Source organism: Bacillus cereus group sp. BcHK124 (genome assembly GCF_027712065.1).
Lineage (GTDB): Bacteria > Bacillota > Bacilli > Bacillales > Bacillaceae_G > Bacillus_A > Bacillus_A pacificus.
The window spans coordinates 287,505-345,175 of the sequence record NZ_JAQFPJ010000001.1 but is presented as its reverse complement, the minus strand read 5'-3'; the positions used below and the strand labels follow the sequence as shown (position 1 = coordinate 345,175).

Genomic DNA, 57,671 nt, shown 5'->3' with positions numbered 1-57,671 from the left:
TGATACAAGCTATACGAAACAGATACTTAATTTTATTTAAAAAAAGGAGGATGTCTAAATGACAAAGAAAACAGAAATTCCATCGCATTTAAAACCATTCGTATCCACACAGCATTATGATCAATATACACCGGTGAATCACGCTGTGTGGCGTTACATTATGAGACAAAATCATAGTTTCTTAAAAGACGTTGCTCATCCAGCCTATGTGAACGGATTACAATCATCTGGTATTAATATAGATGCAATTCCAAAGGTAGAAGAAATGAATGAGTGTTTAGCACCAAGCGGCTGGGGTGCTGTAACGATTGACGGGCTTATTCCTGGCGTAGCCTTCTTTGATTTTCAAGGACACGGATTATTACCAATCGCAACAGATATTCGCAAGGTAGAGAATATCGAGTATACACCAGCTCCAGATATTGTACACGAAGCAGCAGGACACGCACCTATTTTACTTGATCCTACATATGCAAAATATGTGAAACGATTTGGACAAATTGGTGCAAAAGCTTTCTCAACAAAAGAAGAACATGATGCATTCGAAGCTGTTCGTACATTAACAATTGTAAAAGAAAGCCCTACTTCTACTCCTGATGAGGTTACAGCTGCTGAGAATAATGTACTTGAAAAACAAAAGTTAGTTTCTGGCTTATCAGAAGCGGAACAAATTTCACGTCTTTTCTGGTGGACAGTAGAATATGGATTAATCGGAAATATAGATGCCCCAAAAATATATGGTGCTGGTCTCCTTTCTTCTGTTGGCGAAAGCAAACATTGCTTAACAGACGCTGTAGAAAAGGTTCCATTCTCTATAGAGGCATGTACAAGTACAACTTATGACGTAACAAAAATGCAACCACAACTATTTGTTTGTGAATCATTTGAAGAATTAACAGAAGCACTTGAGAAATTCTCTGAAACGATGGCCTTTAAAACAGGTGGTAAAGAAGGATTAGAAAAAGCAATTCGCTCTGAAAATCATGCAACTGCTGAATTAAATAGCGGCTTACAAATTACGGGTACATTTACCGAGACAATTGAAAACGATGCAGGTGAATTGATCTACATGCGAACGAGTTCGCCAACAGCATTAGCAATTCACAATAAACAGCTAGCGAATCATTCTACGTCTGTACACAGTGACGGGTTTGGAACACCAATTGGATTACTCACTGAAAATATTGCACTAGAAAATTGTACAGATGAACAATTACAATCATTAGGAATTACAATTGGAAATGTTGCTGAGTTTACTTTTGCAAGTGGTATTCATGTAAAAGGAACAGTGACTGATATTGTAAAAAACGATAAAAAAATTGCGCTTATTTCCTTTATCAGTTGCACAGTTACTTATAACGACCGCGTTTTATTTGATGCTTCATGGGGCGCATTTGATATGGCTGTTGGTTCAACAATTACTTCGGTATTCCCAGGTGCCGCAGATGCTGCAGCATTTTTCCCAACGGATGAAGAAGTTCAAAAAATACCTGCTCCACTTGTACTGAATGAACTTGAACGTATGTATCAAACCGTTCGTGACATTCGAAATGAAGGTATTTTACACGACGCGCATATCGAGCAATTAGTAGCAATTCAAGAGGTATTAAATAAATTGTATCCGAAAGAATGGTTACTTCGCCTTGAAATATTAGAATTGCTTTTAGAGCATAACAAAGGGCATGAAACATCAGCAGCATTATTACAACAACTTTCTACTTTCACAACTGATGAAGCTGTGACACGTCTTATTAACAATGGTCTTACGCTACTTCCAGTAAAGGATGTGAAAAATGATGCTACGATTAACTGAAGAAGAAGTTCAAGAGGAATTATTGAAGTTAGATAAATGGGTAGTAAAAGATGAAAAATGGATTGAAAGAAAATATATGTTTTCCGACTACTTAAAAGGAGTCGAATTTGTCTCTGAAGCCGCCAAACTATCAGAAGAACATAATCACCACCCATTTATCCTTATCCAGTATAAAGCAGTCATTATTACTTTGTCATCTTGGAATGCAAAAGGTTTAACGAAACTCGATTTTGAGCTTGCGAAGCAATTTGATGAACTATTTGTCCAAAATGAAAAAGCCATTATAAGAAAGTAAAAAGAAGAAGCCTTTATTAGGCTTCTCCTTTTATTTTGAAATGGATACAAAGTCCAAATGGATCCTCTACTTGTAATATTCCATCTTTGTACGTAGCAATCTTGCCAATATTTTTTAAGCTTTCACATACTTGCTCTTTTTGTTTTTCATTTGCTAATACAATTGTGAAATATTTCAAGCCAACGGAATTTGGCATTTGCGGTAGTATTCCTTCACCTTGCCACGTATTTAAACCGATATGGTGATGGTAGCCACCTGCCGATACAAAGAGCGCCCCATTACGAGCTGGGATCGTTACTTCAAAACCAAGACCATCCACATAGAAACGTTTCGCTTCTTCCAAATCAGCTACATGGAAATGAATATGTCCCATCACAGTACCAGCTGGAAATCCGTTCCATGTACTTCCTTGCTGCAATAATTCTTCACCAGCTAACGGGTTACTAACAAATGGTAGCTCTCCATTCTCATCACGCCAAACTTCTTTTTGACGATCATGATAAATTTCAATCCCGTTTCCATCTGGATCAGCTAAATAAAGGGCCTCACTAAAGTAATGGTCAGCTCCGCCGTGCAGTGGATATACCATTTCTACAAGATGACGAAGGATATTCGCTAAATCCTGTCTGCTCGGTAATAAAATTGCGTAATGATATAAACCCGTTCTCCCTCTTTGCTTCGGTAAGGCTTCTTTCTTTTCTTCAATGATCAGGAGTGGTTCGTTATTTTCATTCCCAAATGTAACGACCATTTCATCTTCTTTTAGTACTTTCATACTTAGTACTTCTGTATAAAACTCTAGTGATTTCTTTATATTTGATACATATAAATGAACAACATCAAGTGTTGTATCGGGATGAAGTTGAAAACTCATCTTGTTAGCCTCCCATTTAAATTAGTTCTTCTTTGACATTTTCTCTTTTAAGAAATTATCTACAAAACCATCCGCTTTCGCAACAAATAAGTAAGCACCCATTGCTAACAATGCAAGCTCTAATTCGAAGCCAGGATTTTTTCCATCTCCTAATAAACCAGCTGACCATTTTACTTTTACAATTGCTCCAACCATAACTAGTGCAAATAATAATCCAATATATCTTACACCTAAACCTAGAATTAATAATAGACCGCCAACTAATTCAACTGTTGCTACACCGTATGCAAGTCCTCCTGGTAAACCAATGCTTGTGAACCACCCTGCAATATTGTCAATCCCTGATTGGAATTTTGTTAAACCGTGCATAAAGAACGTTACCCCTAACACGATACGAATAATTAAGTTACCAATATGTTGATTCATTTCTTTCTCTCCTTTATAGTTTTCTTATACAAAACTTTTATTTACATTACAAAACATACACTAATTTTTTTTATTCGTCAATTCATTTTCACTGGGAAAATATATATTTTTTTTGCTATGATACAAATAGTTGTTTATAAAAAGGAGCTTGATTTTATGAATATTGGTTCTGCAATACGTGAAATTCGTCAGCGTAGAGGCATAACAATCGCGCAAATTTGTGAAGGAACAGGTCTTTCTAAAGGGTTTATGAGTCAGGTTGAAAATAATAAAACATCACCATCTATCTCAACTTTAGAAACGATCTCCAATTTTTTAAACGTTCCTCTTCCCTATTTATTGTTAGAACAAAAAGATCGATTGAAAGTTGTCAAAAAGGTAGAACGTAAATATAGTGTATACGGAAAAGATGAACAAAGAATTGAGCATGTTGCAGAGCAAGGTGGCCTTCGCCTAAATCTCGTAGAAATTCCTGCTGGGTTTCCGAAAGAAAACACACCAAATGCCCATGAAGGAGAAGAATGTCACCTTGTATTACGCGGCACACTAGAAGTTCAACATGGAGAAGATGTTGCAATTGTAGAAGAAGGAGATTCTTTCTCCTGGAATGCATGTGTTCCTCATATCGTTCGTAATATAGGAGAAGAAACTGCATTATTACTCATCTCTAGTCATGCAGAAAATCGAAAACGTGTTTATTAAACAAAAAAGAAGCCTGTAAATCAGGCTTCTTTTTATCCTCTTATAACTCCATAGCTTGTCCCAACTAGTACAGTCTTTTCGTGTTGATTGCGATAAACTGACTCGATTGAAACCTTTTTGTATCCTTCCATTTGTTCAATATTTGTTAAAGTTAATTCACAAGTGATCGTATCTCCTGTAAAAACTGGTCTAATAAACTCACTTACTAATTCTCTTGCTATGTAATGTAATTCTTCGCCTACTTTCGTTCCAATACTAGCAGTCAATAAACCATGAACCATTAAACGTCCATTTTCATCATATTCCATATGATGCCTGCCTTTATCCCCTGTAATATTTGCAAATTCAAAAACCTCTTCCTCAGTAAATCTTCTTTCATATTTAAATACATCCCCAACTTTTATACTCATTTTTATCCCCCTAATAATAAACAGAATTTTCTTTCATTTTATCATAAAATGAGTCTCAATTCATTTTCTATTATAAAAAGAACGAAAAATACTTATAGCTGTACTATTTCCTTACTTTTCGCTCCTTTACCGATGCCCATCTCTTTTTGCAGCTTGGTATCCATAGTACGCACATGTTCCATTTCTCGATAATTCTCTCACCTCAAAACCACAACTTCTATAAAAATCAAAATTACTCGCAGAAGTATGCGCAAACCAGTCACCATGTGGCAATTTTTGCAAACAAAGAGCAACAAGTTTCTTACCTAATCCCTTCCCTCTATATTCACATTTCACAACTAAATTTACTATGTTGGCGACCATGATTCCATCAGAAATGACTCTAACCATCGCAATCATCTCTTCTTCATCCCAAATTGTGAATGCCCATGTTGAATTTTCAAATGCTATCGTGAATTTTTCAATTTGCCAAGAAGGGATATTATCATTGCTCCAACCGGCATCTTCGAATAAAGTTTTAATTGCATATGCAGGTACACCATTCGTTCCCTCACGAATAATAAGTCCATTATGATAAATGTACATGTAATCCCCCCTTTATTTTTATATACCATTCTTCAAAAGATGCAATTAACCTTTTTTCATCCAATGCGCCTAATGGAATAAACGAGAACATCCATCCCATGAAATGAAGTTGTTTTCTCATAACTAAGCCCCGTTTTTCTAGCAACAAAGATTGAGGCGGGGTGATCCGGATTAATAAGAGAAATTAATTTATTCATTCGTAACGCTTGGAAGCCATAATCTCGAAATGCTGCCGCTGCTTCTTTCGCATACCCTTTTCCCCAATACCGAGGTAATAACCAATAACCAATTTCAATTTCCTCTTTTCCATCTATTTGCTGCTTTACTAATCCTGCATGACCAATTCGTATTCCCGTTTCCTTTTCAATCAATACAAATAAACCGAGACCGTTTTTATAGCTAGGAATCACCCACTCTTCCAAACTTTTTTTACACTGCATATATGTTTTTAACGTCCCATTTCCAATATAGCGCATTACCTTCTCATTTCCCCATAATGAAGCGTAGAACTGTAAATCATCCATTGTATATTTACGAATTTGTAAACGATCTGTATGAAACATTTCTGCACTCCTTCCCACGAATTTGTACTTACCTACACGATCATGTTTTGGATATATACTTAATGTTACTATCTATTATAAAGGAACTAAAGGTAAAATACAGAATATTCAATCTCTAAACAATTAAAAAAAGGCAGTAGACAAATATTGTCTACTGCATCCATATCATAACTAGCATAAAGAAAACTACAATTGAGGGGGGTGTAGGCTTTTCAAATATACTAGATACTTATCCCGTTCTAACGGGCGGTAAACTTTCCAATTATATGAAAGTGAAAAGTTTACCGCACATAAGAACTTTAGCGATCATTAAGAAAGCACCATTAAGTAGTCAAATACACGCTGTGCTTTTTCTCCACCCATTCGTGCATGTTGAAGAAGAGAAATACCATGAGGACCAGATGCACGTAATGCTTCTGGTTGTGCTACTAAAATAGCTTGTACAACTTCTAATTCTCCAAGCATAGCGGCCGCGAAAATATCCATTCGAGCACCCTTTTCTAATAAATAAAGAGCAATATCTTTACGTCCTACATGTGCCGCTGCTCCTAACGCACTTTCCCAATCTGATCCGCCCCAATTGTAAGAGGCATGAAGTAAACTTGGCGATTCAGCCAACAGTTCTTGTACTTTTTCTAAATCTCCGTGAGCTGCCATAACAAATTCCCTTACTAACTCAGTGGTAATACGTTCTTCTGTTCGCATCTTGCTCCTCCTTTTTTAGAAATTCGCTTCGGTGTAAAAAATGGCTTGTCGCTTCCTTGAAAAATATCTACATCTATGCCAAATACATGTTGAAACATTTCATGACATAACACTTCTTCTGGTATACCGTCATACTGAAGCTTCCCTCGCTTTAATACGAGTAAACGATCACTATATTGAGCCGCTTGGTTAATATCATGTAAAACCATTATAATTGTCATGCCAAATTCCTCGTTTAATCGTTTCACAAGTTCCATTACTTCCAACTGATGAACGATATCTAAAAAAGTTGTTGGCTCATCTAATAATAAGACGTTCGTACGTTGTGCTAGCGTCATTGCAATCCAAGCACGTTGTCTTTCCCCTCCTGATAAAGATTGTAAAAGACGATATTCATACCCTTCAAGATTTGTAACAGACAATGCCCAATCAACAATTTCTTCATCTTCTTTATTTAAGCGATCTCTCCATGATTTATGAGGGCCTCTTCCAAATTCAATTAATTCTTTCACTGTTAAATCTAATTGATGATCATGCATTTGTGGTAACATCGCTAATTGCTTCGCTACATCGGCACTTTTCATCGTATGAATACTTTTTCCATCTAAAACGATATCCCCTTCGCTTTGTTTAAGTAGTCTTGCTATTAAACGAAGCAAAGTAGATTTCCCAGATCCATTCGGTCCAATTAAACTAACGACCTCTCCAGCTTTAATATGTACATTCATATTTTGCATTTGAAATCTTTCAGAATGTGCGTAAAACACTTTATTAACGGAAATCACGCTGTTTCCCCCCTCTATGAATTAAATATAAGAAGAACGGACCGCCTAAGAAGGATAATAAAATACCGACAGGCAATTCAATTGGATCAAACCAACTTCGAGCTATCGCATCCGCGAAAACAAGTAATATCCCTCCACCAAGGCATGATAATGGCAGTAAATATTTATAGTCATTTCCAACTAATAAACGTAACATATGTGGTACAACAAGGCCGACAAATCCAATAAGACCAGAAACACTAACTGCTATTCCAGCTAATAATGTGCTTACTACTATTAAATAAAAACGGCTTCTCTCCACGTTATGACCTAATAATTTCGCCATTTCATCTCCAAGCATTAATACTCGAATATGTTTGATACCGAAGAAGGCCAATATAATAGCGAATATTGCATAATAAATAATCATGTTTAAATGTGCCCAACTTACACCGCCAATACCACCCGCTAACCACGGTAACACGGATTGTACTTTGTCACTATGTAATAACATTAATGCTGACGTCGCTGCACCTATTAATGCATTAATTGACACACCTACTAAGACAATTCTTGAAGGTGGTGCCCCTTTTTGCCATGATAAAGCATAAATGATCATCGCCGTTATGAAAGCTCCTAAAAACGCACCGAGTGGTAAAAACGCCATATGCTGAGGGAATAAAATCATAATTACAATTGCGACAAGGCCTGCTCCAGATGACACCCCGATAATACCAGGGTCTGCAAGAGGATTTCTCATCACCCCTTGCAGCAGTGCACCAGATGCAGCTAAACATGTTCCTACTATAAATCCAACGAGCACTCTCGGTATACGAAGGTCCCATACAATTCGATGAACTGTCGAACCTTCATCTTGTATCCCTGTTACAATATCTCGTAAAGAAAAGGATAGGCTTCCTGCGAAAAGACCGTAAAAAAGACATAAAACCGTTAATACAACTAAAGTAACTGCTATGATCCATCTTTTTTTCGCAAAAGGATGTTCCTTTTCCCTTACTACTTCACTACTTTCCATACTTATCATTTCCTTACATCTTGTATACTTTTATACATAAAGTCCATCGCTTCTGTAACTTTTGTTCCAGGATTTGATCCAAATAAGTCTGGTGGCAAAATAACTACGCGATTTTGTTTTACTGCATCTAAATTTTTCCACGCTTCATTTTTCATCATTTCGCCTTCAAATGCTTTTTTAACGCTATTTGGATCTCCATGTGTAATTAAATAAATTACATCCGGATTCGCTTCAATAATGCGTTCTACACTTAGCTGTGCATATTGCGGATATTCCTTCATTTCTGGAAAATCAGCTGCAATATTTTTCCCACCTGTTTTTTCTAAAATATCACCTGATAAAGAGGTTGGTAATGCTGCTAAATAAGTACCAGGTGCTCCATACACTAGCAATGCTTTCACATCACTCTTTTTCTCATATGTCTTCATTTGATTCGTAATTTTTTGGTTAAGTTCTTTCGCTTTATCTTCTTTCTTCATTATCGTTCCGTATAGTTCAATATTCTTTTGAATATCTTGTACAGAATTCGCAGAAGAAATCATTACTTTCGTTCCTTGCCCTTCAACCGTTGGAACATTCTTTTGGAACCCATTATTAGCAATAAGTACATCGGGCTTTAAGCTAGCAATTTGCTCAAAATTCGGCTGATGTGCATTCCCGATTACTTGTACTTTCTTTATATCCTCTGGAAGAGTTATTTTTGCATCCGGACGACCCACTATTTTTCCGCCTAAAGCATGAATAATATTCATGTCTCCCATACTTAATGTTGCAAAACTCTCTGGCACTTTATCGAATGTTACCTTTCTTCCTGACAGGTCGGTAACTTCTATTTTCTCTTTTCCTTTTTCTGTTTTTGTTGCCGCTGCTTTTTCGTCTCCTTTTGCACTGCAACCTATTAATAAGAAAAAAACAGATAAAATCGCTGTAAATAGCGTAATAGATTTTTTCATTCTCCACCTCTAATTGATAACGATAATCATTAACTACTATTCTACTTTAATTGATAAGGATTATCATTGTCAATATAAAACGCATACATTTTCTAGAAAAAAAACAAAAAGCGTTACAAAAAAGATTCCTTCTTTTTGTAACGCACTATTTATCAATATTATTCGCATTCGTTTCCCTCTAACTTGTCTCGCATCACTTTCACACGCTGAAAGAAAAAGAAAGATAAACTTAAAAATATAACGATGCTCCCCATCATAACAAAAAATTGTATCGTTTCTTTTGCTCCAGTCGGAATCAATAAGCCAACCATTAACAATGTACTGACAGCGAGAAGAATTTGTCCGAACCGAGTATAATCTTCTATCTTTTCTTGTAATTCCTTCATTATATTCTCACTCCTCCATTTCACTGTATCATATTCTATTAAACTGAAAGACAAGTAAATACAGCCATTCTGGGAGATGTTTTCCAAAAGAAAAAGAGCCGCTTTATTGCGACTCTTTCATAACCATTACTCACCTTTATATGCTTTCATATAAATTTCTTTCAGCTCTGAAATGAGAGGTAATTTTGGATTAGCTGTTGTACATTGATCTTCAAAAGCTCTTTCTGCTAATAATCCAACAACCTCTTCAAATTGGTCTTTAGCAACTCCTTGTCCTGCAATACTCATATTTATATTTAAACTTTTTCCGAGCTCAATAATTGCTTTGACAAGTGATTCCACACCTTCTGCAGTCGAACTTGCTGGAAGCCCGAGCATTCTCGCAATATGTGCATAGCGTTCATCGGCTACAAAGTGCTCATATTTTGGGAACAATGCGTGTTTTCTTGGCTTAATAGCATTATAGCGAACTACGTGCGGCATAAGAATTGCATTCGCACGCCCATGTGGAATATGAAATTCTGGTCCAATTTTATGTGCTAAGCTGTGATTAATACCTAGAAAAGCATTTGCAAATGCCATTCCTGCGATTGCAGAAGCATTGTGCATTTTTTCTCGTGCTTCTTCATCATTTCCATCTTTAAATGCTCTTGGTAAATATTTAAATACGAGATCAATGGCCTTTAATGCTAATCCATCTGTATAGTCATTCGCTAAAACAGACACATACGCCTCGATTGCATGCGTTAATACGTCCATGCCGGTGTCTGCTGTTACATGTGGTGGTACTGTCATTACAAATTGTGGATCAACAATTGCTACATCTGGCGTTAATTCATAATCCGCGAGTGGATACTTTATATTATTTTTCTTATCTGTAATAACCGCAAATGGTGTCACTTCTGATCCTGTTCCAGATGTTGTTGGAATGGCAACAAACTGCGCCTTACTTCCTAATTCCGGATATTTACATGTTCGTTTTCTTATATCTAAAAACTTCTGTTTAATTCCATAGAATGTTGTTTCTGGATGCTCATAGAAAAGCCACATCCCTTTCGCGGCATCCATCGCTGAACCACCACCAAGTGCGATAATTACATCTGGCTGAAAACTTCTCATCATTTCTGCACCTTTAAACACAGTTTCATCTGATGGATCCGGCTCAACCTCAAAGAAAACTTCAACTTTCACATCATTTACATGTTTACGTAAATAATGCGTGACCGTATCTACATATCCGTGCTCAACCATTCCTGGATCCGTTACAATAAATGCACGTGAAATGTTAGGCATATTTGCTAAATATGCTGTCGCATGTTTTTCAAAATAAATTTTTGGTGGTAATTTGAACCATTGCATATTCTTTTTTCTATTTGCCAACCTTTTTATATTTAATAAATGCGTCGCTGTTACGTTTTGAGAAATCGAGTTTTTCCCGTAGGAACCGCAGCCAAGCGTAAGTGATGGAATAAATCCATTATATATGTCACCGATTCCACCTTGTGATGAAGGGGCATTTACAATAAGGCGGCAAGCTTTCATACGTAATCCAAATTGCTTTTGCACTTCTTTATTTACAGAATGGATAACTGCTGAATGTCCTAAACCACCGAGGTTTAACATTTCTTCACAATATGTAAATCCTTCTTCTAATGAATTTGCTTTTACACAAGCTAATACTGGACTTAACTTCTCACGAGATAGTGGATATGCGGCTCCGATGCCTTGTATTTCAGCTACAAGCATTTTTGTATTTTTAGGTACAGTAATTCCAACTAATTTGGCAATATACTGTGCGGATTTCCCTACAATATCACTATTTACTGCACATGTATTTTCATTAATAACAAGCTTTTCTAATTTACTTCTCTCTTCCTCGGTTACAAAATAACAATCATTTGCAATCATTTCTGTTTTCACATCATCATAAATTTCCTTGTCTACAATAATTGCTTGTTCTGATGCACAAATCATACCATTATCAAATGTTTTAGATAAAATCAAATCATTAACCGCTCGTTTTATATGCGCTGATTTCTCTATATAACATGGTACATTACCAGGACCTACACCTAGCGCTGGTTTTCCAGTAGAATAAGCTGATTTCACCATACCAGCCCCTCCAGTTGCCAAAACAAGCGCAACACCTTCATGGTTCATTAATTGTTTCGTTGCTTCGACAGAAGGCTTTTCAATCCACTGAATACAATATTTTGGTGCCCCCGCCTTCACCGCTGCATCGTATACTGTTTTCGCAGCTGCAATAGAACAGTTTTGTGCGGAAGGATGAAATGCGAAAATAATTGGATTTCTCGTTTTTATCGCGATTAATGCTTTAAACATTGTTGTCGATGTTGGATTCGTTACTGGTGTTACCCCAGCTACTACACCGACGGGCTCCGCAATTTCTATTATTTCTTCATGAGGATCTTCGTGAATAATCCCTACTGTTTTATCTTTCTTTATGCTATGCCAAATATATTCAGTAGCAAAAATATTTTTAATACATTTATCTTCGTATACACCACGACCTGTTTCTTCAACAGCCAACTTCGCAAGTGGCATATGTTGATCAACACCTGCTAATGCCATTTCATGAACAATGTTGTCAATTTGCTCTTGTGTAAAACTTTCTAATGCTTGTAAAGCCTTTCGACCGTTATTCACTAACGTATCAATCATCTCTTTTACTTCCTGCATTTCATTTACAATTTTCTCTTTGACTACCATGTAAATTCCTCCTATTCTGCTATCTTGGACTAAATAAGGCCCTATAGGTCATAATTAGTCCCGATTAGCGTAAAAAAATAGAATTGCTTTCCTACATGAACTTCATTGTTTGTGAAATATTTCACAAGTTTGTTCGTGAGTAACACTTCATGAATTCAATATACATGAAATCATTTTATTTGTGTATGTCTATTTTGTGAAATATTTCACAAAATAATGTAGTAAAAATGCACTGCCTATACTAGCAGTGCATCTTTACTACGCTAACGCTTGTGCTAAATCTTCAATTAAATCTTCTCCGTCTTCAATACCGACAGAAATTCGAATTAATGTATCTGTAATTCCTAATTCTTTGCGACGATCTGCTGGGATTGATGCATGCGTCATTTGAGAGGGGATAGAAATTAAACTTTCTACTGCTCCTAAACTTTCAGCCAGCGTAAAGTATTGTAATTTCTCAAGCACTTTATTTAATGTTTCTTCGCTATCTACATCAAATGAGATAATAGCACCAAATCCATTTGCTTGTTCTGTTGCCAGTTCATGGTTTTGATGTGACTCAAGGCCTGGGTAATATACTTTATTTACTTTTGGGTGGTTATTTAAAAACTCAGCAATTGCACGTGAATTCGTTTCATGCTCTTCCATTCGAATTCCTAATGTTTTTAAACCACGAAGTAGTAAGAAACTATCTTGCGGGCCAAGAATGCCGCCTGTTGAGTTTTGTACAAAGTGAAGGTCTTCTGCTAATTGCGGGCTATTTACAACTACTAGACCTGCAACTACGTCACTATGACCTCCTAAATATTTCGTTGCACTATGAAGTACAATGTCTGCTCCTAAAGAAATCGGCGACTGCCAATATGGCGTCATGAATGTGTTATCAATAATTGTTAATAAATCTTTCTCTTTAGCAAGAGTAGATATTTTTTTAATATCAGTAATTTTTAGTAACGGATTCGTTGGTGTTTCTACATAAATCGCTTTCGTATTTGGACGAATCGCTTCTTCAACTTCCTCTAAGTTTGTTGTATCTACAAATGTATGCTCAATACCGAAACGGTTTAATACTTTCGTAATCACGCGGTACGTTCCGCCATACACATCATCTGTTAAAATAACGTGGTCACCTTTTGAGAACAACATAATCGTAGCTGTAATAGCCGCCATTCCTGAACCAAATGCGAAACCAGCATGGCCGTTTTCTAATACCGCAATCATTTCTTCTAAAGCTGCACGTGTTGGGTTGCCTGTACGTGAATATTCATATCCTTGATGCTTACCAACTGCTTCTTGTTTGTACGTACTCGTTTGATAAATCGGTACATTTACAGATCCAGTTGAAGGTTCTCCTATGCGAATACCATGAATTAACTTTGTCTTTGCTCTCATTTTTTATTCCCATCCTTTGTATATGTCTTTACTTAAATAGCGCTCACTACTATCAGGAAAAATCGTTACAATATTTGTACCTGGCGCCGCTTTCTCTGCTTCAAGTAAACTTGCATGAAATGCTGCTCCTGAAGAGCTCCCAACAAGAAGTCCTTCTTTTTGCGCTAATTCTTTCACTCGTAAAAATGCATTTCGATCAGAAATCGTATGAATTTCATCAAAATAAGATGTCTTCAAAAATGGCGGGATAAATTCCAGTCCAATTCCTTCGGTCTCATGTGAACCAGCCTTACCACCATTTAAAATAGATCCTTCTGGCTCTACGATAACTGTTTTAATATCTATATTTTTTTCTTTCAAGTAAGATGCAGTCCCCATAAACGTACCGCCAGTTCCTGCTCCAGCAACAAATATGTTAATCTCTCCATTCAATGCGTCCCACAGTTCAGGTCCTAATGTTTTAAAATATGCACGAGGATTCGCCTCATTTGCGAACTGACTTGGAGAGTATGAATTCGGTATTTCATTTACTAACTCTTTTGCTTTTGCAATTGCACCGGTCATTCCTTGCTCAGTCGGCGTATGCACAACCGTTGCGCCTAGTGCTTTCATTAATTCTTGTTTTTCAATGCTAAATTTCTCTGGTACACAAACGATAACGTGTAAATCATGTTGTAACGCTGCGAGTGCCAGTCCAATACCAGTATTTCCAGCTGTCGGTTCAATAATTGTTCCGCCCTCTGTAACAAGCCCTTTTTCTAGCGCATCTTCGATTAATTCTCTTCCTAATCGGTCCTTAACGCTTCCGCCTGGGTTATAAAATTCCAGCTTTGCAAATAAACGGACCCCTTCTGGAAGTGAAAAACGAGTAATTTCCACAATTGGTGTATGACCAATTAACTCATGAACTCCACGATATACATTCATCGTGTTCTCCCCCTTATTTGCCAATAAAGAAAAGGCAACTGTATGTATTTTCTTTATATGAGACAGTTGCCTTTTTGTTACATTACTTTAACTCTTCTAGTACTTTTACGATAAAGTTTGTAGAATGAAGAGCTGCTTGATCTAAAAATTGATCAAATGAAACATTTGATTCTTTACCAGCAATATCAGAAAGTGCACGAATGATAACAAACGGAACTTCATATTGGTGGCATACTTGTGCAACAGCTGCTGCTTCCATTTCTACTGCATAAAGGTTTTCAAATTTATCACGAATTGCTGCAACTCGGTTCGGATCACTCATAAATGAATCACCTGTTGCAATCATACCTTTTACAACTTGAATATTTTCTTCTGCCTGCATACATTTTTCAGCTAATGCAACTAATGCTTCATCAGCTTTAAATCCAGGCGGCATTCCTGGTACTTGCCCATACTCATAGTTAAATGCTGTTACATCTACATCATGGTGACGAACTTCTGTTGAAATAACGACATCCCCAACATTTAGAGAATGATGGAATCCACCAGCTGAACCAGTATTAATGACTTTTTCAGGCTTATATCTTTCTAATAAAATTGTCGTTGACATCGCTGCATTTACTTTACCAATACCAGACTTTAACAAGATTACTTCATGTCCTGCTAATTGTCCTTTCGTAAATTCACAACCCGCAACCGTTTCTGTTTCTGCTTGTTCTAATTTATCACGTAAAATACGTACTTCTTCTTCCATTGCTCCAATTACAGCAATTCTCAATCTAATCCCTCTTTCTATTGCTTAGTTGCCTCCATTACCCAAACGAAATGATTTAATCTCGTAAACGTTACATGGAAGCCATTGTTTTCAAAAATAGTCTGCATAATTGGAATACGTGTATAGTATTCCGTTTGCAAATCGTTTGCTAACTCATGAAAACCTCTTTGTTTTGCTGCTTCAACAGTTTTATCATATGCATCTTGATCTGCAAATATCGTATCAGCAAACACTATTTTACCACCTTTGTTTAGCAATTGACTATACTTCGCAATCGCTACATTTTTTTCATCATCTGTTAAATGATGAAATGCATAGGTGCTTACTATGGTATCAATGGAATTCGGGACTTCAAACGAAAGAAAATCACCTTCTGTAATGGAAAACTCTTTTGGCAATTTCTCTTTTGCAATCATGCGCATTTCACGTGACGGTTCTATACCGTAAACTGTGCGGCCAGCAAGTAATAATTTATTTGTTAAATTACCTGTACCGACACCAAATTCTAATATGTTACCAAATGACTTGTTAACTACATCCTCTAGAATGTCCTCATAATGGGCGAAAACTTCTTTATATTGTATATCTTCGCCTTGTACAAATGAGTCGTACGTATGAGCCCACTCATCAAATAAACCATTAAATTCTGTACCCATAAAAATTCCCCTTTTTCTTATCGGTTTTATCAGTATGATATTCCCTCTTTCTAAAAATGTCAATTGAAATGTACATGGTATTTCCTTCTTTTCTTTGTTACACTATAGTTGATTACATAGGAGAGGGGCCGTCTTCATGTCATTTACCTTTGAAATGTTAGAAGATAAAGTAGAATTTTTTGAAGCGGGAGACTTAGCTTCTTTAGAACGAAAAATCAGTGAACAAATCGATAATAATAAAGCACTTATGCTTGAAGTTCATCACATCTCGCATCAAATGGTTATGGATCCTGAAAGTAAAAGACCATATTATAGCGCGGTTGTTCATTTTAAATTAAAGAAATTACGCTAACTAAAAAAGAGAAGCTCCTTAGGAGCTTCTCTTTTTTAGTTTAGAGTTTGAACAAGTACTGGTTTCCAGCCTTCATTGTCTACCCAATCAATATTTACATAATATCTTTTACCTGTTTGTTTATCTTGTACGTTACCGTAAGCTTTATTCTTACCGTTATTTCCGATTCGATGAATAATTAATTGCTCTACTGGAACGTCAATTGCAGCTGAAATCGCTTGATTCATCTCATTCCAATCTGCTGTACCTTTTTTAAACGTCATCGCAGGTGTTGCACCTTGCTCTGTGCCTACTGGCTTCCAAGAAGGTTTCGTATAAGCGTCAGTTGCCTTTGGCTGTGTTTTTTCAGCTGGTACTTTCTCGTTAGCTTTCGCTTCTTCTTCAGCTTTTTTCTGTTCTTCTTCAGCCTTTAGCTTCTCTTCTTCTTCTTTCTTCTTAGCCTCTGTTTTCTCTTGTTCATTCTTCTTCGTCTCTTCTTTGCCTTTAGCTTTCTCAGACTTATTCTCTTTCGTTGTTTGCTGAGCTACCTTTTTATCGCTAGAAGACGCTTGCTCTTTCGTGTCAGGAACAAACAATTGATATGCTACAATAGCTACTGCTACTAGTACAATAGCGATTGCAATATTTAAAACACCGTTTTGACGACGTTTTTGTTGTTTCTGTTGGAATCTAGATCCTCCTGCCATTCTTCAAACCTCCATGCAGTTTTTCATACTTGCTATTGTAACATTAAATCTAGAAAGGTTGAACATTTACAATAATATTTTCATGAAATGAAAACATTTTACTATAAATTGCAAGATTACTTTTCATTCTCTAATCGATAGATTGATTCTACGATAGATTTGAAAATAGGTGTAACTTTATTTACATCGCTATTCGTTTCTATATCCACGACAACTAAAGCATACCTTGGATTTTCATATGGAAAATAACCTGCAAACCATCGATTCTCTTTCGTTCCTTTTCCTGTTTGTGCTGTCCCAGATTTTCCAGCAACACTTAGTGGTAACGACTTGAATGCTGATCCTGTGCCTTTCTCCGCTATTACAACGCTCCTTAATAACTGTTGTAATGTTTTCACTGTTCCATATGAAAGCTGTTTTCCACCTAATGTATGGTCTTCAAATGTATAAAAATCCGTTCCATTTTTATACATTATTTTTTCAACAGCTTTCACTTCCATATTTTCTCCCCCTCTAGCAATCGTCGCCATCATATTTGCAATCGCTAGAGGTGACATACGTACATCTTTCTGTCCAATTGCTGTTTGCGCTACCGCTTTTTTACTATTCTTATTTCCTTCACTCCCCCAAATCGTAACACTCTTCTCCTCTGGCATTTGCTCAAAATGCGTTGTATGAAATACAGAACCTCTCCATCCAACCTTCTCAGCGCCTCCTAAAGCCGCTACATAAGTTTCTAACACCATCTTATCCTTTTCTATTAACTCATTGCCTAACTCTGAAAATGTCCTGTTACAGCTTCTAGCAAAGCTCTCTTTAAAACTAAGTGTCCCCATCTTAACTTGTGGGTGATCTTCACCATATAAATCTTTATTACAATTAAATACGCGATTAAAAACATTTTCATTTTGATCAATCGCTGCCGCCGCAATTATTGTTTTAAAAACAGAACCGGGAAAATGTGGTGTTAACATTTGATTTTCAAGTGTAGTTTTATATAAACTCTCATCTTTCACCTGTACAGATGGTTTGCTAACCATTGCTAAAATTTCATTTTTCTTTACATCAAGTAGCACTACTCCTCCCTTCTTAATTTCACTTGCTTCAACTACTTCTTCTGCTTTTTTCTGTAACTCGTTATGTAAAGTAGTTTGAATCGTCACTGGATAAAACGGATTTCCAGGCGATGTATATTTCGCTTGTTTTCCAAAAATCGGTTCTCCTTGCCGATCCACTTGATACAATACTTTTGCCTCTCCATCGGTCAAAAGAAATTCATCAAATGATTGCTGCAATCCTGAAATGCCAATCGGTGTTTGTTTTGAAATTTTTCTAACTTCTCCGTATCGTTTTTGAAATTCTCGTTCATTCTCACCCACATCACCAATTAAATGATTCATCACGCTAGTTTGCCGCAAACGAACTTCAGCTGCTACAATGCCTAATACATTTAATTGATTCACCTTCTCCATCTGCTCTCGTCCCAAGCGAAGTGGTTCATTTCCTCTTTGCAGGATAAATGCACTTTTCTTATGTTTCATTTGACTTTCAATCTCTTGTCTCGACATACCAATGATATGCGCAATTTTCTCCAACATGTCATTTTTTAATTGTAGAAATGGAAAAACAATTAAAACAGGATACTTTTTCTCACCTATCTCCTTACCATTACGATCTATAAAATGGCCGCGTCCATCATCTACCGTAATGGATTGCGTCCGTTGTGTAACACTTTTTTCAATTAAGTTAATCTTACGATCCGTAAATGATTCCGTATCTATAATTTGTATTTGAATTAAACGACAAAGTAACATAAACATGACACATATAAAACAAATTAAAACAATTGTAATTCTCTGTTTTATTTTCATAAAAAAAACACCTCGTCTACTATAGTTTGGACGGAGTGTTTCATTTTTTATACAAATAAAGTGAAACTTTAAGCAGCCCGCCCCCCACCTAACTTCTTTGCTTTCGCTGATTTTTGAGGTGGGGGTCTTACTGCCCGTTAATGCGGGATAAAAAAATCACTCGCTTTTACACGAGTGATTTTTAATTATTTTACAGAGATAATCTCTACTTGCATTTCTCCACCTGGAGTTTGGATTGCTACCTTTTCGCCAATTTGCTTACCTAATAAGCTTTTTGCGATTGGAGAATCGTTAGAAATTCTTCCTTCAAATGGATCTGCTTCTGCGCTACCTACGATTGTGTAAGCTTCTTCATCTCCATCTGGTAGTTCTTTAAATGTTACTGTTTTACCTAATGTAACAACTGTAGATTCTTCACCGTTATCTGTGATGATAACTGCGTTACGAATCATGTTTTCTAATTGTGTAATACGTCCTTCTACGAACGCTTGCTCATCTTTCGCTGCATCATACTCAGAGTTCTCAGAAAGATCTCCGAAGCTACGTGCAATCTTAATGCGCTCTACAACTTCTTTACGTTTTACCGTTTTTAAATCCTCAAGTTCGTTCTCTAGCTTTTGCTTACCCTCTTGCGTCATAGGGTATGTTTTTTCTGTTGCCATATTTTCCACTCCTTTTATATACCAATCCCCCGAAAAAAAGAGGAGTTCCATATGAAAACTCCCCCGCTTATATGTAAAGCGGAGGTTTCTAGCACGCCTGTACTAGCGGAGTTGTCACATACAACCCCGTATTCCCAATTCTTCTTTATATAAAGAAGATATGTATGGAAAGTTGATATAAATATGCCCTCACCTATATATAGATGAGGTTGCATGTTTCATTGTATTCGATAGGAAGGGAAAAAATCCCTTCCTATCGTATATCTTTTACTATGCTATTACAAATTTACTTTTTGTTCAAGAATTGTTGCAATTTTTGTAACCATAATATCAATTGCAACGTGGTTTTGTCCACCTTCAGGGATAATAATATCCGCAAATTTCTTAGAAGGCTCAATAAATTGATTGTGCATTGGACGTACAACATTTACATATTGATCAATAACTGAATCCATCGTACGACCACGTTCTTTAATATCACGCTGCATGCGGCGTAAAATACGAAGGTCAGCATCTGTATCAACGAATAACTTAATGTCCATTAACTCACAAAGACGTGGGTCTTCTAAAATAAGAATTCCTTCTAAAATGATTACATCTTTCGGCTCAACTGGAATAATTTCATCTGAACGCGTATGCAATGTATAGTCATATACAGGTTTCTCTACTTGTTTATATGCAAGCAACTGCTGCAAATGTTCAATTAACAAATCATTATCAAACGCTAATGGATGATCATAATTTGTTTTTAAACGCTCTTCCATTGGTAAATGGCTTTGATCTTTGTAATAATAATCTTGCTCTAAGATTAAAATGGAATGACCTTTAAAATGGTCAAAAATCGCTTTCGTTACACTTGTCTTACCTGACCCTGAACCACCAGCAATTCCAATTACAACAGGCTTATTCGTCCCCATTCGACTATCACTCTTTCTTATTGAAGTATGCTTTTGCGCATCATATTATTCACATACACTGGTTGATCCACTTTGAATTTCACGATTTGCAACGGATGTCTCGCTGCATCTAATTCGTTTCCATCCTCATCCCAAATTTTCTCCACCGTTTGCGTAAAGTTTTCTATTTCTGGCCCAAAGAACTCCACTTCATGTCCTGGTTTGAAATGATTACGTTGCTCAATCGTTACGATGCCCGTTTCTTCATTATAATCTAACACTAAACCAGCGAAATCATACGTTGTTTTCTTACTATGATTTCCAAACATTTGCTCTTGATGTCCTGGAACCCCTTCAAAGAATGCAGGAGCTGTATCACGATTTGCACATTTATCAAGCTCATCTAACCATTCTTGTTTAAACTCAAAGTTATCAGGATCCGCACAATATGCATCAATTACTTTGCGGTATACTGTCGCTACAGTCGCTACGTAATGGATTGATTTCATACGTCCTTCAACTTTTAAGCTATCAATTCCAATTTCAATCATTTTCGGAATTGATAAAATTAAATTTAAGTCTTTTGGACTCATTGCAAAGTGAGCATCTTCTTCTTGGAATAGAGGAAGCTCTTTTGCATCTTTATGTTGTGATACTGTTTGAACTAAATCATAATCCCAGCGACAAGATTGACAACAACCACCACGGTTAGAGTCACGCGCTGTCATATGGTTACTTAGCGTACATCTTCCTGAATATGCGATACACATTGCACCATGGACGAATGCTTCAATTTCAATATCCACTTTTTCTTTAATCTCTTTCATTTCTTCATAGCTTGCTTCACGAGCTAATACAAGACGATGTAAACCTTCTTCTTTCCAATACTGTGCTGCTTTCCAGTTGGATAGTGATTGCTGTGTGCTTAAATGCACCTCAACAGAAGGCGCTACACGTTTACAAGTCTCAATGATAAGCGGATCAGCAACGATAATTCCCGTTACGCCAGCTTTTTCAATCCCTTTTAAATATTCCTCTAGCCCGTCCATATTTTCATTATGTGCAAAGATATTTGTTGTTACATATATTTTTGCTCCATATTTCTTTGCAAATTCCACACCTTCTGCCATTTCTTCCAGTGTAAAGTTACCTGCATTCGAACGAAGACCAAATTCTTGTCCACCTAAATATACAGCATCTGCTCCGTAATGGATAGCTACTTTTAATTTTTCTAAGTTACCCGCAGGGATTAACAGTTCAGGTTTCTTCACAATAACGCGTTTGCCATCGATCACTCGTGAAATTTCTTGTACAGTCATTTCCTACACCCTCCTCGTTTAGTAAACCGTCTCTTTAAAGAAGAATCCTGTATCTAACGGACGATTCACCGGTTGCATTTCTTCTATCTCTTTATATAAGTCATCTTTCACGTCATAATACGCATCACGATCTTCTACACATAAATCAATTGCTTTACGATATTTCTTCGTTACCTCAATAATGTATGCAGAGCTTTTTAGTACACCATCAACTTTTAAGCTATCAATTTCAGCATCAATTAGCTCTTCTAACTCATCGATGAAACAAATATCATTTGGACTCATAATGTGAGTACCATTTTCATCTTCATAAATTGGATATTTATTGTTACGCTCTGGGTCATATAAGAACATATTCTCTTCATATTTTTTCTTTTCGATATCAAGATGACGTCCTTGATACTCAAAGTAGTTTCCTACTAACGAACGCTTCGATTGGAACATACAAGTCATACCGTGAATTTGCACTTCAAGTTCCACTTCAGCATTTTCTTTTAATTCAACAATTTCATCTAAGCTAAGCTCGCGAGCTAATACAGCACGTTTTGCTCCTCTTTGTCCCCAGTAGTTACAAGTAAACCAGTTTGTTGCTGTTGTTTCTGTATTCCAGTGCAATTGCATATTTGGCGCTACTTCGCGAACCGCCATTAATACTGCTGGATCTCCGAAAACAATTGCATCTACATGTACTTCGTTTAAAAATGCAACATAGTCTGTTAATTCTTCTACTTTATCGTTGTGGAACATAGCGTTCATTGCTACGTATACTTTTACACCATTTTCATGTGCAATCTTCACAGCTTGTTTCACATCTTCACGTGAAAATTCCCCTGCTAAACGTAAACCAAACTTTTGCTCACCGATCATTACCGCATCTGCTCCTGCTTTCGCAAGAGGTTCGATATCCGCCACTGCTTTTGGCGTTACTAACAATTCTGGTTTCTTCATACCTTGGTCACCCTTTCTTTTTACTAACAGCTACTCCATCACCAATTGGGAAAATCGTTGTATCATATCCTTCATGGTTCATAAGCCATTCATTGTACGTCTTAATACGACGGATTAAACCACGTGTACGTCTGTTTTCAATTTTCTCTTTCGTCGTTACAAGGCCATGGTACATAACATTATCTGAAATAATTACGCCACCAGGATTTAATAACGGTTCATATAAGTCAAAAAAGCGACGATATTGTCCTTTTGCTGCGTCAATAAAAATAACGTCAAATGTTCCATGTTCTTCTACTTGCTCGCCTGTTTCTAACGCATCACCGTAAATAACGGAAATACGCTCTTTAACTGGTGAACGTTCTATATATTCAAGTGCTTTTTCATATCGATCGCGATTGCGCTCAACTGTCACAATGCGAGAATTTGGAATAGCTTGCATCATACGAATACTAGAATAGCCAATTGCTGTACCTAGCTCTAAAATGCTCTTCGGTCCAATTAAACGTAAAAATTGCAACATAAATTCCATTCCAAGTCGATCCATAATTGGCACATGATTTTCTTTCGCATAGTCTTCCATTTCAAGAATTAATTTATCTTTCGGATCAATAAATGATAATAGGTACTCGTTAACTGCATCCTCCATAATGGTCCTCCTTATTTACATGGAGAAGTGCCTCTATGACGTCTTTTCACACATAGAATGCAATAAAAATACAAGCCAGCTTTACCCTTAGCTTGTACGTCCCGTTTTGATATTAAAAACGATTCTTCTGCCAGTTTTTAACCCGATATATTTTACCACAAAAAAGAGGGATGTGCGACCTTTTTCGCTATCCCTCCCCATTTCACTGTTTTTTCGTAATATATTTTTGCTTTAGTGCATTATGCTCTTCCAATGTTTTCGCATAGTACACTTCACCAGTTGGTGCAGCTAAGAAATAATAATAATCTGTTTGCGCAGGCTCTAGCGCTGCTTCCACTGAATGTTTACCAGAGTTTGCAATCGGGCCCACCGGCAATCCTTTCACAACGTACGTATTGTACGGTGAGTTTATCTTTAAATCTTCGTATAATACACGTTGTTTATGCTTTCCAAGTGCATATAATACCGTTGGATCCGTTTGAAGCGGCATACCTTTTGCTAAACGATTATAAAAGACACTAGAGATCTTTTGACGATCTGTAAAGCCTGTTGCCTCTTCTTCAATAAGTGAAGACAATGTTAAAAGCTGATGAACATCCCAGTTTTTCGCTTTCATTTTTGCTTCGTTTTGAACAATGATTGCATTCGTTTTCTCAAGCATTGGAATGACAATTTCTTCTAACGTCGTATCTTTTTTATAGAAAGAGTACGTCGCAGGATATAAATAACCTTCTAATGGATATTTAATATTGCTATCAAAGATTTTATCCGTTAACAGCTTGGGATACTTTTGCTGCATTTTTTGAATAAATGCTTTATCGTTTAATTGACGTACAACATCATCTTTATTCCACTTTAATTCGTTTGCAACCGTTTCTGCAATTTCAGTTACTTGTGCCCCTTCTTTTACCGTCACTTTATAAAGAGCTGGACGATGTACATTACCAGATGACATTTGCTCAATAACATCTTTTGCACTCATTGAAGGATTTAATAAATATGTACCCGCTTGTAAATTTTTAGATTTAGCCTTTGTATAAAAACTAAAAACTGTACCGTTTTTCACAGCACCTTTTCCTTCTAAAATCTCACCAATTTTACTAGTAGATGATCCCTTTGGAATTTCTACTTCAATCTCTTTTTTATTCCCGCTATCAACCGGTCCTAATGCGGATGAAATATACGCATAGACTGAACCACAAACTAAAAGCAGTGCAATTATCGAGAATAAAAAAATGCGTCTACGCTTCTTTTTCACTTGATTCTCTACCAAAACTCTTCCTCCTTATTCAATTGTAGGCCATATGTACATCTTTCTATACAACACGATAAAAAATCACAATACATTTACCTATCATTTTTGACAGATACTTTATTTTCTACAATCCGTCTCATTATACTACAAAGGATTACGCAGTTTCGACAAAAAATCTTTCATTTTACATATAAAAAAGGCGGACGATATACCGTCCACCTTTTCAGTACTTATTATTCAGCTTCTTGCTCATCAGCTAGAGTGTTGAACATTTCTTGTACCATTTCCCACTCTTCTTCAGATTCGATTGGAAGTAAAGTTCCGCCCTCTTCTTCATTTTGCTCATAAGCCATTGCATCATAAATTTGGTCTCCATCTTCGTCTACTTCACCGATTGGAGAGAAGACTACGTATGATTTTTTGCCAAATTTTTCAGCATCAAAAGTGAAAATAATTTCACATAAATGTTCGTTACCTTTTTCGTCTACAATTGTAATTTGATTTTCTTCCATTTTGGTCACCTCTTATTTACTATCTAAAAATCCTTGTAAGATTACGACTGCAGCCATCTTATCAATTACTTGCTTTCGCTTCTTACGGCTTACATCGGCCGAAATGAGTAGACGTTCCGCTGCCATCGTTGACAAACGCTCGTCCCACATTACAACGTCTAATTGTAACAGCTCTCGTAGGTTTTCTGCAAATTGTTGGCATGCTTCACCACGTGGGCCAATTGTACCATTCATATTTTTAGGTAAACCTACTACTATCTTGTCCACATCATACTGTTTTACTAACTCAGAAATGCGGTCAAAACCAAATTGACCTCGTTCTTCGTTAATCTTGATTGTTTCAAGCCCTTGCGCTGTCCAGCCCATTTCGTCACTAATTGCAACTCCGACTGTTTTTGTACCTACATCTAAACCTAATATCCGCATAAATTACTCCTCACGATGATGTTTCAAGTAAGACTTCACAAGCTCTTCAATTAATTCATCACGTTCAAGCTTGCGAATGATGCTTCGCGCATCTTTATGGCGAGGTATGTATGCTGGGTCTCCACTTAATAAATAACCGACGATTTGGTTAATCGGATTATAGCCTTTTTCTTGAAGTGCATCATACACAGTTAAAAGTACATCATTTACATGGACACTCTGTTTTTCATCTTGAATGCTAAACTTCATTGTTTTATCAAAACCGTCCATTTCAAGCACCTCACTTATATAGTAAGTATAGGGAGAAGAACTTCTCCTCTCCCTACCATTGTACACTACTATCTCTTTATTTTGAAACAGATTTAACGTACTCTTGTACAAACGCTAAAGCTTCCTCAACTTGCGCTGGGTTTTTACCGCCCGCTTGTGCCATATCAGGACGGCCACCACCGCCACCGCCACAACGAGAAGCTACTTCTTTCACAAGTTTACCAGCATGGTATCCTTGGCTAATTAAATCTTTCGTTACGCCAGCTAAGATGTTTACTTTATCATCATTTACAGACGCTAATACGACAACTGCAGATTGTAATTTATTTTTTAGGTCATCCATCATCGTACGTAAGTTGTTCATGTCTGCAACATTTACTTTTGCCGCTAATACGTTCACGCCATCAACTGTCATTACTGAATCAGTTAAGTTTCCAGCTTCAATATTGCTTAATTTTGCTGCAAGAGATTCGTTTTCTTTTTGAAGTTGTTTTACTTCAGCAAATAAACCATCTACTCTTGTTAAAATGTCTTTTGGATTTGTTTTCATTTTTCCAGCTGCTTCTTTTAATAAACCTACTTGATCGTTCATTAATTCATAAGCAGACTTACCAGTTACTGCTTCAATACGACGAGTTCCTGCACCAATACCAGACTCAGCAACGATTTTGAAAATACCGATAGAAGCTGTGTTATCAACGTGACAACCACCGCAAAGCTCTAAGCTATAGTCGCCAACTTGTACAACGCGTACAACATCACCGTATTTTTCACCGAATAATGCCATTGCGCCCATTTCTTTCGCTTCTTCGATTGCTTTTTGAGAAATCTCAACATCAATACTTTCCCAAATTTTCTCGTTTACGATACGCTCAATTTTTTCTAATTCGTCAGCTTGTACTTGACCAAAGTGAGAGAAGTCAAAGCGTAAACGTTCAGAAGTTACAAGAGAACCCGCTTGGTTAACGTGCGTTCCAAGTACGTCTTTTAACGCTTGGTGTAGTAAGTGAGTTGCTGTATGGTTCTTCACAACACTACTACGGTTTTTCGTATCGATAATAGCTTTTACAGCCGCATCTTTCGTTAATGTACCTTCTTCAACTACAACTTTGTGCAAGTTTTGGCCGTTTGGTGCTTTTTGTACGTCTTTTACAAGAACTTTCACACCATCAGCAAGAAGGTAACCACGGTCTGCAATTTGTCCGCCGCTCTCAGCATAGAATGGTGTTACATCAAGCATTAATTGTCCTTCTTCACCTACTTGCAAGCTGTCTGCGTATTCACCGTTTTTCACAAGTGCAACAACGTTACTTTCTGTTGCAACCGTACCGTAACCAACGAACTCGCTCGCTACTTTCACTTCTCCAAGGACACCGCCTTGAACTTGCATAGAATCAACGTCTTGACGAGCAGCACGTGCGCGCTCACGTTGTTTTTCCATTTCATTTTCAAAGCCTTCATGATCAACTGTCATACCAGCTTCTTCTGCATATTCTTCTGTTAATTCAATTGGGAAACCGTATGTGTCATATAGACGGAACGCATCTACTCCAGAAATAACAGTTGTTTTTTCTTCTTTCGCTTTTGCAATAACTTCAGCTAAAATTGCTTCACCATCATGAAGTGTTTCGTGGAAACGCTCTTCTTCATTTTTCACAACTTTTGCAATGAAATCTTTCTTTTCAAGTACTTCTGGATAGAAGTCTTTCATTACTTCTCCAACAACCGGTACTAATTCAAACATGAACGGACGGTTAATGTTTAATTTCTTAGAGTAACGAACAGCACGGCGTAATAAACGACGTAATACATAACCACGGCCTTCGTTAGATGGAAGAGCGCCGTCACCAACAGCGAATGTTACTGTACGGATATGGTCAGCGATTACTTTAAACGCCATATCTTTTTCTAAGTCACCATTACGATATTTCTCGCCAGAGATTGTTTCTGTTGCACCAATCATCGGCATGAATAAGTCCGTGTCAAAGTTTGTAGGTACATCTTGAACGATAGATGTCATACGCTCTAGACCCATCCCTGTATCGATGTTTTTCTTAGGAAGTGGTGTATATGAACCATCTGGATTATGGTTAAATTGAGAGAATACAAGGTTCCATACTTCTAAGTAACGCTCGTTTTCTCCTCCTGGATATAATTCTGGGTCACTAAAGTCATTACCGTAAGCTTCTCCGCGGTCATAGAAAATCTCTGTATTCGGTCCACTTGGTCCTTCACCGATGTCCCAGAAGTTTTCTTCTAAGCGGATGATACGCTCTTTTGGAACACCCATTTTCTCATTCCAAATTGTGAATGCTTCTTCATCTTCTGGATGGATTGTAACGGATAATAATTCTTTATCGAATCCGATCCATTTGTCGCTCGTTAAGAATTCCCAAGCCCAAGTAATTGCCTCTTCTTTGAAGTAATCGCCGATTGAGAAGTTCCCTAACATTTCAAAGAATGTATGGTGACGAGCTGTTTTCCCTACGTTTTCAATATCGTTTGTACGAATTGATTTTTGAGCATTTGTAATACGTGGATTTTGCGGGATTACACGTCCATCAAAATATTTTTTTAATGTTGCTACACCACTGTTAATCCATAAAAGAGATGGATCCTCATGTGGAACTAGTGATGCACTAGGTTCTACTGCATGTCCTTTTTCTTGGAAAAAGTCTAAAAACATTTGACGAATTTGTGCGCCTGTTAGTTGTTTCATTGTATTTTCCTCCTTAAATATAAAAAACTCCCGCCCCTATAAAAGGGACGAGAGTTAACTCGCGATACCACCCTAATTATGAATTGATTACTATATGAATCAATTCATCACCTCATGGTGCCGTAACGTGGCAAAACGGCAGTGATTAGCTGCTCTCAGGATTAGCTTTCTGTTACCCTTCATTTAAAGCTTCTTTCAGCCATATGGAAGCTTCTCTCTATAAATGGACTGTAACGTACTTGTTCCGTCATTGATTTAATGTATTATATGACTAAATATAATAGAATTCTCTTAAGTTTGTCAATGTAGATAATCATTTATATTATATCAATTACTTATTAATCATAGCTATTCTACTATTCATTCTTAACAGCCTTTTCATATATTATGCATGTATTACTAAATTGTACTACTCCCGCGTACTTTTCCGAATATTTCATTTTTGTTATAATTAAATTATTAATAATAAAGGAGCGATTATAGTGACAACCTTATTGAGCAAAGCTAAAAATATGTTAAAGACTGATGAAACAATATTGTTTTACGTAGCCTGTTCACTAGACATATTTATTTATCGTTCCGTCGCAAGGCCGGGATTGTTAATTTTAACGAACAAACGCCTCTTCTTTTATGGACCAGATGTAAGTAAGAACCCATTATTTGAAGAGTACGCTTTCGCGAAAATTTCTAATTTAAAAGAAAAACAGCGACTTTTCAGCAATCAAATTGTATTTATGTATGATAATGAATGGAAAAAAATAAAACATATTCAAACAAATGATGTAAGCTCTCTCGTTCAAAAAATAAACGAACAACTCTCTAAATAATGATAGCCCTCTACTCTTATAAGTAGAGGGCCTTCCTATTGCATATCTTCTTTTTTCCAAAGAGGCCTTACATGAACGATTACTGTACGAATAACCGCTAAAATAGGAACTGATATTAATAACCCTACAATTCCTCCCACTTCTCCCCCAACTAGTAGTGCAAGCATAATAATGACAGGATGCATGCGAAGGGACTTACCAACGATATAAGGGGATAAAATGTTACTTTCTACGAATTGCAAAATAGCAATCGCAATCCCCGCTTTAATGAGTAAACTTGTTGATACCGTTGCCGCAATCATTAATGTCGGAATCGCCCCTAAAATAGGGCCAAAGTACGGTATTATATCCGTCACCCCAATAATAATACCGAGTAACAATGGATATTTCATACCGATAAACCAAAAGGAAAGAGCAGATACGCCCCCTAATACTAAACAAACAAATAACTGTCCTCGAATATAACTTCCAAGTGATTTATCAATTTCTTTCGCCAGCATTTGCCCCGTACTACGCCACTTACTCGGAACTAGTTTCCAAAAAATATGATAAAACTCGCCGTAATCTTTTAATATGTAAAATACAATGAACGGAATTAAGAAAATAATGAGTAACGAATCCAGTACACCGCGAGCTGTGCTCATCACTTTATTTAAAAGTGCTTGTATCTTCGTCTCTACTCCAACAAAAATTTGTTTCACCTTTTCATGAATAAATGACGGGAAGTTCGCTGTTTGTTCTGTAACACCATCCATCCAAGAATCATACATTTTTGTAAACTGCGGGAATTGTTCATTGATTTCTTGTAATTGCTTAATCACAACCGGCGTTCCTTTATAAATTCCATAACCAATTCCGCCAAAGAAAAGGATGTAAATGAGCAAAATAGCGAGTGTGCGCGGCATCCCTTCTTTATGAATTTTTTCAATTAAAGGATGCAATAAATACGCAATAAAACACGCGATAAGAAACGGTGTAATGGCCACTTTACATACAAAAATAATCGGTGCCCATAGCGGCTTAATTTTTAAAAAGACGAGCAAACAAAGAAAGACAAGTAACAATAATCCTAAACGGTATATCCAAATGATTTTAAGATTCTTCACACGAAAAACCTCCTCCACCTTTATTGTGAAAATAAATAGGGTAGGTTATGTGCAAAAGTTTTAAAATCTTTTTGTGCAGACCATACTGTTTTGTAAAGACGCACATATATATACATAACAAGGACAACCACCCCTGAGAACGCAGCGTGAAACAATTTAATCAGGAGGGCTCATAATGGTTTTATTTATGCTCGTATTATCAGCACTTTTTATGATTCTTGAATGGATTTGTATCGGGTTTGGTATTTGGAAAGGTTTCTTTATTCGTTCCTCACGAAAAGAAAGAGCGAAGCATTTATTTCATTACGGAATGCTTGGCGTTGGATGTTACGGCCTATCTTATCTCTTCTCTGAAATTGGACTTTTATATTTGCATACAAATGCATAAAAAAACTCCCTTGTTGATGAAGGGAGTTTTTTACGCTTATAAATAAGATTTAATCATCTTACGTGCTTTTTTCATATTGCGTTTTGAAAAGACATCTTGTTTGCGAGCATATTGATATGCTGCCGCTCCAACACCTAATGCGATTAATGAATTGCGTAGATTCAAAGTAAATCCCCCTTTTCGTTATCCGATCGTTCTTTCATTCTCATCAAATAAATCATCAAGAGAACTTAACGAACCATCTTCTTCTACTTGATGCGTATGGATTTTCCCCTTTGAAACCGATAATTCGATATAACAATTCCAGCAATAAAATTGGTTGACACCTATTTTCCCAATGTCTTTTCCTTTGCAATTTGGACAAATAAACATATGGCGTTCATCTCCTTACAGTCTCCCGGATTCTATTCGCCATTATTTCCAAACTGCATTCATTTATACATTGCTGGAGCCTTTCAACGTTATACGTTTGAAAGTTTCACTATATAATTTCACCTTTTTACATGAAATCATACGGTGAAATGTTTTCCACGTCCATTTCTTCGCCATTCACTGTTACCATCTGTACTTCTCCTTGCGATTCCTGCAAGCGATTAGCTAAAGTCGTTTGACGCATTGCATCATCAAGGCGATTTACACCAGACTGGAAAGCGGCTTCCTCCCCGCAAATAATAAGGAACTTCTTACTTCTTGTAATACCAGTATAAATTAAATTACGACGTAACATACGATTATAACTTTTTACTATCGGCATAATCACAATCGGAAACTCACTGCCTTGCGATTTATGAATCGAACAGCAATAGGCATGTGTAATTTGATTTAAATCTGGTTTTGTATATGTTACCTCAATTCCATCAAATGAAACGATAATCATATCTTGTTGCTCAACGTTCTCTTTCGCATAAAACACCGAAACAATTTCGCCGATATCACCATTAAACACTTGGCTCTCCGGCTGATTAACAAGTTGCAAGACTTTATCGCCTCTTCGGTATACAACATCACCGTAAGCAATTTCTTTACTCTTTTCCCTTTTCGGATTAAACACTTCTTGCAACGCTTCGTTTAGTACATTAATACCCGCCGGTCCACGATACATCGGGGCTAATACTTGTACATCTCTTGCGCTAAACCCTTTTGTCTTCGCATTTTCACAAACCTTCTTAACAACCTCAACAATTTGAGCTCCTGTACAACCGATAAATGAACGATCTTTTTGGTTTTGCGCTAAATCTGGTGGGAGCGTTCCATTTTTTATCGCATGGGCAAGTTGAATTACTGATGAACCTTCCGCTTGACGATAAATTTCAGTAAGCTTTACTGTTGGAACTGCACCTGCATTCAATAAATCTTTTAATACTTGTCCAGGTCCTACAGATGGTAATTGATCTTCATCGCCTACAACGATAACTTGAATGTTAGTCGGCAATGACTTAAACAGCTGATTTGCAAGCCAAATATCAACCATTGAAAATTCATCAATAATGAGTAATTTCCCTTGTATCGGATCTGTTTCATTCCGCTGGAAAGACCCTTCGGGCGTCCAACCAAGTAAACGGTGAATTGTACAAGCTGGAAGACCTGTTGATTCACTCATTCGCTTCGCTGCCCTTCCTGTTGGAGCCGTTAATAATATCGGAAATGGATTATCATCACTGTATTCATTCGGATTTAACGATAGCCCGTGAAGTGACGCATACATTTCAACAATTCCTTTAATAACTGTTGTTTTCCCTGTTCCTGGTCCACCTGTCAATAACATCATCGGTTTATGAAGTGCCGTTTGAATTGCTTCTTGCTGAAACGGTGCATATTGTACGTTCAGTTGTTCTTCAATTTCACCTAATGTTTTTAACACTTCTGCCTCTGGAAATGAAGGTGTTTCTTCTTGATTCATAAGCCTGCGAATGGACTTTACAACACCTTTTTCAGAGTAGAATAACGTTGCTAAATACACTCGCTCTTCTTCAATAATAACTTTCCCTTCACTTTGCATCGTTTCAATACAGCCTACAATATCTTCCTCAGTCACTCTTCCTTCTTGATTGTTTAAAAGTGACATCGTTTCTCTTACAAGTTGGTCTTTCCTCATATAAACGTGACCAAGTTGTAATGAGACATTCTCTAACGTGTAAAAACATCCTGCGCGTACACGGTCGTCGTGATTACCCGATATCCCTAACGCACGCCCTATATCATCCGCTCTTCCAAAACCAATTCCATCCACTTCTTCAATAAGCTGATATGGATTATTACGAATCACTTCTAATGTCATCTCTTTATATTGTTGGTAAATCTTAATAGAAAGCTTCGTTCCAAAACCGTAACCATTTAAAAAACTCATTACTTTCTCTAATCCTTGATGTTCAACAATTGTCTCATATATTTCTTGCGCTTTTTGCTTGTTTACAACACCATTTAATGCCTCAGGGTCATCCATAATTTTAGAAATAGCATGTTCTCCGAGATGATCTACAATTTTTTCAGCTGTACGCTTTCCTATCCCTTTAAATAAATCACTCGCTAAATATTGCACCATACCGGCTTTCGTTTGCGGCAATTCTTTCTTAAACGTTTCGACCATATATTGTTTTCCATACTTCGGATGATCTTTAAAATGACCTGTCAACGTAAACACTTCATCTTCATGCATGCGAGGAAAATGACCGTTTATCATTACTTTCTTTTCGTCGTACGTTTCATTCGTTTCAATGACTTTCATACTGACAACGGAATAGAGGTTTTCTTCGTTGTGGAAAATGGTATGAAGAACTTGCGCTTTTATAAACTTTTTTTCTTCCTCAAACAAATCCATTGCATGTTGATTTCCCATCTTTCCTCTCCTTTCCGGTTTCATTTCACTTTAATGAGCAGTACATCCCCCACCTATTTAGATGAGGGATAACTACTCATTAACTATATTTTCATCTTATTCAGCTTCTTGCTCTAATAAACGAACACCATTACCAGCTAAAAAGTGATCTGGCTGAATTTCAGTTGCTTTCTTAAATAAAGCGAGAGCCTTCTCGTTATTTTCTTCAAATACGTATGCAACACCTAAATTATAATACGCATCTGCATGCTCTTCATCCATTTCTAATACTTTTTCAAAGTAAGGCTTCGCCTCTTGAATATGTTCTAGTCGCGCAAAGCAAAGTCCACACTGGAACAAAGCTTCTACATCGTTTTCATCTAATTCTGTTGCTCTTTGTAAAAACGGCAGTGCAAGACGGTCATTTCCAAGTTGCACATGTGTAATACCTAGCATAAATGTTACATCAGCTGATTGTAATCCAGCTTGCATCGCTTGTTCAAATACAGCTTTAGCCTCTGCAAATTGCTCTTGACCGTAATATACATTTCCTAATCCATAATACGCAGCCGCTGATTTATCATCTAACTCCAATGCACGTTTATAAAATAAAATTGCTCTCTCACTGTCACCTAGTACATCTAATAAGTTCGCAAAATTAATATATCCAAGCGCATCTTTCGGATTTTCTTCGATTGCTTCTGTGAAATTTTTAGCAGCTTCTTCCCAGTTTCCTTCTTGCATATATTGAATACCTGTTTCAAGTTTGTTTGACATGTCCTTCACCTCTACAACAAATTATAACAAAGAATGTATTTTCCAAGCGAACGAAAATTCGCCTTATGTAAAAGAAACCTCTAACCGCGAATCGGTAGAGGCTTCTCGTTTTATCCTAAATAATCCAATTTCTTACCGCTACGGTACACTTCATCAATTGTAGCACCGCCTAAACACTCATCTCCATCATAGAAAACAACTGCTTGTCCTGGTGTAATTGCACGAATTGGCTCGTCACAAAGAATACGAACTGTATTTTCATCAACGATTTGAACCGTTACTTTATTGTCTTCTTGACGATAACGGAATTTCGCTGTGCACTTAAATTCTTTTTCTTTCGCTTCATTACTTACCCAGCCAACATTTGTAGCAATAACTTCATCGCCATATAGAAGTTCGTTATGGAATCCTTGATCAACATATAAAATGTTTTCTTTCAAGTTTTTCCCAACAGCAAACCACGGATCACCGTTACCACCAATACCAAGGCCATGACGTTGTCCAATTGTATAGTACATTAAACCGTCATGCTTCCCTTTCACTTCGCCAGATAACGTTTGCATCACACCTGGTTGTGCTGGTAAATAGTTACTTAAGAAATCTTTAAAGTTACGCTCACCAATGAAGCAAATACCAGTACTATCTTTCTTCGCCGCTGTCGCTAAACCAGCTTCTTTCGCCATTTCACGAATTTGTGGTTTCTTCAGTTCACCAAGCGGGAACATTGTTTTTGATAATTGCTCTTGGCTTAATTGATTTAAGAAATACGTTTGGTCTTTATTGTCATCAACGCCGCGAAGCATTTTATATTCGCCGTCCATATAAGCAACGCGTGCATAATGACCTGTTGCTACATAATCAGCACCGAGCGCAATGGCATGCTCTAAAAATGCTTTAAATTTAATTTCTTTATTACACATTACATCTGGGTTTGGTGTACGACCAGCTCGGTATTCATCTAAGAAGTACGTAAATACTTTATCCCAGTATTGTTTTTCAAAGTTTACTGCATAATACGGAATACCAATTTGGTTACACACTTCAATTACATCATTGTAATCTTCTGTTGCTGTGCAAACACCATTCTCATCTGTATCATCCCAGTTTTTCATAAAAATTCCGATTACATCATAACCTTGCTCTTTTAATAAAAGAGCCGCTACAGATGAATCGACGCCACCGGACATCCCGATGACAACGCGTGTTTCGTGAGGTAGTTTGTTCATCATGTCACCTCCCATGCTAATTTTGTGTTAATCGCTTCACGATTTTCACTGTTTCGTACGCCGCTTTCTCAACTTGCTCTTTCGTATTTCCAAGTCCGAAACTAAAACGTACGGATGAACGTATTTGATCGGAGTCTTTTCCGAACATCGCCACTAATACATGTGATGGATCAATCGAACCAGCTGTACAAGCCGAACCACTTGATACTGCAATGCCAGCTAAGTCTAAGTTCACAAGAAACGGTTCAATGTTCATTCCTGTAAAACTAATATTAAGCACATGTGGTAATCGATATTCTAAGTTTCCGTTTACCTCGAAAGTAATGTCTTCATTTTTGAAGACAGATACCATTATATCTTTAAACTCTTCATATTGGGCATTTTTTTGCTCACGAGTTTTTTCAGATAGCAAAATTGCATGTTGCAACCCAACGATGCTCGGCACATTTTCAGTACCAGCACGGCGTTTTCTTTCTTGCTCCCCACCTATTAATAACGGTTCAAATTTCACGTTTGCACCAGCATATAGGAACCCGACACCTTTTGGTCCGTTAATTTTATGAGCCGAAATTGATAATAAATCAACACCAAACTCTTTCACATCAATTTCTACTAAACCGTAAGCTTGTACCGCATCTGTATGGAAATAAGCTTGATGATCTTTTAGCAACTTACCTATTTCCGCAATTGGTTGCATCGTCCCAACTTCATTATTCCCAAACATAATAGATACAAGAATTGTCTCTTCTGTTAATGCTTTTTGTATGTCAGAAACTTGAACGCGTCCTGTTTCATCAACAGGTAAATATGTCACTTCAAATCCTTCACGTTCTAACAATTCACACGTATGCAAAATTGCATGATGTTCAATTTGCGTCGTTATAATATGGTTACCTTTATGACGATTCGCACGTGCTACACCGATAAGCGCTAAATTATCCGCTTCCGTACCACCACTCGTAAATATAATTTCATTCGGATTCGCATGAATGCTACGTGCACATGCGCGTCTCGCCTCATCTACTGCATGGCGCGTTTGACGTCCATAAAAGTGAATACTAGACGGATTTCCGAATGTTTCTGTCATATATGGAATCATCTTTTCGACCACTTCCGGGTGAGTCGGAGATGTCGCAGCATGATCTAAATAAATGCGTTCCATTAAATCTCCTTCTTTCCAAATCGTTTCACAAGGAATTAAATGTAAAACATATAGCCCCCGTGATTTTCTTCCTCATAACGTACTAAATCTTCTAACGTTGTACTATCTAACACTTCTTGCACCGCATCACGAACACGCATCCATAATTGGCGTTGTGCTGGTTCTTCTTCTTCTATCATTTCTACAACACTAATCGGACCCTCTAATACACGGATTACATCCCCAGCTGTAATGTTAGCTGGCTGATCTGATAATACATACCCGCCATATGCTCCGCGTGTACTCTTTACTAGACGCGCGTTACGAAGTGGTGAGATTAATTGCTCTAAGTAATGTTCCGATAAATCGTGTGCCTGCGCAATTGATTTTAAGGAAATTGGACCTTCACCAAACTTTTTTGCAAGATCGATCATAATTGTTAAGCCGTAACGGCCTTTCGTTGAAATCTTCATCTATTTTGCACCTCTTTTCAAATTTTCACTTCTATTGGTTATATCTTATTTATAAAAGAACACAATTTAAAATCCTATGAAATTATAGCATAATATAGTATTATAAGAAATTTCAACTTGTGTATCAAAATGATAACATAAAATCACATTGAAAAACTCGGAAATTATTACAATTGAAAGAAAAATGAAAATATTCATATTCATTTTTCCCACAAAACAGCATCCTATTTCAAATTCCACTAAAAAAAATGATACGATAGAAAGAGATTATACATTAAGGGAGACGGTAAAAATGAAACAACCACTCGCACATCGAATGCGCCCTACAAATATTCAAGAAATTATCGGACAACAACATTTAGTTGGTGAAGGAAAAATTTTATGGCGAATGGTCCAAGCAAATCATTTTCAATCTATGATTTTATATGGCCCTCCAGGCACTGGAAAAACATCCATCGCGAGCGCAATTGCAGGAAGTACCGGAACCCCTTTTCGCCTATTAAACGCTGTTACTCACAATAAAAAAGATATGGAAGTTGTCGTACAAGAGGCAAAGATGCATCGACACCTCGTTTTAATTTTAGATGAAGTACACCGTCTAGATAAAGCAAAACAGGATTTTCTATTACCTCATTTAGAAAGTGGACTCCTTACCTTAATTGGTGCGACGACGAGTAATCCGTTCCATGCTATTAATTCTGCTATTCGAAGTCGGTGTCAAATCTTCGAATTACACGCATTAACAGAAAATGATCTTTTAATTGGCTTAAAACGAGCACTTGAAGATAAAGAAAAAGGTCTTGGGGAATATGATGTAACTGTTACGCCTGAAGCATTACATCACTTCGCAAATGCATCAGGCGGAGATATGCGTTCCGCTTATAATGCACTGGAACTCGCTGTTTTATCTAGCTTTACAACTGATGACAAAGCTGCGGAAATTACGCTGGAAATCGCGGAAGAATGCTTACAAAAAAAGAGCTTCGTTCACGATAAAGGCGGAGATGCTCATTATGACGTATTATCAGCATTTCAAAAATCAGTGCGCGGAAGTGATGTAAACGCAGCACTTCACTATTTAGCACGTCTTATTGAAGCCGGTGACCTGCAAAGCATTGGTAGACGTCTTCTTATTATGGCATATGAAGATATTGGACTTGCTAGCCCGCAAGCTGGACCGCGTACACTAGCCGCTATAGAATCAGCTGAACGAGTTGGATTCCCAGAGGCACGCATACCACTTGCAAATGCCGTTATTGAGCTTTGCCTATCACCAAAATCAAACTCAGCTTATAAAGCACTTGATGCTGCCTTACACGATTTAAGGAACGGTCAAACAGGCGACATCCCAATTCATTTAAAAGATAGTCATTACAAAGGCGCAGAGGCACTTGGAAGAGGCATTGGCTACTTATATCCACACGACCATCCAAATGGTTGGGTACAGCAACAATACTTACCTGATAAAATAAAAAACAAACAATATTATAAACCGAAAATGACAGGGAAATTTGAACAAGCACTTTCTACTGTATATGAAAGATTACAAAGTTCGAATAAAACGAAAAATAAAGGGTAACATAAGCGAAAACGTCACCATTATGGAGGCTTCGCTTATGAAAACACGTCAAGATGCATGGACAAAAGAAGACGATCTCCTTTTAGCAGAAACTGTTTTACGACATATTCGCAGCGGCAGTACACAAATAAAAGCATTCGATGAAGTCGGCGATGCTTTAAACCGCACTTCCGCAGCTTGCGGTTTTAGATGGAATGCTGAAGTAAGGCCGAATTATGAAGATGCGGTGCAGCTTGCGAAAAAACAACGTAAAGAATTAAAGCGTTCTGAAGCTAAAATAGAAAAAGATCAGTTCACAAAAACGAAACAACTCGTAATCGACGCTGAGTTTTCAGAAGATATTGTACCAAGTAAACAAGAACTTACAATGCAAAATGTCATCTCGTTTTTGCAAAACTTGGAGCACAATAATCCTTCACTCGCAAAGTTACAAACTGAAAATGAAGTATTACAAACTCAGCTCACTTCCTTGCAAAAAACGAATGATGAGCTCGAAACTAAATTAGCTGTACTCACAAAAAAACAACAAGCAATCGAAGAAGATTATGCAATGCTCGTTAGAATTATGGATCGTGCTCGAAAACTCGTTTCAGTTGAAGAACAAGAAGAGCAGATCGCTCCCATTTTCAAGACAGATCAAAATGGAAATTTAGATATTATTTATTCTGCAGAGAATTAAAAAAGGATGTTACCTAGCCCAATTTTCCGGCTAAGTGACATCCTTTTTTTGTCTCTTCGGTGGATAGCATATTGGTAAATGAAATTATATCGACGATTTTTCGAATATATCTATCGTAACTTACAATATATCAACGATTTTTTAATTATATCGACTATTCGACAAGGAATATCGATTTACCGACAAATATTTACAAAATAAGTAAACCTGCTATACAAAGCCCCCCCGAATCAACTGGATATTTTTTACTTAAATGTTACTATAAACATATACGATTGAAAGGAGCTGATTGCCATTTCATTAGTAGCCTTCAAAATAACACTCGGTATTCTCGTTCTAACGTTAGGTCTTTTTACCATTCACAGTTTAAAAAAGACCTCAGGTTATAAATCAGACAAATATGATTATTACTTACTGGCCTTGCTTACATTTGAACTAGTAGCAATGCAAATACCCCTATTTCTTTAGCACATCTAAAAAAGCATATATCCGAAATGGATATATGCTTTCATTTTATTCTTGCCCTACACGTTTCACTTCTACATTTTTAATGCGTTCACGTACAACGTGACTTGCCATAATTAAGCCTGCCACAGATGGTACGAATGCATTTGATGAAGGTGGTAATTTCGCTTTACGAATTTTTGCATTTTCGTCTGGTACAATTTCTTTACGTACCTCTTCACGAATTACGATTGGGTTTTCGTCAGAGAAGACAACTTTTACACCTTTTTTAATACCCTCTTTACGAAGCTTCGTACGAATGACTTTCGCAATTGGATCTGTATGTGTTTTAGAGATGTCCGCAATACGGAAACGAGTTGGGTCCATTTTATTTGCTGCACCCATACTTGAGATAATTTTAATTTTACGACGTAAACATTGTTTAATTAAATGAATTTTGAACGTAATCGTATCAGATGCATCCACTACAAAGTCTAAACCGTGTTTAAAGAACTCTTCATATGTTTCATCTGTATAAAACATTTCTAGTCCAATTACTTCACACTCTGGGTTAATGTCTGCAATACGCTCTTTCATTAATTCTACTTTTGAACGTCCTACAGTAGATACTAAAGCGTGAATTTGACGGTTCACGTTTGTAATATCTACAACATCTTTATCTACTAATACGAGACGCCCAACTCCAGAACGTGCTAACGCTTCAGCTGCAAAAGAACCTACGCCGCCAATTCCTAAAATACCGACTGTACTATTTTTTAATATTTCAAGTCCTTCTTTACCGAAGGCTAATTCATTACGTGAAAATTGATGTAACATTCAGCTCTACACTCCTATTACAAAAATGGTCTACCATGTATTCTAGCGTTTTTCCGACTATTTGTATAGAAAAAGTTATAGAATTCCTAAAAATACATATTTCGAAAATAAAAACATAGTGTAAACCGGGATTTTGTTTCTTCCTAAATACACGTTTAAAAAGGAGGATTCAGAGAGCCGAACAGATCGAGGCGCTGAAGCCAGGAGGAGCGCAGTGTAGCGTTACTACTCGAGCACCGGACTAGCATACGTAACGACGAGATGCGACAGCCATCTGAACCGGACTTTTTAAACAACCTCTCAAAAAAAGTCTAGATGGTATTAGTATAACCATCTAGACCCTATTCTTACTTCTCTTCTTTTAAGCTTAATTTTAAGTTTAACTCTTCAAGCTGTGCTTCTGCAACTGGGCTTGGAGCTTCTGTTAATAAGCAGCTTGCGCTTGCTGTTTTTGGGAATGCAATTGTATCACGAAGGTTTGTACGACCTGCAAGTAACATAACAAGACGGTCTAAACCTAATGCAATACCACCGTGTGGTGGAGTACCGTATTCGAATGCTTCTAATAAGAATCCGAATTGCTCTTGCGCTTCTTCTTGTGAGAATCCAAGTGCTTTGAACATTTTTTCTTGTACGTCACGCTCGTAAATACGAAGTGATCCACCACCAAGCTCGTAACCGTTTAATACAAGGTCATATGCTTGTGCACGTGCTTTTTCTGGTGCTGTTTCTAATAGCTCAACATCTTCACGGAATGGCATTGTGAATGGGTGGTGAGCTGCGAAGTAACGATCTGCATCTTCATCATACTCAAGAAGCGGCCAATCCGTTACCCATAGGAAGTTATATTTACTTTCGTCAATTAACTCAAGCTCTTTACCTAGACGTAAACGAAGTGCACCTAAGCTATCTGCAACAACGCTCTTCTTATCTGCTACGAATAGTAATAAATCACCAGCAGTAGCTTCTAATGTAGTCATTAACACGTTTGCATCTTCTTCACCGAAGAATTTCGCGATCGGTCCTTTTAAGCCGTCTTCTTCCACTTTAAGCCAAGCTAAACCTTTTGCACCGTATACTTTTACAAATTCAGTTAATGCATCGATGTCTTTACGAGAGTACTTGCTCGCAGCACCTTTTGCATTAATTGCTTTTACTTGTCCGCCGCTTTCTACAGCACTTGTAAACACTTTAAATCCACAACCTGCTGCAAACTCAGATAAGTCTGTTAGTTCCATTTCAAAGCGTGTATCTGGCTTATCAGAACCGTAACGAGCCATTGCATCAGCGTAAGTCATACGAGGGAATGGTGCACTAATCTCTACACCTTTCGCATCCTTCATAACTTTCGTCATCATGCGCTCCATCATATCTAAAATTTCTTCTTGTGTTAAGAATGAAGCTTCAATATCGATTTGCGTAAATTCTGGCTGACGGTCCGCACGTAAATCTTCGTCACGGAAACAGCGTGCTACTTGATAGTAACGCTCAAATCCGCCGACCATAAGAAGCTGTTTAAATAGCTGTGGAGACTGTGGTAACGCATAGAATTCACCGTCATGTACACGGCTTGGTACTAAATAGTCACGAGCCCCTTCTGGCGTGCTCTTCGTTAAAATTGGTGTTTCTACTTCTAAGAACTCTTCTGTATCTAAGAAATTACGAATTGTTTTTGTTACGTCATGACGCATTTTGAATGTATTGAACATTACAGGACGACGTAAGTCTAAATAACGATATTTTAAACGCACATCTTCTGATGCATCTGTATCATCAGCAATAATGATTGGCGTTGTTTTCGCTGCGTTTAATACGTTTACCTTTGTTGCTTGTACTTCAATACGACCAGTTGCCATATTGTCATTAATTGCGCCTTCACCACGCTCAACAACTGTACCTTCTACGTGTAATACGTATTCGCTACGAATTGTTTCTGCTACTTCTAGCGCTTCTTTTGATGTTTCTGGGTTAAATACAACTTGTACGATACCTGTACGGTCACGTAAGTCGATAAAGATTAACCCACCTAAATCACGGCGTTTTTGTACCCAACCTTTTAATTGAAGTGTTTGTCCAACTGCTTCTACTGTTACTTTTCCACATGCATGTGTTCTTTCAGCCACTGTAAGTTCCCCCTATATTAATTTCTCTGCTACGTATGAAGCAAATACATCTAACGCTACTTCTTCTTGTTCGCCTGTAGCCATATCTTTTAAGTTAATGATGCCTTTATCTAGCTCATCTTCCCCTAATACAGCTACAAATTTCGCTTTTAGACGATCTGCTGATTTAAATTGTGCCTTCATTTTGCGGTCTAAATAATCTTTTTCAACTGATAATCCAGCTTTACGAAGATCAAACGCAACTTTTGCAGCATGGTCTTTCGCTTTTTCACCAAGCGCCACAACGTAACAATCAATACTATGTTCGATTGGTAATTCAATGTTTTCAGCTTTTAGTGCCATAATTAAACGTTCAATACTCATCGCAAAACCGATACCTGGCATTTCTGGTCCACCGATTTCTTGTACAAGTCCGTTGTAACGTCCACCACCGCTTAATGTAGTAATAGCACCAAAACCTTCTGCCTCACTCATAATTTCAAATACAGTGTGTTGGTAGTAGTCTAAACCACGTACTAAGTTCGGATCTTTTTCAAATGGAACATCCATCATCGTTAATAGTTCTTGAACTTTTTCGTAGTATACTGCTGAATCTTCGTTTAAGTATTCTGTAATAGATGGTGCTGTTCCCATTAATTCATGGTTACGGTCCTTCTTACAATCTAAAATACGAAGAGGGTTCTTTTCTAAACGAGATTGACAGTCAGAACAGAATTCGCCGATACGTGGCTCAAAGTGTGCGATTAATGCATCACGGTGTGCTTGACGGCTTGCTGCGTCACCTAAACTGTTTAATACAACTTTAATATTTTTCAAGCCCATGCCGCGGTAAAACTCTACAGCAAGTGCAATGACTTCTGCATCAATTGCAGGGTCGTTACTACCGATTGCTTCAATACCAAATTGTACGAATTGACGATAGCGACCTGCTTGCGGTCTTTCGTAACGGAACATTTGACCGATATAATATAATTTCGTTGGTTGTGTTGCGTCACCGAACATTTTATTTTCAACGTAAGAACGTACAACAGGTGCAGTACCTTCTGGACGTAATGTTAAACTACGCTCTCCACGATCTTGGAATGAGTACATTTCTTTTTGTACGATATCTGTCGTATCACCAACACCACGTAAAAATAGCTCCGTGTGTTCAAAAATTGGTGTACGAATTTCTTTATAATTGTAACGACGGCAAATTTCGCGTGCTTGCCCTTCGATATACTGCCATAACTCAACAGTGCCTGGAAGAATATCTTGCGTTCCGCGTGGGATTTGAATAGACATATTCAGTTCCTCCTCAAATTGTTTTAATCTTAATAAAAATAAAAAAACTCCCGCCTCTACTGTTTGAACAGTAGGGACGAGAGTATTATACCCGTGGTGCCACCCTAATTGAAGCACGTATGCTTCCACTTTTTTAATAACGCTTAAATGTGCGTTCATCCCTACTAAGCGTATATGCCGTTCAAGTTGAAACCTCTAGAGTGTCATTCAATCAGTCATCATGTAGAAATGTTTTCAGCCTAAGACATTTCTTCTCTTTCCATGTGTGTCTCATTTACTCTTCTCTATCAACGGTTATATTCATATGTAAATATAAAATTACTATACGTTTGTTCAGTAGGATTGTCAAGTGCTCTAAGAGCGTTCAATCTGCTTCTTTAGACGCTTTACATCTTGAAGAGAAATGCCAAACTCAGAAGCAAGCTCCATCGAAGTATTGTTTTGCTCTTTTGAAATAAAATCATGAAAATTTACGTTAAACAGTTGATTTGCACCATTTGTAACAGAATGCCCTTTTTCATTCATACGCATACGTATATCCCTCACATTCAATATGGATGTTTTACTTTTTATTGTTCCATATTGATTAGAGAGTTATACATAAACGAAAAAGCTATTGACTCAAAATAAACATTAGTATTATTGTATTTATAATAATTGGCCAGTCCACTCGCTAGCATATGATGCTTCAAATGAATATAACAACACTGCAATACCTAGCCCAAATACGATCATTTCTAACATTACATGTAATATACCTTGCACTTCCCTTTCTTCCACAGGAAATAAAGCATACATTAAACTACTTCTACACACTGATTCAATATACGAACCAACGCCTCTGGATTAGTTTCCATTACCCAATGCCCACCAACTTCAATAGAAAAAACTTCCCATTTTCTATCCCTTGCTTTTTTTGCTGATTCTAAAAAGATAGGCGTCATTGGCCAATGTTCTGGATTATCCTTTACTTCTACGTATATATGGGGTATAAGTTGCGCTTTAGAGTTTTTTATTTCAACCGATTGTGTAAAAGCCAACAATGACATCGCTGATTTTTTTTCATCTATTGTATTTCTAGGAAGAACACGCCATCCTTCCCCGTATACTTTTACTTCTTCTATAAAATGTGCGGCCATTTCCGGCCCAGAAATATCCATAACAGAATCACCATTTTCCGGAAGCATTGCATCCACGTATACTAGCTCTTTAATAAACTCGGGAATCTCTTCTGCTACACCTGTAATTACCATACCAGAATAACTATGCCCTACTAAAATTACATCTCTTAGACCCTCATATTTAATAGTATTAACAATGTCTTGAATAAATGTTTTCAGCCCTATATTAGGTTGCATAAGATGTGTTCGTTCCCCAAGTCCAGTTAATGTAGGAGTATATACACTATGACCCCTTTCCCTTAAAAGTTTAGCTAGTTTTTTCCAAACATAACCGCCATCCCATGCTCCATGAACGAGTACAAATGTTTCCATAAAATTTACCTCCCATAATCCCCCGATTATATCGTTTATTTTCTTAACTATCATAACAATAACTAGCAAAATATACCATTAAAAACCACAAAAGAAGAGAGGGGCTCATCCCCTCTCTTCTTCAGCAACACTATTTACTTTCCACAATTAAGGTCACCGGACCATCATTGATTAAAGAAACATCCATCATTGCTCCGAACTTCCCTGTTTCTACATGCAATCCTTGCTTACGTACTTCTTCATTAAAGAAATCATATAAACGCTCTGCATAGTCAGGTTTGGCAGCATCCATAAAGTTTGGACGTCTTCCCTTGCGGCAATCTCCGTATAATGTGAATTGCGAAATGGATAGAACTTGTCCTTCTACATCAAGTACAGAATGATTCATCTTTCCACTCTCATCTTCAAAAATACGTAAGTTCGCAATTTTTTCTGCAATGTAAGTTGCATCTTTTTCTGTATCTTCATGCGTAATGCCAACTAGTAATGTTAAACCGAACGGAATTTGTCCTACGATCTCACCGTCTACTGTGACAGACGCTTCCTTTGATCGTTGTAAAACAACTCTCATCTTTTCTACACTCCCTATTAATGCATCATGCGTCGTACTGCATAAATTTCTGGAACACGTTTAATGCGTTCTACTACTTTTTTCAAGTGCTGTAAGTTACGAATAGAGATTGACATATTAATTGTCGCCATCTTATTACGGTCACTTCTACCAGAAACTGCCGAAATGTACGTTTTCGTCTCTGTAACAGCTTGTAATACTTCATTTAATAAACCACGGCGATCGTAACCTGAAATTTCAATATCAACGTTATACTCAATTTCTTTTTCAGGGCTACCTTCCCACTCTACTTCTAATAAACGTTCTATAGCTTCTTCTGTATGAACATTTACACAGTCACGGCGGTGAATCGATACGCCTCGGCCTTTCGTAATATACCCAACGATATCATCACCAGGTACTGGGTTACAGCATTTTGATAAACGAATTAATAAATTATCTGCACCACTTACTTTAACGCCAGAATCCCATTTTCGAATTTTCATCGGTTTACGAACTTCTTTAACTTCAACAATCTCTTCTTCTTCACGTTGCTTACGGAACTTGTCCGTTAGTCGCGTAACAATTTGCGATGCAGTGATGCCATTATATCCAACTGCCGCAAACATATCTTCTTCATTTGCAAAGTTGAATTTTTCAGCAACTCGTTTTAAATTATCAGGAGCTAACACTTCTTTCATCTCATACTCTAGGCTACGCACTTCTTTCTCAACAAGTTCACGGCCTTTTTCAATATTTTCATCTCTACGTTGTTTCTTAAAGAACTGACGTATTTTGTTTTTTGCATGAGATGTTTGAGCAAGTTTCACCCAATCTTGACTTGGTCCATACGAATGTTTCGATGTTAAAATCTCAATGATGTCACCTGTTTTTAATTTATAATCAAGTGTCACCATTTTCCCGTTTACTTTTGCACCAATTGTTTTATTTCCAATTTCTGAATGCACACGATATGCAAAGTCAATTGGAACAGATCCAAGTGGTAATTCCATTACATCGCCTTTCGGTGTAAAGACGAATACCATGTCAGAGAATAAATCAATTTTTAATGACTCCATAAACTCTTCTGCATTAGAAGCTTCATTTTGCCATTCTAATATTTGACGGAACCATGTAAGTTTCTTCTCTAATGTACCTGCTGTTTCTGCTGTTTTTCCTTCTTTATACGCCCAGTGTGCCGCGATCCCGAATTCTGCGATCTCATGCATTTCTTTCGTACGAATTTGCACTTCAAGCGGATCACCTTTCGGCCCAATTACAGTCGTATGAAGAGATTGATATAGATTTGCTTTCGGCATTGCAATATAATCTTTAAAACGACCTGGCATCGGCTTCCAGCACGTATGAATAATTCCAAGTACTGCATAACAATCTTTAATACTATTTACAACGACACGTACAGCTAATAAATCATAAATTTCATTGAACTGTTTATTTTGCAGTGCCATTTTACGATAAATGCTGTAAATATGTTTTGGTCTTCCAGAAATTTCAGGTTGAATTGCAACTTCATCTAATTTCTCACGAATACCAGTCATTACTTCCTCTAAATACTCTTCACGTTCTGCACGTTTACGCTTCATTAAATTTACAATACGATAATATTGCTGTGGATTTAAGTAGCGAAGTGACGTATCCTCTAGCTCCCATTTAATAGTACTAATTCCGAGTCTATGTGCTAAAGGTGCAAAGATTTCTAACGTTTCATTCGCAATGCGACGCTGCTTCTCTTGAGGCAAATGTTTCAATGTACGCATGTTATGAAGACGATCGGCTAGTTTAATTAAAATAACTCGAATATCTTGAGCCATTGCAATAAACATTTTGCGATGGTTTTCTGCTTGTTGTTGCTCATGAGATTTATATTTAATCTTTCCGAGCTTTGTCACACCATCGACAAGCATAGCAATTTCTTTATTAAATTCCCGTTCAATATCTTCTAATGTAATCTCTGTATCTTCTACTACATCATGTAAGAAACCTGCTGATACTGTAGCTGGATCCATGTGTAAATCAACTAAAATACCTGCAACTTGAATTGGATGAATAATGTATGGTTCACCCGATTTTCTGTATTGTTCGCTATGCGCATCGCGTGCATATTCATAGGCACGTGCTACTAGCTCAATATCTTCATCCACTAAATATTGACTTGCTTTCTCGAGTACCTGTTCAGCTGTTAGTACCTGCTCATTTGCCATCGAATCACCTTTTATTGAAAATTGACTTTATCTTTATTGAATAGAATAAATTATATTCTATCATTATAACCCAATGATTGTGAATTGTGAAAAGGAAAAGATTTTACTGACATTTCACTATAATTTTTTGTTCAATTATACAAAAGTACCCGCTCCTCTCCAAGAGATTCACGGGTACTTTTTATCACCGTAGTTTTACCTATATAGTGATTAGTATTTTTCTAATACTAATACATCGTAACCATCTAACATTTTACGACCATCTAAGTAAGTAAGTTCTACTAAGAATGCAATTCCTGCTACAACTCCGCCTAGCTCTTCAACTAACTTAATTGTCGCTTCAATTGTTCCACCTGTAGCTAATAAGTCATCTGTAATTAATACGCGTTGACCTGGTTTAATTGCATCTTTATGGATCGTTAAAACGTCTTTACCATATTCTTTACCGTAGTCAACTGTAATTACTTCACGTGGTAATTTTCCTAATTTACGAACTGGCGCAAATCCTACTTCTAATGCATAAGAAACTGGGCAACCGATAATGAAACCACGAGCTTCTGGTCCTACTACAAGATCGATGTCTCTCTCTTTTGCATACTCAACGATTGCATCTGTTGCTGCTTTGTATGCTTTACCGTCGTTCATTAACGGTGTAATGTCTTTAAACACAATACCTTCTTTTGGATAATCCGGTACAATTGCGATATGTTGCTTGAAATCCATATTTCTGAATCCTCCTCAGATCTAAAAGGTTTGTAAATACAAATCCTTTACCCTAACTGTTCTACTTCTTTATGATTACGAATCGTTTCAAACCATGTATATAGTTGCTGATATGTGCTATAAACCAATTCTTTTTCTAATTGTAAGTGGTTCATTTTCTCACGATATGTGCTCGATTCAATTAAATCACGCTTTTGTTTTTTATCTGCCATAAAAATGACGCCATCTTTTATTGTAACAAATTCTAACTCAAAAAACACCTGTGTCATGAAATTTACTGTATCTTTTGACCAACCTTTATGTTGACATAATTGTTCTCCATATTGTCTTAAAGAAAATGGTGATTTTTGGCTCAAGAACGAATAGTACCATTTAAAATGTTCTCTCGTTGGAACAGTACTAAATAAATGATTATTCTCTTGATAAAATAGTGTATAAATTCGCGACGGGAATCCTACTTTAAATAGCTCTCTTAATTCATCTGTCCCTTTTGGTAAATCAAGTAATACGATGTATTGATCATCTAACTCGGTCACTTCTGATGCATGCATCATATGCTCTTTATAGTCTTCTAAAGAAAATTTATTCAATACCTCTTCAGAAAAATACACCATCGTGATTTTCCCTTTCGGAAGTTCTGCTAAATTTGCTTCTACGTTACGCATACTACGCCAATCGAATAATTGCCATGCCTCTACAGCAATATCTTGTACCATTAATTGCGGCTTCTTAAAATTATTCCATTCATTGATAGACGCTTCTCCTATTACAGATACTTTTGCAACTGGAGAAATTTCTTTCGCGTACGCACCAAAACCGAATCCAATTGTATCCAATGTTGCTTGTCCATCACGAAGAGACATCTTTAAATGAGAACCATCTGATCCGATTGCACGAATACTTTCTAACTCCGCATCTTTCACTGCAATACGTGGCTTTGGATTTCCAACACCAAATGGCGCTAACTTTTGCATATCTTCAATTGCTGCAAGTGTTACGTCCTCCACTTTGCAAAAAGCATCGACAGCTGTAATTGGAATAAAATCTTCTTCTGTTAAAATTGTATCTGCCTGTTCATTTAAACGGCGGCGTAATTCATCTACATCATTCATATGTAGCGTCATTCCCGCTGCCATCGGATGTCCTCCGAAGTGTGGCAATAACTCTCTACAATCTGACAAGTTTGCAAACAAATCAAATCCTGCAATACTACGCGCTGAACCTTTTGCAGTTTCTTTTACAGGATCAATGCATAATACAATCGTTGGACGATAAAAACGTTCAACTAATTTAGAAGCGACAATTCCAATTACACCTGGATTCCATCCTTCTTTTGCAAGCACTAATACTTTATTGTCTTCAGGAGGGAAATTCGTTTCCACTTCAGCGATAGCTTCTTCTGTAATTTGCTTTACAATATCTTTTCGCAGTTTGTTCAGCTCATCAATTTCTTCAGCCAGCTCTTTCGCTTCTTCGGGATCCTCTGATAATAAAAGATGTACAGCCGGCGTTGCATCTTCTAAACGTCCAACTGCATTAATACGAGGTGCGATTGAGAAGCCAATACTCTCTTCTGTAATTTCACTTTGCGAAACGTTAGCAACTTTAAATAGCGCCTTTAGTCCGATATTTTTCGTCATACGCATATGTTTTAAACCGCGCTTCACTAGCAATCTATTCTCACCGTGAAGTGATACTAAATCGGCTACCGTACCAATTACTGCAATTTCTAATAAATGTTCTGGCACACGGCCCAGTAGTGCATGTGCAACTTTAAACGCAACACCTACACCAGCTAAATAGTGAAACGGATACACACCCTCATCTAATTTCGGATGAATAATCGCAAGTGCTTCTGGCAATTCTGGTGGTGGCTCATGGTGATCTGTAATAATTAGATCTATCCCCAGTTCCTTCGCTACCTTCGCTTCATGTACAGCTGCGATACCAGTATCGACAGTAATAATGAGTGAAAATCCTGCGCTATGCGCCCAACGAAATGCTTCTTCATTCGGTCCATAACCTTCTGTAAAACGGTTTGGGATATAAAATTCTACGTCTGCACCTAATTCTTGTAAGGCAATATATAAAACAGTTGTACTACTTACTCCGTCCGCATCGTAGTCACCAAATATTAATATTTGCTCTCCATTTTGAATCGCCTTATTTACACGTTCTACCGTTCTATCCATTCCTTCTAATAAAAATGGATCATGAAATTCTTGATTTTCTGTATTTAAAAAATCTAAAATCTTATCTTCTGTATCTAGTCCTCTACCGAGGAATAACGAAACGACAAGTGGTGATAATTGTAATTTACTTGCTAATTCACTCACTCGCTCGCTATTATATTCTTTTTCTTTCCAACGCGTCTTCGGTTGTAACACGAAATCACCCCTTAACCTGTTCATTATACAAGACAGATTAAGGGGTGACAATATCATGCAAACTACGATGTAATATCTGTATACTAAAATGCTACTAATGTTTAATTTGGAGAATACGGATTTATATGTACAAATACATTTTGTACGTTATCTTGCAGCATAAGCGTTTCTTTCACATGCTTTCCAATGCGATGCCCTTCTTCTACAGTAATATATGGATCTACAGAAACTTTAATATCTACAATAACGTAATGACCATGCTCCCTCGCATATAACGAACCGATTTTTTTCACACCATCTATTTGAAGTACTGCTTCTCTAAGCGGAACAACATCTTCCTCATGAAGAACATGATCAAGCGTTGCATGAATTGCTTCTGCCCCAATACTCCATGCCATTTTTGCAACAAGAAGTGAAACAAATAATCCTGCAATTGGATCGGCATATACAAGCCAATCTAACCCGAACTTACCACCAATAATCGCTGCACAAATACCGATTAAAGCTGCAATTGAAGAAAACACATCTGAACGGTGCTCATATGCATTTGCAATAATTGCATCACTATTTACCCTTTTCCCTAATCGGAATTTATATTGAAACATTCCCTCTTTCACGATAATTGAAAGAACGACAGCAAAAATTGTAATCCCTTTCGGTGGTTCTAGTTCCTGCGAAAAAGCTTTTATGGACGAAATCGCTATCTCGATTCCCACAATAAATAATAATACTGCAACAATAATCGCTGAAATCGATTCCGCTTTACCATGACCATACGGATGATCTTCATCGGGCGGCTGCTTTGCTGCTCGTAATCCAAACAGTACAGCTAGCGAACCAATTACATCTGATGCAGAATGCACCGCATCTGCTAATAGCGCTTTACTGTTCCCAATATAACCAATTACCGCTTTTATGATTGCTAATATAATATTACCAACGATCCCGACAATAGCACCAAACTCGGCCTGTTTAAAACGTTCATCTTTTTCCATCATTAAAATCCCTTCTTTTCTTAACCTATCTTTTTATCCCACTTTAATGGGCAGTAAGACCCCTACCTCAAAATTCAGTGAAAGCAAAAAATTTAGGTGGGGGTCGGGCTGCCCATAAAAGTCCGATTGGTGAAGGCTAATAATCAGTGGGGGGATGAAGAACCCCCCCACTGATTAAAGTTTCACTTTATTGTAACAAAAACAGCGATAACATCACCACTTTCTTCCATTTTCCATTTCAAAGTCGCTATCTTATTGTATCCACAAACGAAAAAAGAGATGCCTCATAAAGAGACATCATCTTTTTTATACTTGCGGTTCAGATTCTACTTTCTCAACCTTTTTCTTGTTTTTGCCCTTTTTCAAACGACGGTTTTCAAGCATTAACCAAATTTGAGAAGCAACGAAAACAGAAGAATACGTACCTACAACTAATCCAACAAGTAACGCAAACGAGAAATTACGTAGTGACTCACTACCGAAGATAAGCAATGCAATTACTGGGAATAGCACTGTTAGTACAGTATTAATCGAACGACCAAGCGTTTGACGAATACTTGCATTTACGATCTCTTCTAAGTCTTTTATATCACGTACTCGTTTTTTCTGTTTGTATAATTCACGGTTTCTATCAAATGTAACGATCGAGTCATTAATAGAATAACCAATGATTGTTAATACCGCAGCGATAAACGTTAAGTCTACCTCTAACTGGAAAATACTAAATATAACAATCATAACGAATGCATCATGTAATAATGCAAGTACTGCAGATAATGCATACGTAAATCGGAAACGAATACTTACGTATAAAATGATAACCGCAGAAGCAATTAATACTGCGATAAATGCATTTCGTGCAATCTCTTTCCCGATTGTTGGTGAAACTGTACTTACGTTTGGATCTGTACCATATTTATCGTGGAAGAATGTTTTTGTTTTCGCAATTTCATCTTTTGATAGAACACCTAATGTACGAACTGCGAATCCTTTATTGTCATCTCCAGTCGGTACAATATTTTCTTCCTTCACTTCAATGTTCAATTCTTTAAAATCTTTATGAACATCAGACACAGTAACTGCTTGTTTTGATTGCAAGTCGATACGTGTACCACTCGCAAAGTCAATACCAAGATTCAATTTGAAAATTGGTAAAATAATTGCACCTGCAATTACAACTACCAGCGAGAAGATAAGGAATTTATGACCGACATTTACGAAGTTAATACGATCAAATCTTGTCGGTGGATGTACTACACCTTTTGTTAATGGAATAATATCCTTTTGTTTCACGCCAAAGTATCCTGGTTTTTTATCGAAGTAACGGCTCTTTACAAGTAAACTTAGTAAGAAACGAGTACCGAATACGTTCGTAATAAAACCGACTAAAATACTTACGATTAAACTTGTTGCGAACCCTTTTACAGAGCTATTACCATAAACGAATAATACACCGGCTGCTGCAAGTGTTGTAATGTTCGCATCTAAAATGGTTGCTAATGAACGGTGGTTACCAGCACGGAATGCCGACATCATTGACTTACCAATTTTCAGCTCTTCTTTCAGTCTCTCGTACGTAATAATATTCGCATCAACCGCGATACCTACCCCGAGCACTAACGCCGCAATACCTGGCAACGTAAGAACTGCATGCATCCAGTTAAAGACAAGTAATGTAACGAAAATGTATAAACCTAACATAATAACCGCTACAAGTCCTGGTAAACGGTAGAATACAAGCATAAATAAGAAAATAAGAGCGATACCAATCGCACTAGCGAAAATTGTTTGCTCTAACGCTTGTTGACCAAACTTCGCTCCAACAGATGTTGAATACATTTCTTTTAAATCAACAGGAAGTGCACCTGCATTTAATAAAGATGAAAGTTGTTTCGCGCTTTCAACTGTAAAGTTTCCACCTACGATAGATACTTCAGCTTGGTTAAACACTTGGTTTACTGTTGCTGCTGATAAGAACTTCGGATTCGGTTTTGCAGATTCTGCTTTGTACGAATCTTTTCCTTCTTCAAAATCAAGCCAAATTACCATTAAATTCGTTGGTGGTGGCATTTTTGAAATTTTTTCAGTTACTTCACGGAATTTTTCAGCGCTTTTTAGTGTAAGACCTACACTCGCACGGCCTTGCTCATCAAATGTTTGCTTCGCTCCGCCGCCTTTTAAATCCGTTCCATCCATAAGAAGGTTGTCATCTACATCACGGAATGTTAATTTCGCCTGTGTTGATAACATTTCACGTGCTTTTTGCTGATCTTGTACACCAGCAAGCTGTACACGAATTCGGTCCTGCCCTTCAATTTGAATGTTCGGTTCACTTACACCAAGTACATTGACACGATTTTCAAGAGCACCTACTGTACTTACAAGTGCCTCTCGGTCAATTTTATCACCTTTTTTGGCTGGTTTTACTTCATACAGAATTTCAAAACCACCGCGAAGGTCTAGTCCTAGACTAATTCCTTTTGCTATGTCTTTTCCTGCCGCACCAATTACTCCACCGATTAATAAAACGATGAGGAAAAAGGCGGCAATTCTCGTACTACGCTTTGCCATATGTACCCTCTTTCCGCTACTAACACTTCAAATAAATCTTTTACGATTCACCTTCACACGTATGCATACGCCTAGTTAGTAGACTTCCTTTCTATAATTTTGCTAGTTCCTCACCAGCTGTGTCGGTAAGTTTTTCACATTACCTACACTTTCATTATTTGTTTTCTCTCTTCACTACCCCCTTTATATATAATCTTAGACATAATTATTTCCTCATTATCAATACCTATCATTATACTGCAAAAGGAAGAACAAACCAATTGCAGTCGGTTATTTATTTTCATATTCATCAAATGACCAAAGCGGGGCTTGATATGCTTCAACAGTTAAATACGTCATATATTCATTAGCTGTTACTGTTAATACGTCATTAACTAATTCATACAATCTAACATCACTGTCTATCTTCTTCCACTTTTTCACTTTAAGAAACTTCCAAATGTCATCATCTGTTACTCGGTCGTAGCCGAACATTTGGAACTCTTCTACTTTACTTTCTAAAACGACTTGTAACTGTCCGCGGTATGATTCTACCAAAGCCTCTCTATCTAACATATATAACATCTCCTTCTTATTTCAGCACGAAAAGTCGCTTTTAATCCCGCTCTAATGGACAGCAATAACTACTTTCAAGAGTACTCTCTTAAATGCTTGTCATTCTTGTCTCGTACGTGCATATAAATTATTGTAAATCATTCCACTGATTTTGAGAAGGTAGGAGAAGACCATGACGAGACAAAGCTTTTTAAAAGGCGCATTTATTTTAATGATAGCCGGCTTTATTACCAAAATTCTAGGATTTATTAATCGTATTGTAATGGCACGTATTTTAGGAGAAGAAGGCGTTGGCCTTTATATGATGGCCGTCCCTACATTTATTCTAGCAATTACATTAACACAAATTGGTCTTCCTGTCGCAATCGCAAAATTCGTAGCAGAAGCAGAAGCTGTGAATGATAAACAAAAAGTTAAAAAAATATTAACAGTATCATTAGCTGTTACATCTGTTATTAGTATCATTTTAACAATTGGAATTATGCTCCTCACACCTATTTTAGCAAAAACATTATTAACTGATGAACGAACGTACTATCCATTAATGGCCATTTTGCCTGTCGTTCCTGTTATTGCTGTTTCTTCTGTTTTACGAGGCTATTTCCAAGGGAAACAAAATATGAAACCTAGCGCTTACGCCCAAGTGATAGAACAAATTGTCCGCATTACAATTATCGCTATATGTATTCAATTATTTTTACCTTACGGCGTAGAATATGCTGCAGCTGGTGCTATGTTATCAGCCGTTCTCGGTGAAGTGGCATCGTTATTATTTTTACTCACTTTATTCCAGCGCGAAAAACATTTATCTATACGCTCGGGATTTTTCACTACTGTAAAGGAAAGCAAGGGGACATTTTATTCTCTTATGGATATTGCACTTCCAACTACAGGAAGTCGTTTAATCGGTTCCGTTTCCTATTTTTTTGAACCTATCGTCGTTATGCAAAGCTTAGCGATTGCCGGCGTTGCTGCCTCCGTCGCAACTCAGCAATACGGTATATTAAACGGGTATGCATTCCCGCTTCTTTCACTGCCAGCCTTTATTACATACGCTCTTTCGACAGCACTCGTTCCATCTATTAGCGAGGCAATGGCAAAAAGACAGTATAAATTAGTAGAACACCGCTTACAACAAGCTCTTCGGATCTCACTCATTACTGGCGGGTGGTCAGTTGTTATATTATACGTATTTGCTTCTCCTGTTTTAACTCTTATGTATGGATCGGATAGTGCAACAGCGTTCATCCAGCTTCTTGCACCTTGCTTTTTATTTCATTATTTTCAAAGTCCACTTACCTCTGTTTTACAAGCTTTAAACTTAGCACGTGCGGCCATGATGAATACGTTTATTGGTGCAATCGTGAAATTAATCGTTATTTTCGTACTAGCTTCAAGGCCAGAGTTTCAAATGATGGGGGTTGCCCTTGCAATTGCAGCAAATATCGTAACAGTAACATTTCTTCATTATGCTACTGTTTTAAAGAAAATTACATTTACCATTTACGCAAAAGACTATATTTTTGGCGGACTTGCCATCGGTATCGCAGGCTCCTTCGGTTTTTACCTTCATAAGTATATAGTTTTCTCTCATTCACTTGGCATACAAACATTATGGGAAATCACTTTAACAACACTCGTTTATATTGTGCTCCTCTTCATTTTCAAGCTCATTCGAAAAGAAGAGTTAAGTCGTCTCCCTATCATTCGAAAACTGTCATTTTTGAAGTAAACGGGCTTACTATGTCATATAGTAAGCCTCTAGTTTTCTTTCAAATCAACAAAAAATTGTCCATTTTGAAAGCTACAGTATAAAATTTTTGTTACATCGTTATAGCCTAAGTTTTTTAATTTTCCAACAAGCCACTCATCTGTATGTTCAATCATTTGCAAATGATTCGATTGAATTTCGCCATCGA

Annotated in this window: 57 protein-coding genes, 1 pseudogene and 2 other annotated features (1 of these 60 only partly in view); of the genes and pseudogenes, 9 read left to right on the top strand and 49 right to left on the bottom strand. The window is 37.2% G+C overall.

The window, feature by feature from the left end:
* The first annotated feature begins 58 nt into the window (after nt 1-58).
* Nucleotides 59-1,813, top strand: coding sequence for an aromatic amino acid hydroxylase (locus tag PDK19_RS01860; protein ID WP_000163202.1), 1,755 nt, complete (start codon nt 59-61; stop codon nt 1,811-1,813).
* Complete coding sequence (locus PDK19_RS01855) at nt 1,794-2,108, top strand: 4a-hydroxytetrahydrobiopterin dehydratase (RefSeq protein ID WP_000979541.1); 315 nt, start codon at nt 1,794-1,796, stop codon at nt 2,106-2,108. The genes PDK19_RS01860 and PDK19_RS01855 overlap by 20 nt, the downstream gene beginning before the upstream one ends.
* A 16-nt stretch (nt 2,109-2,124) precedes the next feature.
* Here the strand turns inward: PDK19_RS01855 and PDK19_RS01850 are convergent, their stop codons facing one another.
* Entirely contained in the window at nt 2,125-2,982 is an 858-nt protein-coding gene (locus tag PDK19_RS01850; protein ID WP_000009826.1) for a VOC family protein, read from the bottom strand.
* A 21-nt stretch (nt 2,983-3,003) separates the two neighbouring features.
* Complete coding sequence (locus PDK19_RS01845) at nt 3,004-3,408, bottom strand: DoxX family protein (protein ID WP_001071557.1); 405 nt, start codon at nt 3,406-3,408, stop codon at nt 3,004-3,006.
* 156 nt (nt 3,409-3,564) lie between these two features.
* Here PDK19_RS01845 and PDK19_RS01840 point away from each other — a divergent pair, with 156 nt between their 5' ends.
* Complete coding sequence (locus PDK19_RS01840; RefSeq protein WP_014893504.1) at nt 3,565-4,110, top strand: helix-turn-helix domain-containing protein; 546 nt, start codon at nt 3,565-3,567, stop codon at nt 4,108-4,110.
* A gap of 32 nt (nt 4,111-4,142) precedes the next feature.
* On the opposite strand, the gene PDK19_RS01835 is transcribed toward PDK19_RS01840, so the two are convergent.
* From PDK19_RS01835 to PDK19_RS01775, 13 genes are all read right to left on the bottom strand, one after another.
* Nucleotides 4,143-4,520 carry a MaoC/PaaZ C-terminal domain-containing protein gene (locus PDK19_RS01835; protein ID WP_000025009.1) on the bottom strand — a complete coding sequence of 126 codons (378 nt, stop codon included), beginning with the start codon at nt 4,518-4,520 and terminating at the stop codon, nt 4,143-4,145.
* A 126-nt stretch (nt 4,521-4,646) separates the two neighbouring features.
* Entirely contained in the window at nt 4,647-5,105 is a 459-nt protein-coding gene (locus PDK19_RS01830) for a GNAT family N-acetyltransferase (protein ID WP_000276115.1), read from the bottom strand.
* Nucleotides 5,106-5,161: 56 nt separating this feature from the next.
* Nucleotides 5,162-5,668, bottom strand: a complete 507-nt coding sequence (locus PDK19_RS01825) for a GNAT family N-acetyltransferase (protein ID WP_000469130.1) — start codon at nt 5,666-5,668, stop codon at nt 5,162-5,164.
* 309 nt (nt 5,669-5,977) lie between these two features.
* On the bottom strand, nt 5,978-6,373 hold the full coding sequence (locus PDK19_RS01820; protein ID WP_001258459.1) for an ankyrin repeat domain-containing protein: 396 nt from the start codon (nt 6,371-6,373) through the stop codon (nt 5,978-5,980).
* Nucleotides 6,340-7,158, bottom strand: a complete 819-nt coding sequence (locus tag PDK19_RS01815; RefSeq protein ID WP_000626536.1) for an ABC transporter ATP-binding protein — start codon at nt 7,156-7,158, stop codon at nt 6,340-6,342. Before PDK19_RS01815 ends, PDK19_RS01820 begins: the two co-directional genes overlap by 34 nt.
* On the bottom strand, nt 7,145-8,173 hold the full coding sequence (locus PDK19_RS01810; RefSeq protein ID WP_000445965.1) for a FecCD family ABC transporter permease: 1,029 nt from the start codon (nt 8,171-8,173) through the stop codon (nt 7,145-7,147). Before PDK19_RS01810 ends, PDK19_RS01815 begins: the two co-directional genes overlap by 14 nt.
* A gap of 5 nt (nt 8,174-8,178) precedes the next feature.
* Nucleotides 8,179-9,126, bottom strand: coding sequence for a helical backbone metal receptor (locus PDK19_RS01805; RefSeq protein WP_000748489.1), 948 nt, complete (start codon nt 9,124-9,126; stop codon nt 8,179-8,181).
* Nucleotides 9,127-9,284: 158 nt separating this feature from the next.
* Complete coding sequence (locus PDK19_RS01800) at nt 9,285-9,512, bottom strand: YrhC family protein (protein WP_000661450.1); 228 nt, start codon at nt 9,510-9,512, stop codon at nt 9,285-9,287.
* A gap of 126 nt (nt 9,513-9,638) precedes the next feature.
* Nucleotides 9,639-12,242 carry a bifunctional acetaldehyde-CoA/alcohol dehydrogenase gene (adhE, locus tag PDK19_RS01795; protein ID WP_000260443.1) on the bottom strand — a complete coding sequence of 868 codons (2,604 nt, stop codon included), beginning with the start codon at nt 12,240-12,242 and terminating at the stop codon, nt 9,639-9,641.
* A gap of 258 nt (nt 12,243-12,500) precedes the next feature.
* A complete protein-coding gene (locus PDK19_RS01790; RefSeq protein ID WP_001201908.1) occupies nt 12,501-13,634 on the bottom strand; it encodes a bifunctional cystathionine gamma-lyase/homocysteine desulfhydrase in 1,134 nt (377 codons plus the stop codon).
* Between the two features lie 3 nt (nt 13,635-13,637).
* Nucleotides 13,638-14,561 (bottom strand): O-acetylserine dependent cystathionine beta-synthase, encoded by a 924-nt coding sequence (locus PDK19_RS01785; RefSeq protein ID WP_001103854.1) that lies wholly within the window; start codon nt 14,559-14,561, stop codon nt 13,638-13,640.
* Nucleotides 14,562-14,643: 82 nt separating this feature from the next.
* Nucleotides 14,644-15,339, bottom strand: a complete 696-nt coding sequence (mtnN, locus tag PDK19_RS01780) for a 5'-methylthioadenosine/S-adenosylhomocysteine nucleosidase (protein ID WP_001217039.1) — start codon at nt 15,337-15,339, stop codon at nt 14,644-14,646.
* 14 nt (nt 15,340-15,353) lie between these two features.
* The gene (locus tag PDK19_RS01775; protein WP_000536312.1) at nt 15,354-15,992 is read right to left on the bottom strand and encodes a class I SAM-dependent methyltransferase; all 639 of its coding nucleotides are present in this window, start codon (nt 15,990-15,992) and stop codon (nt 15,354-15,356) included.
* A gap of 136 nt (nt 15,993-16,128) precedes the next feature.
* Between PDK19_RS01775 and PDK19_RS01770 the strand changes: the two genes are divergently transcribed.
* Nucleotides 16,129-16,344, top strand: a complete 216-nt coding sequence (locus PDK19_RS01770) for a YrzA family protein (RefSeq protein WP_000010984.1) — start codon at nt 16,129-16,131, stop codon at nt 16,342-16,344.
* Nucleotides 16,345-16,379: 35 nt separating this feature from the next.
* Here PDK19_RS01770 and PDK19_RS01765 read toward each other — a convergent pair whose 3' ends face one another.
* The 12 genes from PDK19_RS01765 to alaS all read right to left on the bottom strand — a co-directional run bounded on the left by PDK19_RS01765 (nt 16,380) and on the right by alaS (nt 28,557).
* A complete protein-coding gene (locus PDK19_RS01765; protein WP_000897107.1) occupies nt 16,380-17,030 on the bottom strand; it encodes a YrrS family protein in 651 nt (216 codons plus the stop codon).
* Between the two features lie 116 nt (nt 17,031-17,146).
* On the bottom strand, nt 17,147-18,901 hold the full coding sequence (locus PDK19_RS01760; RefSeq protein WP_049111035.1) for a peptidoglycan D,D-transpeptidase FtsI family protein: 1,755 nt from the start codon (nt 18,899-18,901) through the stop codon (nt 17,147-17,149).
* Between the two features lie 185 nt (nt 18,902-19,086).
* Nucleotides 19,087-19,563: a transcription elongation factor GreA gene (greA, locus tag PDK19_RS01755; protein ID WP_000179963.1), complete on the bottom strand. Its 477-nt coding sequence runs from the start codon at nt 19,561-19,563 to the stop codon at nt 19,087-19,089.
* Between the two features lie 278 nt (nt 19,564-19,841).
* Nucleotides 19,842-20,480 carry a uridine kinase gene (gene udk / locus PDK19_RS01750; RefSeq protein WP_000537087.1) on the bottom strand — a complete coding sequence of 213 codons (639 nt, stop codon included), beginning with the start codon at nt 20,478-20,480 and terminating at the stop codon, nt 19,842-19,844.
* Nucleotides 20,481-20,497: 17 nt separating this feature from the next.
* Complete coding sequence (locus PDK19_RS01745) at nt 20,498-21,778, bottom strand: peptidase U32 family protein (protein WP_000217969.1); 1,281 nt, start codon at nt 21,776-21,778, stop codon at nt 20,498-20,500.
* 18 nt (nt 21,779-21,796) lie between these two features.
* Nucleotides 21,797-22,726: a peptidase U32 family protein gene (locus tag PDK19_RS01740; RefSeq protein ID WP_000742781.1), complete on the bottom strand. Its 930-nt coding sequence runs from the start codon at nt 22,724-22,726 to the stop codon at nt 21,797-21,799.
* Nucleotides 22,727-22,733: 7 nt separating this feature from the next.
* Nucleotides 22,734-23,375, bottom strand: a complete 642-nt coding sequence (locus tag PDK19_RS01735; RefSeq protein ID WP_000389089.1) for an O-methyltransferase — start codon at nt 23,373-23,375, stop codon at nt 22,734-22,736.
* A gap of 202 nt (nt 23,376-23,577) precedes the next feature.
* Complete coding sequence (mltG, locus tag PDK19_RS01730; RefSeq protein WP_000230089.1) at nt 23,578-24,648, bottom strand: endolytic transglycosylase MltG; 1,071 nt, start codon at nt 24,646-24,648, stop codon at nt 23,578-23,580.
* A gap of 215 nt (nt 24,649-24,863) precedes the next feature.
* Complete coding sequence (locus tag PDK19_RS01725; RefSeq protein ID WP_000392247.1) at nt 24,864-25,142, bottom strand: DUF1292 domain-containing protein; 279 nt, start codon at nt 25,140-25,142, stop codon at nt 24,864-24,866.
* A 12-nt stretch (nt 25,143-25,154) separates the two neighbouring features.
* Complete coding sequence (gene ruvX / locus PDK19_RS01720) at nt 25,155-25,568, bottom strand: Holliday junction resolvase RuvX (protein WP_001221197.1); 414 nt, start codon at nt 25,566-25,568, stop codon at nt 25,155-25,157.
* A 3-nt stretch (nt 25,569-25,571) separates the two neighbouring features.
* Complete coding sequence (locus tag PDK19_RS01715; RefSeq protein WP_000348590.1) at nt 25,572-25,838, bottom strand: IreB family regulatory phosphoprotein; 267 nt, start codon at nt 25,836-25,838, stop codon at nt 25,572-25,574.
* A gap of 76 nt (nt 25,839-25,914) precedes the next feature.
* A complete protein-coding gene (alaS, locus tag PDK19_RS01710; protein WP_000811833.1) occupies nt 25,915-28,557 on the bottom strand; it encodes an alanine--tRNA ligase in 2,643 nt (880 codons plus the stop codon).
* 40 nt (nt 28,558-28,597) lie between these two features.
* Nucleotides 28,598-28,817 (bottom strand) — a binding site (T-box leader).
* Nucleotides 28,818-29,039: 222 nt separating this feature from the next.
* Between alaS and PDK19_RS01705 the strand changes: the two genes are divergently transcribed.
* Nucleotides 29,040-29,384, top strand: a complete 345-nt coding sequence (locus PDK19_RS01705) for a PH domain-containing protein (RefSeq protein ID WP_000209593.1) — start codon at nt 29,040-29,042, stop codon at nt 29,382-29,384.
* Between the two features lie 35 nt (nt 29,385-29,419).
* On the opposite strand, the gene PDK19_RS01700 is transcribed toward PDK19_RS01705, so the two are convergent.
* Nucleotides 29,420-30,490 carry an AI-2E family transporter gene (locus PDK19_RS01700; RefSeq protein WP_000793116.1) on the bottom strand — a complete coding sequence of 357 codons (1,071 nt, stop codon included), beginning with the start codon at nt 30,488-30,490 and terminating at the stop codon, nt 29,420-29,422.
* Between the two features lie 175 nt (nt 30,491-30,665).
* Between PDK19_RS01700 and PDK19_RS01695 the strand changes: the two genes are divergently transcribed.
* Nucleotides 30,666-30,878, top strand: coding sequence for a hypothetical protein (locus PDK19_RS01695; RefSeq protein WP_000242550.1), 213 nt, complete (start codon nt 30,666-30,668; stop codon nt 30,876-30,878).
* A gap of 36 nt (nt 30,879-30,914) precedes the next feature.
* On the opposite strand, the gene PDK19_RS01690 is transcribed toward PDK19_RS01695, so the two are convergent.
* The 7 genes from PDK19_RS01690 to cymR form a co-directional block, all read right to left on the bottom strand.
* Nucleotides 30,915-31,043, bottom strand: a complete 129-nt coding sequence (locus PDK19_RS01690) for a YrzQ family protein (RefSeq protein ID WP_001053553.1) — start codon at nt 31,041-31,043, stop codon at nt 30,915-30,917.
* An 18-nt stretch (nt 31,044-31,061) separates the two neighbouring features.
* The gene (locus PDK19_RS01685) at nt 31,062-31,250 is read right to left on the bottom strand and encodes a hypothetical protein (protein ID WP_000469281.1); all 189 of its coding nucleotides are present in this window, start codon (nt 31,248-31,250) and stop codon (nt 31,062-31,064) included.
* Nucleotides 31,251-31,377: 127 nt separating this feature from the next.
* Nucleotides 31,378-33,714: an SF1B family DNA helicase RecD2 gene (gene recD2, locus PDK19_RS01680; RefSeq protein WP_074614880.1), complete on the bottom strand. Its 2,337-nt coding sequence runs from the start codon at nt 33,712-33,714 to the stop codon at nt 31,378-31,380.
* Between the two features lie 96 nt (nt 33,715-33,810).
* The gene (locus PDK19_RS01675; RefSeq protein WP_074614881.1) at nt 33,811-34,470 is read right to left on the bottom strand and encodes a tetratricopeptide repeat protein; all 660 of its coding nucleotides are present in this window, start codon (nt 34,468-34,470) and stop codon (nt 33,811-33,813) included.
* A gap of 110 nt (nt 34,471-34,580) precedes the next feature.
* Nucleotides 34,581-35,696, bottom strand: a complete 1,116-nt coding sequence (gene mnmA, locus PDK19_RS01670) for a tRNA 2-thiouridine(34) synthase MnmA (protein WP_001038006.1) — start codon at nt 35,694-35,696, stop codon at nt 34,581-34,583.
* A 16-nt stretch (nt 35,697-35,712) separates the two neighbouring features.
* Nucleotides 35,713-36,858, bottom strand: a complete 1,146-nt coding sequence (locus PDK19_RS01665; protein WP_270706501.1) for a cysteine desulfurase family protein — start codon at nt 36,856-36,858, stop codon at nt 35,713-35,715.
* Nucleotides 36,859-36,893: 35 nt separating this feature from the next.
* Nucleotides 36,894-37,310 (bottom strand): cysteine metabolism transcriptional regulator CymR, encoded by a 417-nt coding sequence (gene cymR, locus PDK19_RS01660; protein WP_000704116.1) that lies wholly within the window; start codon nt 37,308-37,310, stop codon nt 36,894-36,896.
* Between the two features lie 292 nt (nt 37,311-37,602).
* Between cymR and PDK19_RS01655 the strand changes: the two genes are divergently transcribed.
* Both PDK19_RS01655 and PDK19_RS01650 read left to right on the top strand, forming a co-directional pair.
* Nucleotides 37,603-38,889: a replication-associated recombination protein A gene (locus PDK19_RS01655; protein WP_000812948.1), complete on the top strand. Its 1,287-nt coding sequence runs from the start codon at nt 37,603-37,605 to the stop codon at nt 38,887-38,889.
* A gap of 37 nt (nt 38,890-38,926) precedes the next feature.
* Nucleotides 38,927-39,568 carry an RsfA family transcriptional regulator gene (locus PDK19_RS01650; RefSeq protein WP_000857700.1) on the top strand — a complete coding sequence of 214 codons (642 nt, stop codon included), beginning with the start codon at nt 38,927-38,929 and terminating at the stop codon, nt 39,566-39,568.
* A 513-nt stretch (nt 39,569-40,081) separates the two neighbouring features.
* Here PDK19_RS01650 and PDK19_RS01645 read toward each other — a convergent pair.
* From PDK19_RS01645 to PDK19_RS01585, 13 genes and pseudogenes are all read right to left on the bottom strand, one after another.
* The gene (locus PDK19_RS01645) at nt 40,082-40,849 is read right to left on the bottom strand and encodes a tRNA threonylcarbamoyladenosine dehydratase (RefSeq protein ID WP_000903177.1); all 768 of its coding nucleotides are present in this window, start codon (nt 40,847-40,849) and stop codon (nt 40,082-40,084) included.
* Between the two features lie 347 nt (nt 40,850-41,196).
* Complete coding sequence (gene aspS / locus PDK19_RS01640; protein WP_270706497.1) at nt 41,197-42,972, bottom strand: aspartate--tRNA ligase; 1,776 nt, start codon at nt 42,970-42,972, stop codon at nt 41,197-41,199.
* A 12-nt stretch (nt 42,973-42,984) separates the two neighbouring features.
* Nucleotides 42,985-44,256, bottom strand: a complete 1,272-nt coding sequence (gene hisS, locus PDK19_RS01635; protein WP_000027087.1) for a histidine--tRNA ligase — start codon at nt 44,254-44,256, stop codon at nt 42,985-42,987.
* Nucleotides 44,257-44,325: 69 nt separating this feature from the next.
* Nucleotides 44,326-44,556, bottom strand: a binding site (T-box leader).
* 54 nt (nt 44,557-44,610) lie between these two features.
* Nucleotides 44,611-44,787, bottom strand: coding sequence for a hypothetical protein (locus tag PDK19_RS01630; RefSeq protein ID WP_001242605.1), 177 nt, complete (start codon nt 44,785-44,787; stop codon nt 44,611-44,613).
* A gap of 82 nt (nt 44,788-44,869) precedes the next feature.
* Nucleotides 44,870-45,039 (bottom strand): annotated as a pseudogene (locus PDK19_RS01625) (YrdB family protein); the annotation flags it as partial.
* Between the two features lie 14 nt (nt 45,040-45,053).
* A complete protein-coding gene (locus PDK19_RS01620) occupies nt 45,054-45,749 on the bottom strand; it encodes an alpha/beta fold hydrolase (RefSeq protein ID WP_049113117.1) in 696 nt (231 codons plus the stop codon).
* Nucleotides 45,750-45,879: 130 nt separating this feature from the next.
* Nucleotides 45,880-46,320, bottom strand: a complete 441-nt coding sequence (locus PDK19_RS01615) for a D-tyrosyl-tRNA(Tyr) deacylase (RefSeq protein WP_001266956.1) — start codon at nt 46,318-46,320, stop codon at nt 45,880-45,882.
* Between the two features lie 17 nt (nt 46,321-46,337).
* Nucleotides 46,338-48,521, bottom strand: a complete 2,184-nt coding sequence (relA, locus tag PDK19_RS01610; protein WP_001262814.1) for a GTP diphosphokinase — start codon at nt 48,519-48,521, stop codon at nt 46,338-46,340.
* 210 nt (nt 48,522-48,731) lie between these two features.
* Nucleotides 48,732-49,244 (bottom strand): adenine phosphoribosyltransferase, encoded by a 513-nt coding sequence (locus PDK19_RS01605; RefSeq protein WP_000346214.1) that lies wholly within the window; start codon nt 49,242-49,244, stop codon nt 48,732-48,734.
* Between the two features lie 47 nt (nt 49,245-49,291).
* The gene (gene recJ / locus PDK19_RS01600) at nt 49,292-51,631 is read right to left on the bottom strand and encodes a single-stranded-DNA-specific exonuclease RecJ (RefSeq protein ID WP_000941277.1); all 2,340 of its coding nucleotides are present in this window, start codon (nt 51,629-51,631) and stop codon (nt 49,292-49,294) included.
* A gap of 101 nt (nt 51,632-51,732) precedes the next feature.
* A complete protein-coding gene (locus PDK19_RS01595; protein WP_014481757.1) occupies nt 51,733-52,626 on the bottom strand; it encodes a cation diffusion facilitator family transporter in 894 nt (297 codons plus the stop codon).
* A gap of 306 nt (nt 52,627-52,932) precedes the next feature.
* Nucleotides 52,933-55,197, bottom strand: coding sequence for a protein translocase subunit SecDF (gene secDF, locus PDK19_RS01590; protein ID WP_001129484.1), 2,265 nt, complete (start codon nt 55,195-55,197; stop codon nt 52,933-52,935).
* Nucleotides 55,198-55,467: 270 nt separating this feature from the next.
* Entirely contained in the window at nt 55,468-55,752 is a 285-nt protein-coding gene (locus tag PDK19_RS01585; RefSeq protein WP_000886980.1) for a post-transcriptional regulator, read from the bottom strand.
* A gap of 172 nt (nt 55,753-55,924) precedes the next feature.
* On the opposite strand from PDK19_RS01585, the gene spoVB reads away from it, so the two are divergent.
* A complete protein-coding gene (spoVB, locus tag PDK19_RS01580) occupies nt 55,925-57,484 on the top strand; it encodes a stage V sporulation protein B (RefSeq protein ID WP_074614886.1) in 1,560 nt (519 codons plus the stop codon).
* Nucleotides 57,485-57,513: 29 nt separating this feature from the next.
* Here the strand turns inward: spoVB and PDK19_RS01575 are convergent, their stop codons facing one another.
* A protein-coding gene (locus PDK19_RS01575; protein ID WP_074614887.1) for a DUF421 domain-containing protein crosses the window boundary here: on the bottom strand, nt 57,514-57,671 show its 3' end. It continues 490 nt past the right edge of the window; the window shows 158 of its 648 coding nt (coding positions 491-648); its start codon lies beyond the right edge, outside the window — the gene reads right to left on this strand; it ends in the stop codon at nt 57,514-57,516.

Bases quoted from the DNA above. Each gene is read 5' to 3' on its own strand.
- PDK19_RS01775 (WP_000536312.1), bottom strand. From the start codon at position 15,992: ATGGGTACAGAATTTAATGGTTTATTTGATGAGTGGGCTCATACGTAC.
- PDK19_RS01630 (WP_001242605.1), bottom strand. From the start codon at position 44,787: ATGCGTATGAATGAAAAAGGGCATTCTGTTACAAATGGTGCAAATCAA.
- PDK19_RS01595 (WP_014481757.1), bottom strand. From the start codon at position 52,626: ATGGAAAAAGATGAACGTTTTAAACAGGCCGAGTTTGGTGCTATTGTC.
- PDK19_RS01810 (WP_000445965.1), bottom strand. From the start codon at position 8,173: ATGGAAAGTAGTGAAGTAGTAAGGGAAAAGGAACATCCTTTTGCGAAA.
- PDK19_RS01840 (WP_014893504.1), top strand. From the start codon at position 3,565: ATGAATATTGGTTCTGCAATACGTGAAATTCGTCAGCGTAGAGGCATA.
- PDK19_RS01695 (WP_000242550.1), top strand. From the start codon at position 30,666: ATGGTTTTATTTATGCTCGTATTATCAGCACTTTTTATGATTCTTGAA.
- PDK19_RS01645 (WP_000903177.1), bottom strand. From the start codon at position 40,849: ATGTTACATCAATTTTCACGTAATGAATTAGCCTTCGGTAAAGAAGGA.
- PDK19_RS01715 (WP_000348590.1), bottom strand. From the start codon at position 25,838: ATGGACGGTTTTGATAAAACAATGAAGTTTAGCATTCAAGATGAAAAA.
- recD2 (WP_074614880.1), bottom strand. From the start codon at position 33,714: ATGGGAAATCAACATGCAATGGATTTGTTTGAGGAAGAAAAAAAGTTT.
- PDK19_RS01675 (WP_074614881.1), bottom strand. From the start codon at position 34,470: ATGTCAAACAAACTTGAAACAGGTATTCAATATATGCAAGAAGGAAAC.
- ruvX (WP_001221197.1), bottom strand. From the start codon at position 25,568: ATGCGGATATTAGGTTTAGATGTAGGTACAAAAACAGTCGGAGTTGCA.
- greA (WP_000179963.1), bottom strand. From the start codon at position 19,563: ATGGCAACAGAAAAAACATACCCTATGACGCAAGAGGGTAAGCAAAAG.
- mnmA (WP_001038006.1), bottom strand. From the start codon at position 35,696: ATGAACAAACTACCTCACGAAACACGCGTTGTCATCGGGATGTCCGGT.
- PDK19_RS01685 (WP_000469281.1), bottom strand. From the start codon at position 31,250: ATGTTTATTTGTCCAAATTGCAAAGGAAAAGACATTGGGAAAATAGGT.
- secDF (WP_001129484.1), bottom strand. From the start codon at position 55,197: ATGGCAAAGCGTAGTACGAGAATTGCCGCCTTTTTCCTCATCGTTTTA.
- PDK19_RS01765 (WP_000897107.1), bottom strand. From the start codon at position 17,030: ATGGCAGGAGGATCTAGATTCCAACAGAAACAACAAAAACGTCGTCAA.
- PDK19_RS01740 (WP_000742781.1), bottom strand. From the start codon at position 22,726: ATGAAGAAACCAGAATTGTTAGTAACGCCAAAAGCAGTGGCGGATATC.
- alaS (WP_000811833.1), bottom strand. From the start codon at position 28,557: ATGAAACAACTAACAGGCGCACAAATTCGTCAAATGTTTTTAGACTTT.
- PDK19_RS01830 (WP_000276115.1), bottom strand. From the start codon at position 5,105: ATGTACATTTATCATAATGGACTTATTATTCGTGAGGGAACGAATGGT.
- PDK19_RS01850 (WP_000009826.1), bottom strand. From the start codon at position 2,982: ATGAGTTTTCAACTTCATCCCGATACAACACTTGATGTTGTTCATTTA.
- cymR (WP_000704116.1), bottom strand. From the start codon at position 37,310: ATGAAGATTTCAACGAAAGGCCGTTACGGCTTAACAATTATGATCGAT.
- PDK19_RS01585 (WP_000886980.1), bottom strand. From the start codon at position 55,752: ATGTTAGATAGAGAGGCTTTGGTAGAATCATACCGCGGACAGTTACAA.
- udk (WP_000537087.1), bottom strand. From the start codon at position 20,480: ATGGGGACGAATAAGCCTGTTGTAATTGGAATTGCTGGTGGTTCAGGG.
- PDK19_RS01845 (WP_001071557.1), bottom strand. From the start codon at position 3,408: ATGAATCAACATATTGGTAACTTAATTATTCGTATCGTGTTAGGGGTA.
- relA (WP_001262814.1), bottom strand. From the start codon at position 48,521: ATGGCAAATGAGCAGGTACTAACAGCTGAACAGGTACTCGAGAAAGCA.
- PDK19_RS01835 (WP_000025009.1), bottom strand. From the start codon at position 4,520: ATGAGTATAAAAGTTGGGGATGTATTTAAATATGAAAGAAGATTTACT.
- PDK19_RS01790 (WP_001201908.1), bottom strand. From the start codon at position 13,634: ATGAGAGCAAAGACAAAGTTAATTCATGGTATTCGCATAGGAGAACCT.
- PDK19_RS01650 (WP_000857700.1), top strand. From the start codon at position 38,927: ATGAAAACACGTCAAGATGCATGGACAAAAGAAGACGATCTCCTTTTA.
- PDK19_RS01615 (WP_001266956.1), bottom strand. From the start codon at position 46,320: ATGAGAGTTGTTTTACAACGATCAAAGGAAGCGTCTGTCACAGTAGAC.
- spoVB (WP_074614886.1), top strand. From the start codon at position 55,925: ATGACGAGACAAAGCTTTTTAAAAGGCGCATTTATTTTAATGATAGCC.
- PDK19_RS01820 (WP_001258459.1), bottom strand. From the start codon at position 6,373: ATGCGAACAGAAGAACGTATTACCACTGAGTTAGTAAGGGAATTTGTT.
- PDK19_RS01620 (WP_049113117.1), bottom strand. From the start codon at position 45,749: ATGGAAACATTTGTACTCGTTCATGGAGCATGGGATGGCGGTTATGTT.
- PDK19_RS01770 (WP_000010984.1), top strand. From the start codon at position 16,129: ATGTCATTTACCTTTGAAATGTTAGAAGATAAAGTAGAATTTTTTGAA.
- PDK19_RS01735 (WP_000389089.1), bottom strand. From the start codon at position 23,375: ATGGAGGATGCAGTTAACGAGTACCTATTATCATTTATTGATCCGAAA.
- PDK19_RS01605 (WP_000346214.1), bottom strand. From the start codon at position 49,244: ATGGATTTCAAGCAACATATCGCAATTGTACCGGATTATCCAAAAGAA.
- PDK19_RS01805 (WP_000748489.1), bottom strand. From the start codon at position 9,126: ATGAAAAAATCTATTACGCTATTTACAGCGATTTTATCTGTTTTTTTC.
- PDK19_RS01800 (WP_000661450.1), bottom strand. From the start codon at position 9,512: ATGAAGGAATTACAAGAAAAGATAGAAGATTATACTCGGTTCGGACAA.
- PDK19_RS01855 (WP_000979541.1), top strand. From the start codon at position 1,794: ATGATGCTACGATTAACTGAAGAAGAAGTTCAAGAGGAATTATTGAAG.
- PDK19_RS01665 (WP_270706501.1), bottom strand. From the start codon at position 36,858: ATGGAACGCATTTATTTAGATCATGCTGCGACATCTCCGACTCACCCG.
- PDK19_RS01725 (WP_000392247.1), bottom strand. From the start codon at position 25,142: ATGGAAGAAAATCAAATTACAATTGTAGACGAAAAAGGTAACGAACAT.
- PDK19_RS01655 (WP_000812948.1), top strand. From the start codon at position 37,603: ATGAAACAACCACTCGCACATCGAATGCGCCCTACAAATATTCAAGAA.
- PDK19_RS01745 (WP_000217969.1), bottom strand. From the start codon at position 21,778: ATGACTGTACAAGAAATTTCACGAGTGATCGATGGCAAACGCGTTATT.
- PDK19_RS01825 (WP_000469130.1), bottom strand. From the start codon at position 5,668: ATGTTTCATACAGATCGTTTACAAATTCGTAAATATACAATGGATGAT.
- PDK19_RS01785 (WP_001103854.1), bottom strand. From the start codon at position 14,561: ATGAATGTATATCGTGGAGTTCATGAGTTAATTGGTCATACACCAATT.
- PDK19_RS01860 (WP_000163202.1), top strand. From the start codon at position 59: ATGACAAAGAAAACAGAAATTCCATCGCATTTAAAACCATTCGTATCC.
- adhE (WP_000260443.1), bottom strand. From the start codon at position 12,242: ATGGTAGTCAAAGAGAAAATTGTAAATGAAATGCAGGAAGTAAAAGAG.
- hisS (WP_000027087.1), bottom strand. From the start codon at position 44,256: ATGTCTATTCAAATCCCACGCGGAACGCAAGATATTCTTCCAGGCACT.
- PDK19_RS01760 (WP_049111035.1), bottom strand. From the start codon at position 18,901: ATGAAAATAAAACAGAGAATTACAATTGTTTTAATTTGTTTTATATGT.